At 39.6% G+C, this 46,634-nt stretch carries 44 protein-coding genes and 1 pseudogene (1 of these 45 cut by a window edge); 10 read left to right on the forward strand and 35 right to left on the reverse strand.

The genetic code is table 11. The features are described from left to right. Window positions 1-898: the 3' portion of an acetoin utilization protein AcuC gene (locus AKG34_RS17805; protein ID WP_053347321.1), read on the forward strand. It extends 284 nt beyond the left edge of the window; 898 of the gene's 1,182 nt are visible here — the last part of the coding sequence; the start codon falls outside the window, past its left edge; the stop codon is at window positions 896-898. A gap of 98 nt (window positions 899-996) precedes the next feature. Here AKG34_RS17805 and ccpA read toward each other — a convergent pair whose 3' ends face one another. Both ccpA and AKG34_RS17815 read right to left on the reverse strand, forming a co-directional pair. After that, window positions 997-2,001 (reverse strand): catabolite control protein A, encoded by a 1,005-nt coding sequence (gene ccpA, locus AKG34_RS17810; RefSeq protein ID WP_053347322.1) that lies wholly within the window; start codon window positions 1,999-2,001, stop codon window positions 997-999. Between the two features lie 381 nt (window positions 2,002-2,382). After that, window positions 2,383-3,459, reverse strand: a complete 1,077-nt coding sequence (locus AKG34_RS17815; protein ID WP_053347323.1) for a bifunctional 3-deoxy-7-phosphoheptulonate synthase/chorismate mutase — start codon at window positions 3,457-3,459, stop codon at window positions 2,383-2,385. Between the two features lie 241 nt (window positions 3,460-3,700). Between AKG34_RS17815 and AKG34_RS17820 the strand changes: the two genes are divergently transcribed. Then, a complete protein-coding gene (locus AKG34_RS17820; RefSeq protein WP_053347324.1) occupies window positions 3,701-5,842 on the forward strand; it encodes a cell division protein FtsA in 2,142 nt (713 codons plus the stop codon). A 56-nt stretch (window positions 5,843-5,898) separates the two neighbouring features. Here the strand turns inward: AKG34_RS17820 and ytxJ are convergent, their stop codons facing one another. From ytxJ to AKG34_RS17835, 3 genes are all read right to left on the reverse strand, one after another. Beyond that, window positions 5,899-6,225, reverse strand: a complete 327-nt coding sequence (ytxJ, locus tag AKG34_RS17825) for a bacillithiol system redox-active protein YtxJ (RefSeq protein ID WP_053347325.1) — start codon at window positions 6,223-6,225, stop codon at window positions 5,899-5,901. Between the two features lie 134 nt (window positions 6,226-6,359). Continuing rightward, window positions 6,360-6,941: a YtxH domain-containing protein gene (locus AKG34_RS17830; protein WP_053347326.1), complete on the reverse strand. Its 582-nt coding sequence runs from the start codon at window positions 6,939-6,941 to the stop codon at window positions 6,360-6,362. A gap of 47 nt (window positions 6,942-6,988) precedes the next feature. Further along, complete coding sequence (locus tag AKG34_RS17835) at window positions 6,989-7,498, reverse strand: DUF948 domain-containing protein (protein WP_053347327.1); 510 nt, start codon at window positions 7,496-7,498, stop codon at window positions 6,989-6,991. A 227-nt stretch (window positions 7,499-7,725) separates the two neighbouring features. Between AKG34_RS17835 and AKG34_RS17840 the strand changes: the two genes are divergently transcribed. Next, window positions 7,726-8,838: an aminopeptidase gene (locus AKG34_RS17840; RefSeq protein WP_053347328.1), complete on the forward strand. Its 1,113-nt coding sequence runs from the start codon at window positions 7,726-7,728 to the stop codon at window positions 8,836-8,838. A gap of 119 nt (window positions 8,839-8,957) precedes the next feature. On the opposite strand, the gene murC is transcribed toward AKG34_RS17840, so the two are convergent. The 3 genes from murC to AKG34_RS17855 all read right to left on the reverse strand — a co-directional run bounded on the left by murC (window position 8,958) and on the right by AKG34_RS17855 (window position 15,029). After that, window positions 8,958-10,262, reverse strand: a complete 1,305-nt coding sequence (gene murC, locus AKG34_RS17845) for a UDP-N-acetylmuramate--L-alanine ligase (RefSeq protein ID WP_053347329.1) — start codon at window positions 10,260-10,262, stop codon at window positions 8,958-8,960. Between the two features lie 284 nt (window positions 10,263-10,546). Beyond that, on the reverse strand, window positions 10,547-13,435 hold the full coding sequence (locus AKG34_RS17850; protein WP_236694966.1) for a DNA translocase FtsK: 2,889 nt from the start codon (window positions 13,433-13,435) through the stop codon (window positions 10,547-10,549). A gap of 406 nt (window positions 13,436-13,841) precedes the next feature. Next, on the reverse strand, window positions 13,842-15,029 hold the full coding sequence (locus AKG34_RS17855; RefSeq protein WP_053347330.1) for a M20 family metallopeptidase: 1,188 nt from the start codon (window positions 15,027-15,029) through the stop codon (window positions 13,842-13,844). 526 nt (window positions 15,030-15,555) lie between these two features. Between AKG34_RS17855 and AKG34_RS17860 the strand changes: the two are divergent. Continuing rightward, a pseudogene (locus AKG34_RS17860) lies at window positions 15,556-16,097 on the forward strand (SF0329 family protein). A gap of 105 nt (window positions 16,098-16,202) precedes the next feature. Here the strand turns inward: AKG34_RS17860 and AKG34_RS17865 are convergent. From AKG34_RS17865 to AKG34_RS17875, 3 genes are all read right to left on the reverse strand, one after another. Beyond that, a complete protein-coding gene (locus AKG34_RS17865) occupies window positions 16,203-17,009 on the reverse strand; it encodes a DUF1444 domain-containing protein (RefSeq protein ID WP_082527712.1) in 807 nt (268 codons plus the stop codon). A 50-nt stretch (window positions 17,010-17,059) separates the two neighbouring features. Next, window positions 17,060-17,371 carry a thioredoxin family protein gene (locus AKG34_RS17870; RefSeq protein WP_053347331.1) on the reverse strand — a complete coding sequence of 104 codons (312 nt, stop codon included), beginning with the start codon at window positions 17,369-17,371 and terminating at the stop codon, window positions 17,060-17,062. Between the two features lie 489 nt (window positions 17,372-17,860). Next, window positions 17,861-18,370 (reverse strand): hypothetical protein, encoded by a 510-nt coding sequence (locus AKG34_RS17875; RefSeq protein WP_053347332.1) that lies wholly within the window; start codon window positions 18,368-18,370, stop codon window positions 17,861-17,863. 144 nt (window positions 18,371-18,514) lie between these two features. Here AKG34_RS17875 and AKG34_RS17880 point away from each other — a divergent pair, with 144 nt between their 5' ends. After that, entirely contained in the window at window positions 18,515-18,964 is a 450-nt protein-coding gene (locus AKG34_RS17880) for a YtoQ family protein (protein ID WP_053347333.1), read from the forward strand. A 199-nt stretch (window positions 18,965-19,163) separates the two neighbouring features. Here AKG34_RS17880 and AKG34_RS17885 read toward each other — a convergent pair whose 3' ends face one another. From AKG34_RS17885 to AKG34_RS17895, 3 genes are all read right to left on the reverse strand, one after another. Then, window positions 19,164-20,027, reverse strand: coding sequence for an AraC family transcriptional regulator (locus tag AKG34_RS17885; RefSeq protein ID WP_053347334.1), 864 nt, complete (start codon window positions 20,025-20,027; stop codon window positions 19,164-19,166). Between the two features lie 239 nt (window positions 20,028-20,266). Beyond that, window positions 20,267-20,779: a DUF84 family protein gene (locus tag AKG34_RS17890; RefSeq protein WP_053347335.1), complete on the reverse strand. Its 513-nt coding sequence runs from the start codon at window positions 20,777-20,779 to the stop codon at window positions 20,267-20,269. 82 nt (window positions 20,780-20,861) lie between these two features. Further along, window positions 20,862-21,935 (reverse strand): M42 family metallopeptidase, encoded by a 1,074-nt coding sequence (locus AKG34_RS17895; RefSeq protein ID WP_053347336.1) that lies wholly within the window; start codon window positions 21,933-21,935, stop codon window positions 20,862-20,864. Window positions 21,936-22,111: 176 nt separating this feature from the next. Here AKG34_RS17895 and AKG34_RS17900 point away from each other — a divergent pair, with 176 nt between their 5' ends. Then, window positions 22,112-22,429 (forward strand): PepSY domain-containing protein, encoded by a 318-nt coding sequence (locus tag AKG34_RS17900; protein ID WP_053347337.1) that lies wholly within the window; start codon window positions 22,112-22,114, stop codon window positions 22,427-22,429. A 46-nt stretch (window positions 22,430-22,475) separates the two neighbouring features. Here the strand turns inward: AKG34_RS17900 and AKG34_RS17905 are convergent, their stop codons facing one another. Then, on the reverse strand, window positions 22,476-23,321 hold the full coding sequence (locus tag AKG34_RS17905; protein ID WP_053347338.1) for a YtnP family quorum-quenching lactonase: 846 nt from the start codon (window positions 23,319-23,321) through the stop codon (window positions 22,476-22,478). 219 nt (window positions 23,322-23,540) lie between these two features. Further along, a complete protein-coding gene (gene trmB / locus AKG34_RS17910) occupies window positions 23,541-24,179 on the reverse strand; it encodes a tRNA (guanosine(46)-N7)-methyltransferase TrmB (protein WP_053348155.1) in 639 nt (212 codons plus the stop codon). A gap of 264 nt (window positions 24,180-24,443) precedes the next feature. Between trmB and AKG34_RS17915 the strand changes: the two genes are divergently transcribed. Beyond that, entirely contained in the window at window positions 24,444-24,719 is a 276-nt protein-coding gene (locus tag AKG34_RS17915) for a YtzH-like family protein (RefSeq protein WP_053347339.1), read from the forward strand. Here the strand turns inward: AKG34_RS17915 and AKG34_RS17920 are convergent, their stop codons facing one another. The 4 genes from AKG34_RS17920 to thpR all read right to left on the reverse strand — a co-directional run bounded on the left by AKG34_RS17920 (window position 24,720) and on the right by thpR (window position 28,326). Next, entirely contained in the window at window positions 24,720-25,502 is a 783-nt protein-coding gene (locus tag AKG34_RS17920) for a phosphotransferase family protein (RefSeq protein ID WP_053347340.1), read from the reverse strand. A gap of 306 nt (window positions 25,503-25,808) precedes the next feature. After that, the gene (locus tag AKG34_RS17925) at window positions 25,809-26,753 is read right to left on the reverse strand and encodes a diacylglycerol/lipid kinase family protein (RefSeq protein ID WP_053347341.1); all 945 of its coding nucleotides are present in this window, start codon (window positions 26,751-26,753) and stop codon (window positions 25,809-25,811) included. Next, window positions 26,740-27,747, reverse strand: a complete 1,008-nt coding sequence (locus AKG34_RS17930) for an NERD domain-containing protein (protein ID WP_053347342.1) — start codon at window positions 27,745-27,747, stop codon at window positions 26,740-26,742. The genes AKG34_RS17925 and AKG34_RS17930 overlap by 14 nt, the downstream gene beginning before the upstream one ends. 24 nt (window positions 27,748-27,771) lie before the next feature. Continuing rightward, window positions 27,772-28,326 carry an RNA 2',3'-cyclic phosphodiesterase gene (thpR, locus tag AKG34_RS17935; RefSeq protein WP_053347343.1) on the reverse strand — a complete coding sequence of 185 codons (555 nt, stop codon included), beginning with the start codon at window positions 28,324-28,326 and terminating at the stop codon, window positions 27,772-27,774. A gap of 513 nt (window positions 28,327-28,839) precedes the next feature. Between thpR and AKG34_RS17940 the strand changes: the two genes are divergently transcribed. Continuing rightward, window positions 28,840-29,217, forward strand: a complete 378-nt coding sequence (locus tag AKG34_RS17940; RefSeq protein WP_152952308.1) for a hotdog family protein — start codon at window positions 28,840-28,842, stop codon at window positions 29,215-29,217. A gap of 307 nt (window positions 29,218-29,524) precedes the next feature. Here the strand turns inward: AKG34_RS17940 and AKG34_RS17945 are convergent, their stop codons facing one another. From AKG34_RS17945 to AKG34_RS17995, 11 genes are all read right to left on the reverse strand, one after another. Further along, window positions 29,525-30,769 (reverse strand): Nramp family divalent metal transporter, encoded by a 1,245-nt coding sequence (locus AKG34_RS17945; RefSeq protein ID WP_053347345.1) that lies wholly within the window; start codon window positions 30,767-30,769, stop codon window positions 29,525-29,527. 499 nt (window positions 30,770-31,268) lie between these two features. Further along, on the reverse strand, window positions 31,269-32,081 hold the full coding sequence (locus AKG34_RS17950; protein WP_053347346.1) for an energy-coupling factor transporter transmembrane component T family protein: 813 nt from the start codon (window positions 32,079-32,081) through the stop codon (window positions 31,269-31,271). Continuing rightward, entirely contained in the window at window positions 32,074-32,949 is an 876-nt protein-coding gene (locus tag AKG34_RS17955) for an ATP-binding cassette domain-containing protein (RefSeq protein ID WP_053347347.1), read from the reverse strand. Before AKG34_RS17955 ends, AKG34_RS17950 begins: the two co-directional genes overlap by 8 nt. Then, window positions 32,934-33,749 carry an energy-coupling factor transporter ATPase gene (locus AKG34_RS17960; protein WP_053347348.1) on the reverse strand — a complete coding sequence of 272 codons (816 nt, stop codon included), beginning with the start codon at window positions 33,747-33,749 and terminating at the stop codon, window positions 32,934-32,936. Before AKG34_RS17960 ends, AKG34_RS17955 begins: the two co-directional genes overlap by 16 nt. Before the next feature lie 14 nt (window positions 33,750-33,763). Continuing rightward, window positions 33,764-34,615 carry an SDR family NAD(P)-dependent oxidoreductase gene (locus AKG34_RS17965; RefSeq protein WP_083450834.1) on the reverse strand — a complete coding sequence of 284 codons (852 nt, stop codon included), beginning with the start codon at window positions 34,613-34,615 and terminating at the stop codon, window positions 33,764-33,766. A gap of 119 nt (window positions 34,616-34,734) precedes the next feature. Beyond that, on the reverse strand, window positions 34,735-35,910 hold the full coding sequence (locus AKG34_RS17970) for a thiolase family protein (RefSeq protein ID WP_053347349.1): 1,176 nt from the start codon (window positions 35,908-35,910) through the stop codon (window positions 34,735-34,737). Then, entirely contained in the window at window positions 35,907-37,403 is a 1,497-nt protein-coding gene (locus tag AKG34_RS17975; RefSeq protein ID WP_053347350.1) for an AMP-binding protein, read from the reverse strand. Before AKG34_RS17975 ends, AKG34_RS17970 begins: the two co-directional genes overlap by 4 nt. 72 nt (window positions 37,404-37,475) lie before the next feature. Next, complete coding sequence (locus AKG34_RS17980) at window positions 37,476-38,039, reverse strand: biotin transporter BioY (protein ID WP_053347351.1); 564 nt, start codon at window positions 38,037-38,039, stop codon at window positions 37,476-37,478. A gap of 376 nt (window positions 38,040-38,415) precedes the next feature. Beyond that, window positions 38,416-39,276 (reverse strand): D-amino-acid transaminase, encoded by an 861-nt coding sequence (gene dat / locus AKG34_RS17985; protein ID WP_053347352.1) that lies wholly within the window; start codon window positions 39,274-39,276, stop codon window positions 38,416-38,418. Window positions 39,277-39,301: 25 nt separating this feature from the next. After that, a complete protein-coding gene (pepV, locus tag AKG34_RS17990) occupies window positions 39,302-40,714 on the reverse strand; it encodes a dipeptidase PepV (protein ID WP_053347353.1) in 1,413 nt (470 codons plus the stop codon). 153 nt (window positions 40,715-40,867) lie between these two features. Beyond that, complete coding sequence (locus AKG34_RS17995) at window positions 40,868-42,208, reverse strand: MATE family efflux transporter (protein WP_053347354.1); 1,341 nt, start codon at window positions 42,206-42,208, stop codon at window positions 40,868-40,870. A 559-nt stretch (window positions 42,209-42,767) separates the two neighbouring features. Here AKG34_RS17995 and AKG34_RS18000 point away from each other — a divergent pair. After that, window positions 42,768-43,502: an SDR family NAD(P)-dependent oxidoreductase gene (locus AKG34_RS18000; protein ID WP_053347355.1), complete on the forward strand. Its 735-nt coding sequence runs from the start codon at window positions 42,768-42,770 to the stop codon at window positions 43,500-43,502. 111 nt (window positions 43,503-43,613) lie between these two features. Here AKG34_RS18000 and AKG34_RS18005 read toward each other — a convergent pair whose 3' ends face one another. Then, the gene (locus AKG34_RS18005) at window positions 43,614-44,099 is read right to left on the reverse strand and encodes a DedA family protein (RefSeq protein ID WP_053347356.1); all 486 of its coding nucleotides are present in this window, start codon (window positions 44,097-44,099) and stop codon (window positions 43,614-43,616) included. Window positions 44,100-44,322: 223 nt separating this feature from the next. On the opposite strand from AKG34_RS18005, the gene AKG34_RS18010 reads away from it, so the two are divergent. After that, window positions 44,323-45,003, forward strand: a complete 681-nt coding sequence (locus AKG34_RS18010; RefSeq protein ID WP_053347357.1) for a toxoflavin lyase-like VOC family protein — start codon at window positions 44,323-44,325, stop codon at window positions 45,001-45,003. A 46-nt stretch (window positions 45,004-45,049) separates the two neighbouring features. Here AKG34_RS18010 and lepB read toward each other — a convergent pair whose 3' ends face one another. The 3 genes from lepB to AKG34_RS18025 form a co-directional block, all read right to left on the reverse strand. Continuing rightward, entirely contained in the window at window positions 45,050-45,598 is a 549-nt protein-coding gene (gene lepB, locus AKG34_RS18015) for a signal peptidase I (RefSeq protein ID WP_053347358.1), read from the reverse strand. Between the two features lie 94 nt (window positions 45,599-45,692). After that, window positions 45,693-46,076 carry a DnaJ family domain-containing protein gene (locus AKG34_RS18020; protein ID WP_053347359.1) on the reverse strand — a complete coding sequence of 128 codons (384 nt, stop codon included), beginning with the start codon at window positions 46,074-46,076 and terminating at the stop codon, window positions 45,693-45,695. A 210-nt stretch (window positions 46,077-46,286) separates the two neighbouring features. Then, on the reverse strand, window positions 46,287-46,634 hold a 348-nt coding region (locus AKG34_RS18025; RefSeq protein ID WP_236694969.1), incomplete at its 5' end, for an immunoglobulin-like domain-containing protein.

The raw sequence follows: 46,634 nt of genomic DNA on the forward strand, positions 1-46,634 counted from the left end.
TTTTCCTAATATGCATGAAGCAAGTGCCTTACTAGTAGGTGGAACCTTAACGGCCGTGGATGCCGTTATGACCGGTCAGTCTCTGCATGCCCTGAATCTTGGTGGGGGCCTGCATCATGGTTTTCGTGGCAAAGCTTCGGGCTTTTGTATTTATAATGATAGTTCGGTCGCGATTAAATACTTACAAAAAAAATATGGCGCACGTGTCTTATATGTCGATACAGATGCCCATCATGGTGACGGCGTACAATGGTCGTTTTATGATGACCCAGAAGTCTGCACCCTATCCATTCATGAAACAGGACGTTATTTGTTTCCCGGCACTGGCAATATTAACGAACGAGGGCAAGGAAAGGGCTACGGCTATTCATTCAATATTCCCGTCGATGCGTTCACTGAAGATGACTCCTGGCTCGAATGCTACACAGCTTCCTTCAAAGAAGTGGTTGAATTCTTCAAACCGGATGTCATCTTAACACAAAATGGTGCCGATTCTCATTATTATGATCCACTCACCCACCTATCTGCCACAATGAAGATTTACAGGGAAATACCAAAATTGGCTCACGAATTGGCCCATCAGTATTGTGAAGGCCGCTGGATTGCAGTTGGCGGCGGAGGGTATGATATCTGGCGTGTCGTTCCACGTGCCTGGTCGAGGGTCTGGCTTGAGATGACGAATAATGATATATCTGGCCCCCTATCGAAAGAATGGCTTAATACATGGCAGCCTGAGTCCCCTGTGACGCTCCCAAATGAGTGGGATGATATGGAGGACATATACGAACCGATTCCAAGGAAACCAGAAATTACCGAGAAGAATGCCCAAACGCTCGAAAAGGCTCTTTATCCCATCCGAACTTCCAAACAAACATCAACAAGTAATGATAAAAGCTGACTAAAAAGGTCGTTGAAAAACGATCTTTTTTTCGTCAAGACCCTTCATATAGTTTTCAAAACTAAAAGAGAGTGCCCTAAGGACACTCTCTAAGCAGCTTATTTCGTTGATTGCCGCTCTTCAATTCGATGTGGTAAGATCACTATTTCATGACCCTCCTCCACTTGTTCTTTATTCATCAATTTTGTCAGAAGCCTCATTGCAACCGCTCCAATATCGTATAAAGGCTGAACGATCGTCGTAATTTGCGGGCGAACCATTAAGGTCAATCGGGTGTTATCAAAACTGATCACTTCAAAGTCTTCCGGTACATTATAGCCTTTGTCCTGAGCAGCATGGACAATTCCTAGCGCCATTTCATCAGCGCCGACAATGAACGCCGTCGGTTTCTTTTCAGCTTCCAGAAACTTATCAAAAGACTCAATCCCTGAATCATATGTATAATCGCCATCAACAATATAACTCTCATCGAATGAAAGCCCCGCTTCTTTCAACCCTCGTTTATAACCAGCTAATTTCTTTTCATTAATTAGCGCGGACAAGTTTCCAGTTACAAAAGCAATATGCTCGTGACCCTTTTGGGCGAAGAAGGTAACTGCGTCAAATGCAGCTGCTTCATAATCAATATTAACGGATGGGACTTGCCCGCTTTCTTCTACCGAACCAGCCAATACGATTGGAACAGGTGAATTTTTAAACTCTCTCACATGTTCATCCGAAATATTGCCACCCATGAATACGATACCATCTACTTGTTTTCCAAGCATCGTATTCAACAAATGAAATTCCTTATCTATATTCTCATCAGAACTGCTTAGAATGATATTGTATTTATACATAGTCGCAATATCTTCTATGCCTCGTGCTAACTCAGCAAAAAAGATACTAGAGATATCCGGGATAATAACCCCTACTGTTGTTGTTTTCTTGCTGGCAAGCCCCCTCGCCACTGCATTAGGACGGTATCCTAACCTATCAATCACGTCTGAAACTTTCTTTCTTGTTGCAGGCTTTACATTTGGATTCCCGTTTACTACGCGGGACACAGTGGCCATAGAAACATTCGCTTCGCGTGCCACATCATAAATGGTTATATTATTCATTCATCCATTCCTCCATTTCTTTCATTTTTCCCATAAAAGACTCGAAATATTTGAGAAAAATTCTTTTATACGTTTTTCTTCTATAAGGAAGATTATTTTAGGAACAATCTGACTAACAAAAATGCAGTCCTACTCTTTCTTCTCAGCCAATGATTCATAATCTCTACAAGTATAAAATTCACATAGATATCACTTTATGTATGACTCAACCTTCCGAACAGTTCTCATTCTTGTTATTTATCATACGATAGTAGAATCTTTCCTGCAATCCAATAGTGCCTTTTTATAGACTTTTTCTGCAAAAACAAGTATTTTACCATTAAAAATAGCCCTTGCCAAGATGGTAAGGGCCGTAAGTGCATATTTTAAAAACCTTCTAGCTTATACTGTTACCCAGTTCAAACGTTTAATTTCTTCGTAGAATTCATCAAATTGTTTGAAGTCCATTTGCTGTGCAGAGTCTGATAATGCAACAGACGGATCAGGATGAACTTCTGCCATGACACCATCCGCACCGATAGCAAGAGCTGCTTTAGCTGTTGGAAGCAATAGGTCGCGTCGTCCAGTAGAATGCGTGACGTCAACCATAACCGGTAAGTGAGTTTCTTGTTTTAAAATCGGAACAGCAGAGATATCAAGTGTATTTCTTGTTGCTTTTTCGTAAGTACGGATACCGCGCTCACAAAGGATGATGTTACCATTACCTTGTGACATGATGTATTCCGCTGCATGAATGAACTCCTCGATTGTTGCAGCAAGTCCACGTTTTAAGAGAACAGGTTTATTTACAGCACCTGCAGCTTTTAACAAGTCAAAGTTTTGCATGTTACGTGCTCCGATTTGGATGACATCAATATGTTCAACCGCAGCTTCGATGTCGTTTGCACTCACGATTTCACTGATTACAGCTAAGCCGTATTCATCAGCTACACGCTTAAGAATTTGTAAGCCTTCCAAACCAAGTCCTTGGAAATCGTATGGAGAGGTACGTGGTTTATATGCACCACCGCGCATTAGTTTCAAGCCTTTTGCTTTGATGACTTCAGCTACTGCAGCTGTTTGTTCATAAGATTCCACGGCACATGGTCCGAAAACAAAGCTTGGAATTCCGTTCCCAATCAATTCGCCTTTAATGTCGATGATTGTATCTTCCGATTTTTGTTTTCTAGAAACAAGAAGCGTTTTCTTCTGGTCATCTTTTTGAAGTTCCAAGCCTAATTTGAAGATTTCTTTGAAAATATGTTTAATCGAACCAAGATCAAGAGGTCCTTGATGATTAGCTTCGATAAGGTCCAACATTGTTCTTTCACGAACCGGATCGTAACGGTTTACACCTTGTTTTTCTTTTACGCGGCCAATTTCCTGTACAAGTTCAGCACGTTGATTAATAAGATGTAATAACTGAAGGTTCACATCATCCAGTTGATTACGAAGTCCATCAAGCTCTTTGTTGCTCATTACAAATCCATCCCTTCGTTTTTTAAAATTAAAACCGGTTCAGCGATTAAAAGCCCAAATTATCTATTTGAATTTTCACTCATTTGCCCCGATTATTTTATCCAATGAAAAATTTTATAATATTTCATGTATAATTAAATCAATTATAAATGAAGTATCTTTAAATGTCACTACATTTTTCTTTAATAATTAAACGCTTTTAAGCATTAAAGTCATAATTACATAAAAGTAGGTGTTTTCCATGTACGAAAAACTGTTTGCTTTAGATATTGGAACACGATCCGTTGTAGGAATTATATTGGAAAAAAAGCAGGAAAGCTATAATATAATAGATATTTTATCTGAAGAGCATTCTGAGAGAGCCATGCTCGATGGACAAATTCATGATGTCCTTGCCGTATCCAAAGTCATTACTCATATCAAAAGTCAACTTGAAGAAAAACACGGTCCCTTAAAGAAGGTTTCCGTGGCTGCTGCCGGAAGGGCCTTAAAAACGGAACGGGCGGAAATGACGATCAATATTGGAGGCAAGCCGATGCTGACACGTGAAGATATCCTTCACCTTGAATTCAGTGCCGTCCAGGAAGCACAGGCCGTTGTTGCCAAACAAACCACTTCCCATTCCATGTATTATTGCGTTGGTTATTCTGTTTTATACTATCGGCTTGATGGACAGGAAATAGGTAGTCTAATTGACCAGAGCGGTGATGAAGCATCTGTTGAGATCATTGCTACCTTTCTTCCTAAGGTTGTAGTAGAATCACTGCTGTCAGCCTTAAAGAGAGCGGATTTGGAAATGCAGGCTCTCACCCTTGAGCCTATAGCGGCTATCAATGTACTCATTCCGTCATCCATGCGGCGCTTAAACGTCGCTTTAGTAGATATTGGAGCCGGGACATCAGATATTGCCCTGACAGATTCAGGGACCGTCATTGCCTATGGGATGGTGCCAATTGCTGGTGATGAAATAACCGAGGCAATCAGTGACTACCTGCTTCTTGATTTCCCATTAGCCGAAAATGCAAAAAGAGAGTTAATCGATCATGATCATATAACAGTTACAGATATCCTCGGTTTTGCCAACGATGTTTCCAGGGAGGAAATCATCCATAATATTCATCCCTCACTCGATCGTTTGGCCGAGTCAATCAGTACGGAAATTCTATCTCTGAATAACGCAAAACCGCCAAAAGCAGTGATGCTTGTTGGTGGCGGAAGTCAGACACCAGAGCTTCCCCGCCTTTTGGCTGAAAAATTAAATTTGCCTGAGAACCGAGTCGCTATTCGTGGTATAGAAGCCATCCAAAACCTCGGGATTTCAGATACGATTCAAAAAGGTCCCGAATTGGTTACCCCAATTGGCATAGCCATTGCAGCCGATAAAAACCCGATACAGTATATGAGCGTAACCGTTGACGACCGTCCCATCCGTCTATTCGATATGAAACGAACAAGCGTGGGGGATTGCCTGCTCACGGCCGGTATCCGGATGAGTAAACTGTGCGGAAAGCCTGGGATGGCTAAAATTGTACATATCAATGGGCAGCAGATTACGCTTCCAGGAGGACACGGGAAGAAATCTCTTATCACTTTAAATGGGAAAGAAGCCTCCTTAGATAATGAAGTTAAAAATGAAGATGTCATTATAACCACAAAAGGTGAAGACGGTGAGCCCGCTATTTTACGGATAAGCGATGTGCTTGACGACCACTCCAGTAAAAAAGTTATCCTTAATGGAACAGAACATAGGATTTGGGCCTCTATCACCAGAAATGGAAATGCGGCGTCTGGCAATGAACTTGTTGAGGACCATGATCAAATAACCTGCGAAATGCCTGGAACAATCCAGGAATTAATTAAGGCGGTTCAACAGCCTGAGCTCCTTACTCATCTTGAACCTTTTTCCTTTCAGTTAAATGGTAGAGCCATTCGACTCCCGGCCTTAACAGGAAGAATCACTAAAAATGGTTTAGAATCGAAACTTGCCTACTCTTTTGATGATGGAGATGAAATAGAAATCACAAGACGGACCCAGCCAACATTACTGGATGTTGCTGACGCCCTTAATATTCAGCACACCTTCTCCATCCCTGTTTTTTATGAGGGTAATCAAGTTATCCTTTCTAAGAAACTAGCTGAGTTTCGGCGGAACAACGAACTTCTTGAAGAGAATGATTTCATTCATACAGGAGATTCAATCAGCTTAGTCCGACAAAAACTAGAACCATTTATTTTTCAGGATGTATTCCGCCATGTCGAAGTTGACTTGCCCACTCAAGGAGATAAACGCTTTACCCTTATCAAAAACGATCAAGAAACGACCTTTCATGAAGTAATTTCTCCCGGGGATCATTTAAAAATCCTTTGGCCAACTACTGTATGAATGTAGGCGGAATAAAAAAGCCGTATCCCTCAAGCAGAGGGATACGGCTTTTCAACTTATTCAGAGATAGCTTTAGTTAGTGAATCGTATGTAATTCTCCAATGAGATTCATTCCAAGCTGGTTTTCCATTTTTAAAAAGAATAACTTGTGGCGATTGATGTTTAATATCAAATGTTTCTGCCACATAATTGGATAGAGGACGCGCTTCTTGAACGGCCAAATAGGCCGTTTTTAGTTCCTCGTTCGCTGCCATATACTTTTCATATTGTTCATATGCTTCAGCGCTGACTGGGCATGTTAAACTATGCTTGAAAAGAAGGAACGTCTCCTCATTTAAAAGCTCATTGAATTGTTCTTCTGAATCAATTTTATTTATTGTCATTTTTTGAAGTCTCCTTTCATTATTAGCATAGTTTATCATCAAAAAGACGATGAAGCTATCGTACCGCTTCATCGCCTGATTCTTGACAAACTTCTATGCGCCTTCACCAGTAATATATGAATGAAGATTTGAGTTTAATTTTTTAATTTATTTTCTGTTTCATCAAATGCTTTTTTCGCTTCATCAAGCTTTAATTTTGCCGTATTCTTGTTTCCGCTTGTAGGATCGGCTGGAGCATTTTCGGAATCCGTGTTGCTATCGTTCGTATAATTCGTTTCGACCGATACGATTGGAGCATCTGAAGTTCCAGTTACATCAATATCCTTATTGCTCGAATTTGTAGTATCATCGGCAGCATCACCGTTTTCTGATTTACCCACTTTTAAACTTTTCACTTTATTAACAATACCAGATGATTTATTAGAAACAATTTCAGTGACAGAACTTGTTTTTTCTTTGGCAGTATCGGCAAGAGCTGTACCCTTTTCCATTGCCGTTTGTCTTAGTTTTTCTGTTTTCTCTGAAAGATTTCTAGCTTGTTCATTTAAATCACTTCTTAATTCCTTACCTGTTTTCGGAGCCATAAACAGCGCTGTTGCTGCTCCAATCATGCCACCGATTAAGGCGCCAATCATAAAGTCCTTTGAATTGATAGAGTCGCATTCGTCCTCATATGATTTCTGATAGTCCTTTGTCGGAAATTCTTTTTGAGTCATAGTACATTCCCCTCTCAATTTTCAGTTTATTTTTATTTAACTAGATTTTAAGATCTAGAGCGTAAAAACCTTTTTTTAGGTAAGTTATCTGTTTCTAGCGCTTCCCGTTCTAACTCCGCTCTTTCATTTGGAGTCGGGGCAGCCTGCTTATTTCTGGATTTCCATTTGTCCCGAATTTCCAAGGCTACATTACTCCATTGTACAATTTGGGAGATTCGCTCTTGATTATTATCAATCTCCGTCTGCACCTTATGGGAAACCTTTTGGACGGAAGTGTTAAAGCTTGAGATGGATGTGCCGACATCCTTCACAGCATCTACTACTGTGTTCAGATTTTCTGATTTTTGTTGCAAGTCTTCAGCCAACGTATTTGTTTTATGTAATAGCTGGGTAGTTTCGAGCGTTATGCCCTGCATTTGGCTTTCAAGTCCTGTCAGCGTCCGGGCCACGCTGTCCAAGGTAGCTTGAAGTGATGTTAGTACCTTGGTTAAAAAAATAACAAGGACTAAGAAAGCAATCGCTGCAATTGCAGCACTTACGTATAAAATAATCTCCATTGGAACACCTCCGAAAAAAATCGACTATTAAGTAACTGTTAGTTATTAGTTACCCCTTCCCTGTTATTATAAACGTTTTTATTTTTTCAATATACCCTACCAAACCCTAATCTGGAAATATTATTGTCTAAAACCATTTCCTCCATAGGAGTCTATAGATGAACTTATGGCAATAAATCGGGTATGATAGAAAGATAAGTCGAATTTAAACAATGGAGGTATTTTTTATGAAAGATCCTAGAATTGAAACATTAGCAAATAACTTAATCAATTATTCCGTGAAGCTCCAAAAAGGTGAAAAAGTCTTAATAGAAAACTTTGGATTGCAGCGTGAACTTGTTAACGCCCTTGTGAATGAAGCCTATGCAGCAGGTGGTTACCCGTTCGTCCTTTTAAAAGACCACCAGGTGGATCGTGCCTTGTTAATGGGTGCTCAAGAAGAACAATACAAGATGATGGGTGAGTTTGAAGCAAACGTAATGAGCCAGATGGATGCTTATATCGGGCTTCGTGCCGGGGATAATATCAATGAGCAATCCGATGTCCCTGCAGAGAAAATGGCAATTCACGGCCAAACAATCGGGAAAGTACATAGAAATATCCGCGTACCAAAAACAAAATGGGTCGTACTTCGCTACCCGACAAATTCCATGGCTCAATTAGCCAAAATGAGTACAGAAGCATTCGAAGATTTCTATTTCGAAGTCTGCAACCTCGACTACGGCAAAATGAGCGAAGCAATGGACAGCCTTGTTGAATTGATGGATAAAACAGATAAAGTCCGCTTAACAGGTCCCGGAACGGACTTATCTTTCTCCATCAAAGACATTAAAGCCATCAAATGTGCAGGTGAGCTAAACATTCCTGACGGTGAAGTATATACGGCTCCTGTGAAAGATTCAATCAATGGTGTGATTTCATATAATACTCCGTCCCCATATCAGGGTTTTACTTTTGAAAACGTGAAGTTAACATTCAAGGATGGAAAAATTGTTGAAGCAATTGCGAATGATACTGAACGCATCAACAAAATTTTTGATACAGATGAAGGCGCACGTTATGTCGGTGAATTTGCGATTGGTGTAAATCCTTATATTCTACACCCGATGCAAGATATCCTCTTTGATGAAAAAATTGATGGAAGTTTTCATTTTACCCCTGGACAATGCTATGATGATGCCTTTAACGGAAACCATTCAAACATTCACTGGGACCTAGTCAATATCCAGCGCCCTGAGTATGGCGGAGGAGAAATCTATTTTGATGATGTCTTGATTCGTAAGGACGGACGCTTTGTCTTACCTGAACTGGAAAAATTAAATCCAGAAAATTTAAAATAACATTTATAAGTTGTACCGGATTTTAAAAAACCAGCCGCAGTCTATTTTGCGGCTGGTTTTTTTCTATGGATCTAAACTGAAAAAAAATGACCGACCCGCTAACGGATTGGCCATTTTTTTTATTTAACCTGTAGTAACTGCTCATAGGCCGCCTGGAACTTTTGAATGTCCCCTGCCCCCATAAATAGTACGACACTGTTTTCATGATTTTGCAATATTGATGTTGTGTTCTCCGTTATCAACTCGGCACCAGGAATTTTCTCTTGAAGATCTTCAATTGACAGCTTTCCTTGGTGTTCACGAGCAGATCCAAAAATTTCGCATAAGTATACTTTGTCGGCTAAATTCAAGCTATCAGCAAACTCATCCAGGAATGCTTGCGTTCTTGAGAAAGTATGTGGTTGGAATACCGCAACAACTTCACGCTCTGGATATTTTTGACGCGCTGAGTCAACAGTTGCTGAGATTTCAGTCGGATGATGCGCATAATCATCAATGATGATCTGACTTCCGATTTCCTTTTCAGAGAACCGGCGTTTGACTCCGCCAAAAGTCCGTAATTGGGCTTTCACAGCTTCCTTATCCAAGTTTTCATATTTACAAAGTGCAATGACACCTAGTGCATTCAACACATTATGCTTTCCGTAAGTCGGAATAGTAAATGTATCATAATAATTGTTTCTTACATGCACATCGAATGTAGTGCCATCTGGGGTAACGGAAACATTTTTCGCTTGAAAATCATTTCCTTCCGTAAATCCGTAAAAAATAACCGGTACTTTCGCCTGAATATGTGGTAAATGCTCGTCATCTCCGCACGCAATAATGCCTTTGTTGACTTGCATAGCCATTGTTTGGAATGCCTCAAACACGTCTTCAACATTTGCATAATAATCAGGATGATCAAAATCAATATTTGTCATGATTGCATAATCCGGATAATAAGAAAGGAAATGTCGGCGATATTCACATGCTTCAAATACGAAGTAATTAGATTCCACAATCCCTTTACCCGTTCCATCCCCAATCAAATAGGATGTTGGTTTTACGCCACCCATAACATGGGCCAGTAAGCCGGTTGTCGATGTTTTACCATGCGCTCCCGTAACTGCCACACTAATATAGTTTTTCATGAAATCACCAAGGAAACGGTGATAACGGATGATTGGCAAACCTAGTTCCATTGCCTTTACGATTTCCGGATGGGTGTCCGGGAACGCATTCCCTGCAATAATGGTCATTCCTGGTTGTATATTTTCCTCATTGAAAGGAAGGATTTTTATCCCGGCTTTTTCTAACGCTAATTGTGTAAAAAATTCTTTTTCATAGTCGGAACCCTGCACTTCAATATTCATATCATGCAGTATTTGAGCAAGAGCGCTCATACCCGATCCTTTAATTCCCACAAAATGGTAAGCAGTCATAAAGCGAACCTCCACCAATCGTCTACCTGTATGACAGTATATGACGTCATCTTTTATTTGTTTTTTCATTACGAGACTTGAAGAAATGCAATTTCTTCATAGGTTTTTTTATACTTATATTTTCAATCACTCATCAACAAAAAACTATTATATCACTTTTTTATTCATTCATCCATGTCAAGCAGATACCAAATTATCAAATCATTGGCTATTCCGTCATGAAAGGTGATAACACCGCGTTTTCACCTTTAACATTATATACAATTTCCTTTTAATAGGTTCTCTTAATTCACATGCAAAAATTCAAGTTCTTCCTCTGTGATTAATACATCACGGGGTCTGCTGCCTCTTGATTCCGAAACAACCCCCTGCTGCTCCATCATTTCTATTAGACGCGCTGCCCGGTTGTAACCGACACGGAAGCGTCTTTGGACACTTGATGCTGATGCAGCCTGCTGACTCACAACAAATTCACATGCCTCAAAGAAAAGCTCATCTGCATCTTCAGTAACCTGTGCCCGATTTAACAAATCTTCTTGCTCAAATAAATACTTCGGCTGCTGCTCTAGTTTCACATGGTTGACGACTTGATCAATTTCTTCGTCACTTACAAAAGTTCCTTGCAAACGCACCGTTTTTGATGAGCCGTTTTCAGCAAATAACATATCCCCTTTTCCTAACAGCTTTTCTGCCCCTCCGCTATCGATAATCGTGCGTGAGTCGACTTGGGAAGAAACAGAGAACGCGATTCTTGTCGGAATATTTGCCTTGATTAATCCTGTTATGACATCGACTGATGGTCGCTGTGTAGCCACAATTAAATGAATACCACAGGCACGGGCCTTTTGAGCAATGCGACAGATTGCTTCCTCGACATCAGCTGGGGACATCATCATTAAATCCGCCAGCTCATCAATAATCACCAAAATATAAGGAAGCTTGCTTGAATATTGTCCGGCTTTTTCTGCTTGATCATTAAAGCGGCTAATATCACGGACGCCGGCATGAACAAACAATTCATAACGCCGTTCCATTTCCTCTACCGCCCATTTCAGAGCAGCTGTAGCGGCCTTCACATCAGTAATGACTGGACTGACCAAATGCGGAATCCGGTTATATGGAGCAAGCTCGACCATTTTCGGATCGATTAATAGTAATTTCAACTCCTGAGGCGTCGCTTTATACAGCAAGCTAACCAGCATCGTGTTGATACAGACACTTTTCCCTGATCCGGTTTGTCCGGCAATCAGGCCATGTGGCATTTTTCTTAAATCAGTGATAATCGGCTGACCTGATATATCGAGTCCAAGTGCCACAGCAAGCGGTGATTCATGCTCTTGAAATTCAGTACTTTCCAAAACCTCTCGCAAAAATACCGGCTTACTTTTCCTGTTTGGAATCTCGATACCAATTGTATGCTTACCCGGAATCGGCGCTTCCATCCGCATATCCTGAGCAGCTAGACTTAATTTGATATCATCCATCAGATTTGTTACTTTATTCACCTTCACACCTGGTTCCGGATGCACCTCGAAACGAGTCACTGCTGGCCCTTGAGTGACATTGACAACTTTTGCCCGGACATTAAAGTTCTTCAGTGTCTCATCTAGTAATAATGTCTGCTCCTCAAGCCACTCATCATCATGCTCTGCGTAAGTAGGAGGTGTCAGCAAATCAATCTTCGGAAACACATAATAAGGGTTGTCGTCCACTTCTATAGACACCAGAGCTTCTGAGATATTCTTGATGCTTCTTCCTTCTACTTCTGTTGCAGCCTCTGTATTCGGTTCGTTTTGCTCAACATTTTCAGAGGTTTTCACTTCCGGCATGAAAGGCGATACATAGACCCCACTTGATTCCGTATTGGACTCACCGGCATTCTCAGGTTCGGCTACCGCTACGGATTCATACTGCGTTTCCCGGAAGCTTATAGGTTCTGGCATAACCGGCTTCTCTTCCAACACGACTCGGTCTGCCTCTGTTTTCAATTCATGAACGGATCCGGATTGTACTGCTTGTCCAGACCCTGCTTCATCAGGATTTATTGTAGGTTTCTTTCCAAAAGAAACTACTCCTCTCTCTGAATCAGGGCTTTTTTTTTCCGCTATAATCTTATTTAGGTATTGAGTTTTTTCCCGATCCTGCTTAAGCATCATCACATTAAAAGGAATATGTTTTTTTGGGCGTTTAGGCTGTTCTTCCGTAATAGTCGCCGCTGGTTCGCTTTCTAAATCAATCACTTGACTTTCGACAGGTTTCTCGACAAATTCCGGTGTTGGTTGTATAACTTCTTCCTTTGGCGCTACATAAGCTTTGGTCGGTGTCGCTTCCACCTGTTCCATAATCGAAACAGCCACTTCCCGCCCAAAATCATCCTGATCCTGCTCGAAGGCTTTTATTTCTTCCACCTGTTCAGAAATAGGTTTAGAAGGCTCGCTTGCTACTTCCTCAAGGGGTGTTGTAGGCGCGTTTTTACGGAAATAAGCGGGAATCTCCATCTCTTCTTCCCTTTTTTCTTCCACTTGTTCTGGTACAAGAACAGAAGGTTCAATTGTTAATTCCTCATAGGCCACTTCTTTTGTGGTGTTAGGGATATACGCTGGAACTTCTGGCTCTTCTTTTTTGAGAACAGGTAGCTTGCTTTCTAATTCATACTCGACAATTCGCTCAGTAGTGACCATCTTTTTTTCTGGACGACGAAACCCATATATAGGTGAGGGGATTTCCGTCGGACGGAATGGAGTTTTCGATGGAACTATTTTGTTTGTTGATTCACGATCGGCGTTTCTATGCTTTGGTTCAGGTCCCCTCACAGGACTTCTAGCCTTGGTCACTTTTTCCTGCTTAGACTTAGGCTCACGCTTAGGCTCACGCTCTTCCCTCTTTCTTTCCCTAGGCTTTCTTCTATGCTGCTCTTGGTCAGGAATGAGAGGAAACTTAAATTGCCCTTTCGGATATTGAAACAGGATTTTTGTATCCGGATCATTCACCTGGGACATCTTCTCCACTGTTTGATTGTATTCTTTTATATCTTCTTTCCTTGTGTTTGTAAGCTTGGAAAAATCCATATTTTTTAATGTTTCTTCATCTAGCGGTTCATCTATAATAATTTCTTCAATCTCAATAATTTCCTCTGCTTGGAACCATTTCTTCATCTTATTTAGCCATTTCAAACCTATCACTCTTTCTACTATCTGTAGTTATGTAACTTATTCTACCAGTTATTTATAAAATATCGAGAGAATTTAAGCTGAATAGGGATTTGTATGTGCTTTTTTTATTTATTTGTACTTACCCTTCGATTTTCGCATAACTCTTATCCTATTAAACCCCTTTTGAAAAGAGTATAAACCTATTCTATATAAAATATCGTTAGCCCTTAGTCTACTATTTAAATAAAACACAGCTGTTAAATGATGTTTACAAAGAGATTAAGTTTTAATACAAACCATATCATTCCTGGTGAATTCTTCTAATTTTATTAATGTAGTGGCAAGATTCTACAAAACACCGTTCGATTAAACCGAACGGTGTTTTGGGGGTTATATAACTATTTTAGAAAAGTAGGGCTACAGTTGACTAATCTAATTCATAAAAACTACATACAACTTGCGCCACTGATTTGGCCGCAATCAGAAGCGCATCTTCATCGATATCGAATTTAGGATGGTGATTGAAATACACCTTCTCTACCCCTTTTGGTTTACAGCCTATGTAAAAGAAACAACCAGGCGTTTTTTCCGCATAATATGAAAAATCTTCTGATCCTGAGAACATTGGGAATTCTAAGACCTGCTTAATATCTGGGTCATTCATGTTTTGAAGGCTATTTTTCACAAATTCAGTCATTTTAGGATCATTATATAAAGGTGGATAATCCGGCATATATAAAAGCTCACACTGAACATCAAATTCTGTTTCTATCCCTTTAACAATCCGGTGTATTTCCTTGTTTATCAGCTGTTGGGTCTCCTCTGTCATATAGCGTACATCCCCTTCAATCTCTATCCGATCTTTTATGACATTAAAGCTTCCTTTTCCATCGAAAGAACCAATAGTGACAACACCCATATCAAAGGGGTTCAAGCGCCGGCTGATTACGGTTTGAACAGCTGTTACAAAATGGGAACCTGCAACAATAGCATCATTAGCCAAATGTGGGGAAGAACCATGGCCGCCTACACCTTTTATCCCTAACTTGAAATATGTCCTGCCAGCCATCGAATAGCCGCTGCGATACCCCACCTCTCCAGCTGGATGTGATGGGAACAAATGCGTTCCAAAAACAGCATCTAGATCATCTAGCACCCCTGATTCCACGATGCTTTTTGCACCTCCTGGCGGTACTTCTTCAGCATGTTGATGGATGATTTTAATGGTACCAGGAAGGGAAGACTTCAGCTGAATGAGGCAATCTGCCAAGACTAATAGATAAGCTGTATGTCCATCATGTCCACAAGCATGCATCACACCTTCATTTTTAGACCTAAATGGAACCTCGGTTTCTTCTAAAATAGGCAGCGCATCAAAGTCTGCACGAAGACCTATCGTTTTTCCTGGTTTCCCACCTTCGATTGTTACGATGATTCCCAATCCATTTCCAACATTCGTTTGAATGTCCACATCTTTTCCCTTATAAAAATCAATGATATATTGTGCTGTTTTTTCTTCCTTAAAGGAAAGCTCCGGGTTTTCGTGTAAATAACGACGAATTTGAATCATTTCATTTTTACGCATTTCTAACATGTTCATTAATTGATTTTTCATAGTTATTGTCCCCCTTTATATATCGGCTTGATAATTATGTGAAAAGAATATTAATTAAGGAATGTTCCTTTCGTTCATACATCGGAATGTTAACGAATTTTCTTAAAGAAACTTATAATAGTTTAAGAACTCTGTGTATACCAAAACCATAAGAGCAATGATTTTTAATTTTTGGGTTAAGCAATTTGTTTTATTCGGTTCATCTTAAATCCGAATAAGTACATCCTGGCAGCATAAAAACAAACTACCTAACAGTTTCGCTTTAACTCTTCACACTTCCTTCTTTTGTAATAGAATGATTAAAGTCCCTTTTCATCTTTTATCTATTATTACTCTAAACTGATGCTTCCTCTGTTCCTAGCTTGTTTGAAGATTGTCTGGGAAATAATTCTGCGAATCTCTGATATAAGTTTGCTTGGTATCAAATTTAAGGGAAATTAAATTAATACTTTACATTTTTAATGTCAAATCCTCTATTAATGTACAATCAGTGTAGCGAGTATCATTCAACTAAAGGATTGAATATTTGGGGGGCAATTTATTGTATAGTCCAAAATGGAGCAAAGCAAAGAAACGGTTATCGGATCTTCTATGTGAGACATTGCGCTCGAGAGTGGATTTTCAAGTTATCAATTACCGTAAAGCTCATGATCAATTAGGCAGAGCTGTAATTACCGTTGATAAAGTGGAAATATTGAGCATGTGTACAATTACAGCTGCAAGAGAAGAATTTTATAGAGAACGTGACATACGAGATAAATCTAATCAGTATGACTTTGATGATGTACCCAAAAATCGGGCCTTACAAGATCAGGCTCAAAAAATACTAAAAGCAGATGGAATTTATGGTCAATATGATTTTTACTTTGCATTAGAGGAATACTTTAACTCACCAATTGAGGAATTATTAAAGTCTTCGGATGTTTTGATTAACATTCTTTGTCTATTAGATCGTCGTATCGGAAAAAGAACATGAGCTTATTCAATATTTTTTATAAACTACGCTGCGATGCAGAAAATATAAAAATGAACCAATTTATTTCATCTGGTATAGCGGTAAAAAAATAGCCATAAAACATTGTCTCATAAAGCACATAAAAAAATAGGACCCCTGACGAGCTGGAATTTTTCCATACTTGCAAGGGTCCTTATATTTTGTGCATTCTGCTTTATTTATTGTTCACGCTTTTTGTTTTTACCCAAAATAAAGATAGGCTCCAGCTCGTCTTCTTCGTACAGGAAGGATAAAGCAGTAATCGGTACGTGGCCACTGGCAAAAAAGCTCATCGCCATTTGAGCGAGCACATCATACCCAGTATTATTCTTCACATCTGCAATGATAATGACATCCTGATGAGGAATCGCCACTGCCATTGTTCCCTGAATTTTGTCCTTCATTTCTCGAAGCCATGATTCATTAAGGATTCTGCTTGCGTCGTAGCCATCATTTGTGTTCAAAAAGTAAAATGTATTATCCGCAACGATATCCGACTTCATTTCTGTTGAGAGGGAACGGACATTGAAACGGGCAATCTCCCGGATTCGGTCCCCCTGCCAGTTTTCCCGCTGTATCATTTTTTCATCAATCAAACGATAGGTTTTGCCTAAGTCCAGTGCATAAAAGACACGTGTTTCGGCCGTATGCTCATCGAATAAAAAAGGGTTTCCTTCTTCCGATTCCATTGGAAAGGACGTCGAACGAATGACTGGGAAAATGAATTTCTCCTTGCCTTCCATGCTGTGTTCTTCCCCCATTACATTCAGACCCTCTTCCACGTAATAGGCAACTTCATCGATGGCTTTTTCCTGAACGTTTTCATAATTAGCTAGCACCGGTGGCAATTCGACGGTGATACCTTTACCCGTTTTCACATTTTCCACCCGTAACGTATCTTTCTTGCTATCGAATTTAAACGTGCGATTATCGTCTTTTAAACGTTCTTTTAAGATGTTTTTCAGCTTCGTGCTATCCATTTTCAAGGTTGACCCTCCTCTTCATTGAAAAATCCCCAGCGAGAAGGGGATTTTGATTATAATGCTTGAATGAATTCTTCAATTTGTTCTTGTGTTTTACGATCTTTACTCACGAATCGGCCAAGCTCTTTGCCATTATCATAAGCGATAAAACTTGGTATTCCGAATACATCATTGGCTACACAAACATCGATGTATTTATCACGATCTACATAAATGAACGTAAATTCAGGAAATTTCGCTTCAATCTCCGGCATTATTGGTTCAATCACACGGCAATCTCCACACCATGTCGCTGAAAAAAGAAAAATATGTTTGCCTTCATTTTTTAATACATCATATTGTTCTAAAGTCTGTAAATTTTCCATTTTTATATTCCTCCAGCTCTAAATTATTATCTTAATTTTTTATAATTCCATCATACCAGACTCTGCATAAATCAACCATTAATACGGATTAGAGTTGAATTACTTATTAGAAATATTACTAACTCTTAATAATTCTTCAGCAAATAAAAAAACTGATTGCTGAATCACAGAAATTCGAAGAATGTAAAATCGATACAATGCCAATCTATTTCCTTTACTAAAGCAGCCTCTAAAGACCTTGTCGTATTACCGCAAACATAGCAAAGGTTAAGCTGCGAAACGCATCTAATATCAGAACAATCATCAGAAACTTCCGAAGAGGTTAGTACTTCGAGCAAAAATCAGTTACTAGCCATTACCTAAGTCAACGAAGCTCCTTCCGAACTATGTTTCTTTGCAATGGTATACAATCGGTCACTAGCCAGTTTCATCTTTATGATAACGAAGCCTAATAAGTGAAAGCCCGGAATGATACTTCCGAGCTGTTCCTTATTTTTGAGGCACTGATGAAACGATTTCCATCATTTGTTTTGCATCGTGTTTTATTTGATCTTTATCGGTTTCAGTTGTCAGCTTGACTCCACCGATCCCTACCGCAAGCTCATACTTATCTTCCGCTAACTCTTTTATCGTGATAAACCCAAATTTATCATCATTTTGAAAGGAATGCAGCACCAAATATTTATCCCCCTGTTCTTTAATCGCCAGAAATAATACGGAGCTGTCTTCATTTTCATTTGGATTCACAAATAATATATAAGCCTGATTATCACTTTTTAAGATCAAATTATTATCATGTTCTTCTTCTACCTTAAAATCCTCTGGCAGATATACCTGAATGAGACCCGCCTCTATATTTGGCTGTTTCTTATCGTCACGAAATGCCAATTCTGCGACCTTAACTGCTTTATCAGTTTGCCTTTCAATGCCCGAGCAACCAACAACAATCAGACTGCTCATTAACAGGAGAATAAGAATTTTATTAATCGATAGAGCCATCGTCATTCCTCCAGCCTTCTCTTTTCCTAAAGATTGATTACAGAATACACTCTTATGCATACTATTATCCTTATTTATGAAATTCATCCATTTTCTCAAAACATGATACAATGAAAGCAATTTATATACCAAGGGGGAACAATTATGAAATTAACTGTTTATCTTGCTGGGGAAATCCATTCAAATTGGAGACGTGAATTAAGAGATAAGGCAATCGCCTTGAAACTTCCGTTAGAATTTGTCGGACCAATGGAAAACCATGAACGTTCCGACAATATTGGAGAAGAAATTTTAGGAGTACAGCCCACCCCGATTTTGAAGGATGCGGCCGCTTCCCAAATTAACAATTTACGGACAGGTCTCTTGATGAAACAAGCAGACCTTGTCGTCGCACTTTTTGGTGAAAAATATAAACAATGGAATACTGCCATGGATGCAAGCACTGCCATCTCTCTAGGCAAACCGCTTATTTTGATTCGTTCGGAATCCCATCACCATGCTTTAAAAGAAATATCGGAAAAGGCGAGTGTCACAGTCGAAACCGTGAACCAAGCTCTGAAGGTGCTTTCTTATATATTTGAAGATGGATTGTGAAATCTTCCATTTGCCTGAGACTATAGTTTTCCGACAATATACACCATATTCTGTAATAGGTACATTAATGCATTTTAAGGTATTAATAAAACACGGATAATCTAGCCCCAAAGTTCCTTCAAAATAAAAAGCTTGTAGGGAAATTAAACTAAACTTTCTCTACAAGCGAAAACAAATATAGTAGACCTTACTCTTCTATCTATTTAACAGGAATCCAAATCTCGGAGTAGTAATCAGGGTTTGAAGCATCATCGTCTGTGTATACTTCCATTTCAGGAGTTCCAGCATGTTCATAACCGCTTGTAGGAAACCATTCCGAAAAAATTCGTTTCCAAACTTCTTGAATAGCATCTGGCATTGGTCCGTGAACTTCAAATATAACCCATTTGGAGGCCGGAATTGTTAGGCTTGAATACCCTTCTGGCACTTGACCGTCATACTCTGTCGCTATCCAATAATCCATAGTCTCATTTTGTTCCAACATTCGTTTGTCAACACATACTCCCAGTAGCCCTTTTATTTGGCCATTGTTCAACTTCCCTAACTGATCGTCGGTTCCATCCGAATTCACTTTGTCCCAAAGCTTTGGAATTCCAATTAAATTTTCTCCATTAACTAATGAAAACTCTCGCTTGATTCCAATTAATTGAAAGGAATCTCTTTCAATAATATTGTATTTCATCGGTATTTCCCCTTTCAGAATTACCTGTATTACCAGGCGTTCATAGAATGTCAGCTTCCCAATATACTTTCGTGCTTCACTTGGAGATACTCCATGCTGCCTTCGAAAAGCCTTTGAAAAAGCCTCGGGAGTGTCATAGCCATACTTGTATGCTAAATCAATGATCTTGCAATTTGTGCGTGATATCTCCTGAGCAGCTAAAGTCAGCCTTCGACGCCGGACATATTCACCAACGGATATGTCCGTTAATATGGTGAACGTCCGTTGAAAATGAAAGGCTGAGGCATTCGCTTGTCTGGAAATACTTTCAATGGTTAGGTCATCAAGTAAATGCTCCTCCATATAGTTGATTGCCTTTTGGATTGATTCAACCCATCCCATACCACTCACTCCTTGTAATCTATTCTAGCAACCCGGTTAACTTAAATCCTGTCAATTTCTGCTTTGTTGTGACTGTCTTCTTTCTTCACCTATCTTTTCAGTCAATCCCTTCAAAGCAATCCTTTGCATTTGGCACATCGATGGTATTATGGTTAAACCCTATAAAACCAGTGTGTCACTAACTTTTAGATGGCTTTCAAAAGGTCAAAATAGTTAAATCAAAAGCCATTAACAGAATCTCACTTTTGCATTTTTTTCTTATACTCGTGTTGACCTGCTAGCATTCTCATAATATGAAGGAACATTTCAGCTCGAGTGATTTGCTCATTTGTAAACACTCCGATTGCTCCTTCTTTTTTGCTAATATTCGCTTTCTTAGTGAAGTCGTCCATGACCGGACCCAACTCTTCACCGTTTAGTAACCGTTCAGCGACAATTTCCGGGAGTGGAATTCTAGCTCCACCGGCTATGTAGATCTCTCCATCCTTCGTAGCCATCGCCCCCCAGTTGCATACGAATAGGCCGTGATTCATTTTTACGACACCGCCTTCAAGACCGATTCCGATTTCGGCATCGCTTTGGCTCAAGCAATTTTGGGCGCGCGTTATCGCTCCATTCATTGTTTCCTCATCAGAAAATGGCTGTTCCGAGACCCCGCTTTCTACTTGAAGTGAAATGATTTCAGCTTCTTCGTAAACGTCAAACACTGCCTTTACTTTCGCCGGATTTTTACTACCTACTGCTATTTTCAAAATAGTTACCTTCCTTCTATGTAAAAAAAAGCTGCTGGAAAAGGATACATGACTGCACCCCTTCCCATTTCAGCTTCCTCTATTAGCCGTTATTTTTTAATGTCTCAAATGTCGTTTTATCACATGCACGAACTAATTTCCCAATCAGTTCACGAGCTGCCGCATAATCATCAATATGAATCATGGACGCATGTGTATGAATATAGCGCGAACAAATGCCAATCACGCCACTTGGAATACCTTCATTTGCAATATGGACTTGCCCGGCATCCGTGCCGCCTTGGGAAACAAAATATTGATATGGGATATCATTAGATTCAGCAGTATCAAGGATAAATTCCCTCATGCCGCGATGTGTGACCATCGACCGGTCAAAAATACGGAGTAGGGCTCCTTTTCCAAGCTGGCCGAATTCACTTTTACTGCCTGACATATCGTTTGCTGGACTTGCATCTAGGGCGAAGAAAAGATCAGGTTTGATCATATACGCTGCTGTTTTTGCACCACGCAATCCTACTTCCTCCTGTACCGTTGCTCCGGAGTATAAGATATTTGGTAAAGTTTCATCTTTTAAATCTTTTAACAACTCAATCGCCAGTCCACATCCATAACGATTATCCCATGCTTTTGCAAGAATTTTTTTCTCGTTAGCCATCGGTGTGAAAGGACATATCGGTACAATCTGCTGACCTGGTTTGACACCAATTCTCTTCACATCTTCCTTATCATCTGCTCCGATATCAATCAGCATATTTTTAATGTCCATTGGTTTTGAGCGTTGCGATTCATCTAACAAATGAGGCGGGATCGAACCAATGACGCCAATAACCGGTCCGTTATCAGTGATGATTTCAACTCTTTGCGCCAAAAGTACCTGACTCCACCAGCCACCTAGAGTCTGAAAGCGGAGCATTCCGTTTTCTGTTACCGAAGTGACCATAAAGCCCACTTCATCCATATGTCCAGCAACAAGTACAGTTGGTCCTTCTTCATTCCCTCTTTTTACACCAAAGATTCCACCAAGGCGGTCTTGAATAATTTCATCTGAATATTTTTCAAGCTCACTCTTCATGAAACTCCGAACAGCATGTTCATTTCCTGAGGCACCTGGTAATTCTGTCAATGTTTTAAAAAGCGCTAAAGTCTCATGATTCATCTTTCTACCCCTTAACTATGTGTTATTTATTACTATTTTACAGAACTTAGAATAATGTTACACTTGAAAGTTCTAATTTATCAGTTAATGGTTAAAATTTCAAATTATTAGTCAAATAATAAGTTCTTCTGTATACTAGAAAGCGTGATGGAAAAAAAGCAATGGAGGAGAAATTCATGAATTGGAAAACGTTTTTACTAGGTACTGTAGCTGGGTTCGCTGCCGGCTATGCGACAAAACAAATTTTGGATCAATCAAGTAATCCTTCTCCGGATAAAGTGTTAGCCCAAGTGAAGGAAACAGTCAAAAAGGACGGAAACATATATGGCTCATGGATTTTGATGAAGCCGGAAAACTACAAAAAAAATAATTTAGACTATGAAGTGTATAAAGGCGGCATTACTAGAAACACAGAGGGAAAACGCGAGCAATTCGAATTTGTAGCGGATGCCTCTACAGGAACAATTTTGGAGCTTAATGCGCAAAACGATTGAAACAAAAAGGAGGTCGTCAAAATGACGTCCTCCTTTATTGTTATCCTTATCGCTTTCGTTTCAGTTCAGCCGTTATTTCTTTACCCGTTTCATTCCATTTTATGGCACAATAGTGGGCATCATGATAAAAGCTATACCACGACCCGTTTTCCAGTCCGGATTTCATCCACTTTTCCTTCGCCTGGATGGAGGTCATTGGGTAATCATCGTAAGCGAGTACCCAAAGTACATTCGCATGGGCATGTGTCGGCATAATATCAGCCATATGAATCAGCCTGTCCAAACCATCTTCAATGATGATAATCGCATGTCCATCACTATGTCCGCCGGTATGAATCATTTTAATGCCTTCAGTGATTTCTTTCTCTCCATTAAACGGGCGAACAAGTGAAGCAACAGCTTCCCAGTTTTCTGCCCAATATGTACTTTTTGAACGAATATTCGGGTTTTGCATTTCATTCCATTCAATTTGAGTCGTAATAATTTCTGCGCGTTCGAAAACAGGAACCCAAGCTTCACCTTCACGTTTCGTCAATCCGCAGGCATGGTCGAAATGCAGATGAGTCATTAAAATGTAATCGATATCATTTGGTTGAATCCCAAGCTTACCTAAATCCTCAATGAGTTGGGATTCTTCCGTTACCCCAAAATTTCGTTTTTGCTTGTCATTCATCTTCCCGTTACCAATTCCGGAATCTATAAGCATATTTAATCCATTTGCTTGAACTAAAATCGGATCCGTCCGCAACTCAATCTGGTTATTTTCGTTAACCGGATACTTCTTGGACCAAAGCGGTTTCGGTACAACACCAAACATCGCACCGCCATCCAAGTGGGTTACACCACCATTCAGCCATGTTAATTTAATTTCCCCTATTTGCAAAGTTTCCATTTTACCCCTCCTCTCTCTTTAGTTTAACATCCGCTTCCATTTATTGAAATTGATAACATCCAGCTCTTTATTTCCCGTGAAAGGCATTGAAAGAGAATGCAAAAATATGGCTTAACCTTTTTCAAAATGGAAGCGTCATAATCACTGACATCACTAATTTATCTAAATCTGCCCAAAAACAAAAAACCAGATGCTGTGCACCTGGTTTTTCATCAATTATTATTGAAACTTTGCTTCCAACCGGTAAATCCGATTGCCTTTACTCGAGAACTTCTCTTCATATTCAGTCATGATATTTCCTTCAAAGCTGCTGTTATGCAAATCAAGACTTACATATTTTAAAAGCATACCGTACTCGGAAATACTCATCAAGGAAGACTCAAATAGTCCTTGGTTATCCGTTTTAAAGTGGATTTCCCCTTGATCTGGAAGAATGCCTTCATAGACCTCAAGGAAAGTTTTATACGTTAACCGGCGTTTGGCATGACGTGATTTCGGCCATGGATCAGAGAAATTCAAGTAAACGCGATCTACGTCACCTTTAGCAAAATATTCTCCTAAGTTCGCTGCATCAACATTTAACAACTTTAAATTTGGCACTTCTGCTTCAATTAACAAGTCGAGTGCCGCTACAATGACGCTTCTATATACTTCAATTCCAATGAAATTCACATCAGGATGGGCTTTCGCCATTTCTGTTATAAATCGGCCTTTTCCCGTACCCACTTCAATATATAATGGATTATCGTTACCGAATACTTCATGCCATTTACCTTTATGGCTCACTGGCTGCTGAATCACATATTGCGGAAAATCATTCAAACGGTCTTCAGCCCAAGGTTTATTTCTTAAACGCATGATGACACCCCTATTTATAATATAATCGTTCAAACCATAACACGAGTAGATGGATTCCTGCAAGCTGATTTTTTCAGGAACCGCCGGCGCGGGCCCATTCATTAAATAAAAAAACTGCCGGCCATCATGGCGACAGTCTCTGTAGTTTTCATGTATAAAACTTTCCGCAACACACACCATAAATAAGTGAAGGGCAGGGAAAATCACCTGAGAACCCCTTTTATCCAGGCTCACTTTTACAATTTAAGAAAGGAGTGGAATTATATGCCGCTATCCCACGAACATCAAATGGCACTATTAAAAGATATATTAACCAACCATCAAACAGACTGCTGCGGTTCCGTTTCTGAATGCGAACAGGTTGAGAGGCTCGCCAAATCCTTGATGATCAATATGAATATTGATAGTAACGTGAAAACAGTACTGACGGAGATTTACGAATACAGTCAGACAGGAATCGGTGCCGCCGATTTAGAAGCACATATAACAAACCACCAGAACGACTTGTCCCAATGGGTGGATGACATTGATCAATACTAATCAGCCAGCCATTAATAGCGTTTCAAGTTTATGAAGTAAATCGTTTCTTTCCTCGTACCGTTTTCTACGATGATGCCATTGGATGGAAAGCACAAGTTGTGAAACCGTGTGCCATTTCATCCTCATCTCCAGGCCTGCGTCAAGCTTCTTGCCATAACGGGCAAGCCACTCATTCCATTCTTCCCTTGGGACGTAGGAATACAAGAGTATGCCCAGGTCAATGGCTGGATCGCCAATGACTGCTCCGTCCCAATCAATTAGAAACAATCCGTCAGTTTCGGTCATGAGCCAATTATTGTGGTTCACATCACAATGACAGACGACTTTTTCGTCGCATTCAATCAACAGAAGATTGTTCTGTAAAAAATGAATGGCTTGCTTGATAATCGGAATATCCGTAACATCCGAAGATAACCCGGTTTCTATTTCTGTAAGTATACTTTCAGGTCGTAAAGGGGATTTCCCAAGCCTTTTGAGCATGCTTAACAAAGGATCGGATTGATGAATTTTTTGAAGCAGCTTTGCGACTCTTATATTGTTCATTTCCTGCTGAGATAGCTCCCTGCCTTCCATCCAATGCTGGGCCGTAATTACATCCCCATTTTCCAGGCGTTTTGTCCACATTAACTTTGGAACAATGCCCTCAGCTGAAAGAACAGCTAAAAATGGCGATGAATTTCGTTTCAGGAAGAGCTTCTGTCCATCTTTCTCGGCAATAAAGGCTTCTCCTGTAGCTCCTCCAGCAGGGGATATATCCCACTCCTGACCTAATAAATGTTCCAACTGGTTCACCTTCGATTTCCTCGCTTAATTATACAAATGTGGGTACGTTTCACCTAGTGTATGTATTACCACTACTTTGAGTCCATGTTTAATAAAAAACCCGCCTGTTGGCGAAGCTGCGTGTATACGTGCATCGGGATGATACCCCGCAATTAAAAACATCCTCATATTAGAGAAATAAAAAAATAGCTATTGAGCAATTAAACAATAGCCATAAATTAAATTTTAGTTGAAATACCGTTTCTTCGTCAAGTACTATAAAACGATTATACGCATAAAACAACAACAAATAAATCATTTCAAAACTTATAATGAAATACGGCCCTTAAACATGACACAGATTTTCTCTTTCAGAACCTCTACTGCTACTTCATCCATCCCAACAATTTCTCCATCTGACTGAATTTTTACTGACCCAAAATTCTTAATTTGAATCATTTTACCTGAAAAGAAATCAACGTTATTAATGTTTAGATGACCGCCCCATAAAACGGTGATGAATACGGTCAATAATTTCATAATCGAAATGTCATGGGCTGCAATCACATCCAACATGCCATCGTCTAACTTTGACTTCGGTGAAATTTTCATCCCGCCACCAAAGTAGGGCTGGTTTGCGATAACAATGAACCATACCTTTTTTAACTGATGTATGTTGCCATCAACAGTCAAATTCATATAACTAGGTCGATAAGTGAATAGCTTTTTTATAAAAATAAACAGATAAATTAATTTACCCGCTTTCACAAGATTAAACCATTTTTTTAGAGGAGAACGGTCCGCTTCATAAGATATTTCAGCATCAATACCCATTCCAAGGCTGTTCATAAAATAACCAGTCTGACCATTCGTCTCAAACTGCCCGATGTCAATAACCCTGACGACATTATCCTGAAATAAAGAAAGGGCCTCCTCTGCACACTTGGTTTTCTGAACTCCCCGTACATAATCATTGCCAGACCCAGCTGCAAGGGAGCCAATGATTGCATGAGGAAACTCAGCGGCACCATTTACCAATTCATGTAAGGTACCATCTCCCCCAACTGCAATCATTCGGGTTTTCTGATTGGTCTGGGAAAGAATTTCCTTCGTCAACCTTAACGCATGCCCTTTTTCTTTCGTAAAAAAGACCTCATAGGGAACATCTTCTGATTTCAGTATTTCCTCGACCTTTTTCCAGGTTTTAATACTTCCTTTATTTCCGGCCATTGGATTGACAATGAAATACATCGTTTCATTAAGGCGCTGCATGCCCTTTTCCCTCTGCTTGATTATTATCGGTATCCCATTCTGGTCGGACGCTTGAAGTAGTTTGGCAATATTCCAGCAAAGCCTGCGCACCTTTTAACTGCTGAGCCTTAAGGGGAGACGAAATTGTCCGCATCCTTTCAAACCATTCCGGGAATGTCCGTTTATCCAATATATCGATATCATACGGCGTTTCCGGGTAATCCACATATCCATTTCGGGAGAGAACCACTTTTTTTATCGGCAAGTTCACTTCATATAGTTCAAATAACTGGGAGACGATGTTTCCCATCCGATTGACAGCCAATAACGGATTGAGCACTTTTTTGTCAGGATACTTATGATGCCGGCGGACCCAGAATCGATCGCTCGATCCAATAAAAGCCGAATCTTCTTCCGCTTCCAAAAATGTGATGCACCAGGCATCCACAGGCGTTAATAAAATGACATCGACTTCGACAGGCGCATTTTTCAATAGAAAGATAGGTTTGTATAAAACGAGAAACGTATCCGGAAACCGCTGCAGAAAAAAGCGGAGCCTTTCATCCAAAAAGAATGATTGGTCCACAAATGACTTTTCACGAAGCGTCGAGCTGCCCCATTTCATTTGAAATCGGAGCAGCTGATTTAAAAAATTCTGTTTTAATTCATCCAGATTAGCTGGATTAGAGGGAAATCTTAATGAAAAGACATTTTCATTTCTAGCCGGGTTCGGTATTTGTTGCTCTTCGACCTCTAGCGCTTGTTTATCTGAACGGTGGAATAGGCCTTTCACCTTGTTGAACAGGCCCCGTGGCTCCTCTTGAGGTGTATCGTCCTGTACAAGGGTTTCCATTACATCTGGTTGGCTATACAGCAGATTTAGCTCGCCCGCGTGATATGCAGCCTTCAATTTATCCCATTGCTGTTTTTTTAATTTTGCAAATTGTGTTGGATATCGATAAATATCCTGCTCATACCGAGAAATATAATCCTGCATTTTTATGAGCTGTGCCATTCGAACACCACCCATCTTCTTCTATTATTGAAGGTTTATTGTAAAAATCTGTTCGTATGAAGGGGAAGCTCCAAGATGTGTTTGATAAAGCGCAATCTGAGCTGCTTCAAAATGCTTAGTCTCCAAATTTGCTATCTGCCGGACCCTTTCTATCGAAAAGAGACTCTCACCCTCGAATTTTCTTGCCAGCGTTATATGTGGCTTAAACGGTTTTTTATCCAGTTCAAAGCCGGCCTGCACACACGATTCATAGATTTTTCTTTGAATGGTAAAAAGTCTGTCTTGCTGTTTGACACCTGCCCAAAGAATTCTTGGGCTCTCATTTTTCCCAAAAACCCCAATATCCCCGAGTTCCAGGTCAAACATGGTCTCATTGGCAAGCTCGCTTTCCACTCGCCCTAGGGCATCCTTTTTCATAGAATCAGGAGCATTCCCTAAAAACGCCATCGTAATATGATAATCGGCTTGATGCAGCCATTTCTTAAATGGAAACTCCGATTTAATTTGTTCTGTTGCATCATTTAAATAAGTCTTTATATCATCAGGTAATACCAAAGCAAAGAAAAAATGAGTATTCATTCGTCACTATCATTCCTTCCTGTTCTCCATTTAATTTTACCATAATCCCAATTGGGAATACCTGACTTTAATTTGCATTCAGGGAATTCCTTTAAGCAAAAAAAAGACTGAAAGTTCTCAGTCTTTCCTTTACAGCAATTCTTTATGCCATATCGTTATCGCAGGTTCAGTGTCTCAACCAACTTGCCTTTTTTACATACATACCTGCAGTCTGGTTGCCGTCGACAGTATTCTTCACCTGGCAGAATTATAAAATTCTCTGACTTGCCGATATCCACCCAATAATTATGGGTAATCCCCAATGCCATTAACATAATAGGTAAATTTACAAAGGAATTTTGTAAACCTTAACTAAAATTCCTGACTCTCACCGAATTTTACGTAATTTATAATCACATAACGTTCGAATAACCGCATGTATTTTATTATGAATGGTTATTCATTTATTATTTAAACGTGTTATATTTTATATGTTAGACATTGGAAATCTAGATATTTTAGGGAGGTAGAAACATAATGCTGAAACCTGGGGATGTATATACGTGGGAACGGACCTTTACTGAAGAAGAAACGTTACAATTCGCTGAACTTTCAGGAGACCAAGGCAGACATCATATGGAACGCGATGAAAAAGGTCGATTAATGGTACATGGATTATTAACAGCAAGTATAGGGACTAAAATCGGAGGCGATTTGAATTACATCGCCCGTGAAATGGTCAATGAATTCATTCGTCCTGTATTTACAGGCGACACCATTACATGTGAGTTAATTTTGACAGAAGTAGAACAGATGGAAGGTTTCAAAAAAATTGCCCTTAAATTCGTTTACCGCAATCAAAAGGAAAAGGAAGTTTTGATTGGGACAAGTCACGGTATTATCAGGGATTAATCGGAGCCAAGGACGGATTATCCTATGTGAAGGTCGAATTACTGAAGGCCGAATTAATTAATCGCACGGTCGATTTAATCTAGTGAAGGTCGAATTAATTAATCGCACGGTCGATTTAATTAATTAAAGGTTCACATTCAGCCATGTCAGCCTCCATCTGACTGTTAAAAGCAACGGAAAAAGGACCAGTATCTGGTCCTTCTACTTTTCTTTCATTCTAATTAATGCTATGGGAATAAGACTGTACCGAATCATGCTGCTCCATAAAATCGACGTTCCATTCTCCAGACATAATCTTTCCTTCTCTTTAGCTGAATATTGTTTCATAAAGCAAGAACAAATTCAGCCCGATAATAAGTACAGCGATAAGCCCGGCTATGCAGGAGGTGACTTTATGATTGACTAGATTGCCCATAACTTGTTTATTGCTCGTAAACATGATTAACGGAATTAAAGCAAACGCAATTCCAAACGAGAGAACCACTTGACTCATCACAAGTGCTTTAGATGGGTTTACTCCCCACAATATAATGGCTAAAGGAGGAACTGTCGTAATGACTCTTCTCAAATAAATCGGTATATGCCTTTTAATAAAACCTTGCATGACTACATCACCTGTCATCACACCAACGGAAGAGCTTGATAATCCTGCAAACAATAGTCCTATCCCAAAAAACATCGCGACAGAAGGTCCAAGCAGGGCACCAAATTGTTGATACGCAACATCTAAATCCTCAACAAGTATTCCACTTTTATGAAACAAAGCTGCTGAAACAATTACCATGGCGGCATTGATTGCACCTGCGATAAGCATAGCTATAATAATATCAATTAGCTCAAAACGAAAAATCTTTTTTCGTTCTAAATCGTTTTTACCGACAATTCTTTTCTGCGTTAAAGAAGAATGAAGGTAAATCGCATGTGGCATGACTGTCGCTCCAAGCATGCCCGCAGATAGTAAAATACTATCTACCCCCTCGAATTTTGGAGTGAAGAGTCCCAGAACAACTGCAGAAGTATCAGGTTTTGCATAAAAAACTTGAGCCCCAAATGCAATAACTACAACAAAAATCATGACCGTTATCAAGGCTTCGAATGTCCGATATCCTCTACGCTGGATTTCCAATATGGCAAAAGAGCCTATCGCCGCAATAAAGGCAGATGTGATAAGCGGCAGATCAAAAAGCAAATAGATTCCGAGTGCCGCACCTATAAATTCAGCCAAATCGGTTGCCATGATAACCGCTTCAGCCTGCAGCCATAATAAGAAAGATGTCTTTTTTGAAAATCTCTCCCTGCATAGCTCAGGAAGATTTTTCCCTGTGGCAATTCCTAATTTAGCAGACAATGATTGGATTAGAACAGCCATTAAATTAGAGGCAAAGATAACCCATAATAATGTATAACCATATTTAGAACCTGCTGTAATATTTGTAGCATAATTCCCTGGATCAATATAGGCTACAGCGGCTATAAATGCTGGACCTAGATAAGGAAGCAGTTTTTTAATTCCCCTAGAAGAGGATTGATGTAATTCACCATAATCAGACATAGCTATTTCAACCCCTTTTTACACGCAACTCAAAATGTTGCGATAGGTAAACTTTTTAAGTTATAAGCAAGTATATTCCTGAATCTTAAAAATGTCAAAAGGAACAAACTGATAATATTGGAAGCAGTTTTGTGGTAAAAGTTGAAGAACAAACCTGATCGAGGGCGAATAATAAAATTAAAACCGGCTTAGTGAACATTGTCATTTCTCGATAGCATGTAATCTTTTTTTGGTAGCTAAAACAAAAAAACTGAAAACCTCTTGGTGTTTCCAGTCGCAAAGGGGGATAGTTTAGACTCAGTTCCTCAAGCCCAAATAAAAATGTCTTTCAAGAGCTAAGCAAGTGTCTTAAGCAATGTTAAAACGGGGAAATCGTCGGAGAGCCAAGTCTTTTTTTATAAAGCTGCATTTTAATAATATTTAATTCGACCTTATTGAATACAACGCTGAGTAAAGGGTAAGGAAGTTAATAATGAATTAACTCTAATAGCACAAGGTTTTATAACACTTCTCCTCCAACCTTCAGAAATAAAAGGCTCAATAAAACTAGCAATAAAATACTTAGTGTCCAATAATCTAAACTCTTAAATTTTAATCGTTTAAAACGAGTTCTATCACGTCCATCACGATAGGCTCGAGCATCAATCGCAAGCGATAAGTTTTCGGCCCTTTGAATGGAAGTTAATAACAATGGAATAATGACCGGAATATAATTCGTAATTCTTTTAACTTTGCTTTTATGATCAAACTGCACACCTCTTGAGCGCTGTGCATCAATGATGCGGTCTAGCTCCTGAATAATAGTTGGGATAAATCGTAATGCAATCGACAGCATTAAGGCAAATTGTTCTACTGGTACATGCAGTTTTTTTAAAGGTCTCATGATTGTTTCTAGACCGTACGCTATATCTAATGGCTTTGTCGTTAAAGTTAATAATGAAGTCATCAAAACAAGGAGGACAATTTTCAATAGGACGCGGCAACCTTCGACAATTCCTTCCATATAAATATGCAAGTAGCCAAATTGAAATATTAGATTCTCCCCTTTTGTTAAAAATAAATGATACACAAAAGTGAAGCTCAAAATAAATAGAATTGGCAATAATCCTTTTATAAAAAAGGATGGTGGAATTTTTGAACATGCTAGACAACCTAAAACAAGACAAGTTACTATCACATAACTTATATAACTGTGTAAGAAAAAAACCAATAACATAAAAATAGCTATGGCCATTAGTTTTGTTCGCGGGTCTAAACGATGTAAGATGGAATCTCTAGCGACATACTGACCAATAATGACATTTTCAATCATATTGGTATCTCCTTCCCTTTAGAAGTGTTAGCACTTGAGGCATCACATCTAATTCTTTCAAAGATGCCACCTGGATCCTTTGCCCTGTCACCTTCTCTATTGCTAGTAACAATTTCGCTGTATCGGGTATATCTAATCCCATGGATTGTAATTCTTCCCTTTTATCCAAAAACAATGACATAGGGTTCATTTGAAATTGCAGCTTCCCTTTGTGTAACACAATGACTTCTTCAGCATATTCCACTACGTCATTCATTTGATGTGTAATCAATATAACCGTATGATTGCCTTGTCGTCGCCACTCCTCTATGTTTTGTAAGATGCTCTGCCTACCGAGTGGATCTAATCCGGCAGTCGGTTCATCTAAAATAAGAATCTTGGGCTCTAACATAAGGACAGACGCAATCGCAACACGTCTTTTTTCTCCACCACTTAAATGAAGCGGAGATTTTTCTAGGTAACTTGCATCCAAGCCTACTAAATCAATTACTTGCTGTGCCTTATTTACGATAGCGTCTTTATACCATCCTCTATTTCTAGGGCCAAAAGCTAGTTCTTTTAAAACAGTCGTTTCAAATAATTGGTGTTCAGGATATTGAAAAACAAGACCCACATCTGGAGAAATTGTCGGTTTACCTTTTTTATTAGGTTTTATTAGCTTCCCATCCATCGTATTCTGGCCTACTGTCGGCCATAATAATCCTTGCATCACTTTGGCTAAAGTGGACTTTCCTGATCCCGTTTGCCCGATGATAGATACCCATGCTCCAGATGGAATGGTACACGAGATATCTGTTAATACTTGTTTTACTTCGCGAGTTGCAGGGCTGTAATAATCATATTGAATATGCTCTAGCGCGAGTTCCATAAGTATTCTACCATCCCTTCTATATCCGTTATATGCATTGGCACTTCTACTTCCTCCTGCTGCATCTGCATTTTCAATTTTAATGCAAAGGGTAATTCCAAACGACAGTCTATTAGCATCTGTGGCTTATGGAAGATTTCAAGCGGGGTTCCGGTAGACACAATCTGTCCTTGATTAATTACTATCACTTTTGTTGCTGATAACACTTCGTCCATATGGTGCGTAATATGCAAAATGGTAATACCTTCATTATGCAATTGACGCATGATGGATATAATTTGATGTCTCCCATCAGGGTCAAGCATGGACGTAGATTCATCAAAAATAATGAGTTTTGGTTCCATTGCTAATATCGCAGCAATGGCCACACGCTGCTTTTGACCACCAGAGAGTTTATGTGGCTCAGTCTCTCGAAAAGGAAGCATCCCTACTTTTTCAAGTGCAGCCTCTGCTCTTTCTACCATCTCACTGGGAGGATAGGCGATATTTTCAAGACCGAAGATTACTTCATCGAATACATTGGTCGTAATGAGCTGTTCTTCTGGGTTTTGAAAAATAATGCCTATTGATTTGCGGATTATTGCTAGATTTTCCTTTTGTTTTGTATCAAGGCCTTGAAACAAAACTCTGCCTTTTTTCGGTAATATCAGTCCATCTGCCAATTTGGAGATGGTCGATTTACCAGAACCGTTTGGGCCGACAATTGCCACAAACTCTCCCTTTTCTATTTGAAAAGAAAGTTTTTGAATAACATGCTTCTTATTAGGATAAGAAAATGATACATCTTCAAAACATAGCATAATGGAAACCTTCTTTAATCAGTAGTTGTGTCACGATGTGCATGCCATTTTGCTAGGAGCATATCTGCAGTTAGCCCCTGATCATTTGAGAGCATTCTTTGTTTAGGCTTCTCCCAAACACTGATTTTCGAGCCGTTCACACCAAATACTTCGCCTGTTAATTCCGAATCGTCGATAGTCGTTAATAAATATATAAGATGTGCCACTTCATCTGCTGTGCCTACTTGCCAAAAGGGTGGAAATACTTCGTTATTCGCAGTACATTTAGCTTGAATATACTCAATAACAGACTTTGTCATATCAGTGAGTGCTGCAGGAGAAATCGCATTGACCCGAATATGGTCTTTTTTCAGCTCTTCTGCCAAAGTCCACGTCATACCGAGGATTCCCGCTTTTGCTGCACTATAATTCACTTGACCAACTGAACCTAATAAACCAGCAGTTGACGTCATATTGATGATACATCCGCCTTGACCGCGTTCCTTCATAACATTTATCGCTGCCTTTGTACAAGCGAAAGTACCCGTTAAATGAACGTCTATCACATCCTGCCATTGAGCTGCCGACATATTGATGCATTTTTTATCACGCACGATGCCAGCATTGTTCACCAATATATCCAACTGACCAAATGCGTCCATTAGCTGAGGGACGATTATTTCACCGCTGGACACTGATGCTATAGACTCACAGATCCCAATAGCCTGCCCACCCAATGTATGAATTTCTGATACGACTTGTGCAACTTTTTCAGGATTTGTTCCATTGACACCTACAGCTGCTCCTTCTCTTGCTAAACGTAATGCTACGCTTCGTCCAATTCCCCGGCTAGCTCCTGTCACTAATGCCACTTTCCCTGTTAACATCCTGGATCCTCCTCTAAAAACCCTCAGTATCCCATTTACTAGCGTTGAGCATTTAACACACAAATCATAGTGAATAGCTTATTCACTATATACGAAACTGTTAATGAAAATGGAAGGCTTCACTCCTTCGAAAATCGTTCAACTAATGTGGCTAGCCCAAGTCCTCCCCCAATGCCAAGGGTTGCAAGTCCTCTCATAAATGGCTGCCGTTTCATCTCTGCACAGAGTCTGGTCATTAAAATCGCTCCTGATGCTCCATATGGATGGCCAATGGCAATGGCACCACCACCACGATTGACCTTTAATTGCGGAATGCCTAGACTTTGAATGGATGCTAATACTTGAGAGGCGAATGCTTCATTAAACTCAACTATATCGATATCATCGGCTGTTAGGTCATGCCTTGCAAGGAGTTGATTGACGGCAGATACTGGACCTATGCCCAAATAATTTGGGTCTACACCAACTGCTTGCGCATCAATAAATTTCATTAGTGGCTGCATTCCTAGTTCCTCGCATTTTTCTAAAGACATTATTAATACAAGCGCTGCACCATCGTTGATAGGACATGCATTTCCTGCTGTTACAACACCATCATTTTTAAATACAGGCAATAACTGCTGTAACTTTTCAAAGCTCGTATTGGCTCGTGGACATTCATCTTCACTAATAATGATTGACTCTTTACCATACTGAACCGTGATCGGTACTATTTCATCGGTGAATCGTCCTTCACGTTGAGATTTTACAGCCTTTTCATGGCTGCCTAGCGCAAATAAATCTTGTGCTTTGCGAGAAATCCCATATTTCTCTGCAACATTTTCAGCCGCAATACCCATATCTGGATCGCCTATACTGTCTGGTGAAAAACGAGCACGCATATAAATTTCCGGCGGTTGATAGGAATAAAGCGAGGTTGGCTTTTTCATTCGCCAAGGTGCTCGACTAGTGCTTTCAACTCCACCTGCTAAATAAATATGACCTGCTCCGCTTTGAATCATACGGGCAGCCTGGTTCACTGCTTCTAACCCAGATCCACATTGACGGTCGACAGTCACACCAGGTACCGTGTAGGGTAAACCTGCTGTTAATAAAGCATTACGTGCAATATTTCCACCAGGTCCCACTGTATTACCAATGATCACATCATCAATCTCTGAAGCCGGAATATTATTTTCATGGATAAGGTGTTTTATGAGTGGTGCTAGTAAATCCTCTGGTTCTAGATTTTTGAATACACCACCTAATTTTCCTATAGGTGTCCTTTTGGCTTCTACAATAACAACTTCTCTCATCGGCACACCTCTATCATTTGTTGTTTTACAAGGTTACGCGCAATTTTCCCGCTACTTGTATAAGGAAATGCTGTGACTTCGATTAGTTCTTGCGGGGTTTTGTAGGATGCCAGATACTTCCGGCAATGGCTTTTTACTTCTTGTAAGTTGAGTGTGTATCCCTGTTTCCACTGTACAAGTACGATGACCTTTTCACCCCAGTAAGCGTCAGGTAAACTTGTCACCATTACTGCTTCAATTTCCGGTAATTGCATCAATACCCGTTCAATTTCTTCCGGAAATATGTTCAGACCCCCACTTACAATCATGTTTTTTGCCCGACCTTCTATGTAAAGATAACCCTCTTCATCCCGCCTTGCGTAATCACCTAACTTTAACCAATTGTCTTTCAAAACATTATTTGTTTCATGCTCTTGCTGAAAATAACCCGAAAATATCATCTCACTTGAAACAAATAACTGACCCACTTCCCCTGTCTTCACTTCCTGGCCATCCATATCTCTAATTGAAATTTTCACTTGCGGAAATGGCTTACCGACTGTATCTGGCTTTAATCTATTATTTTGAGGCGTTAAATAGGAAATATAACTGGCCTCTGATGAACCATAAAATTCATAAATATCCAGATTCGGAAATACTTCCATTACCCCTTCTTTAGAGGCTGCTGACCATTTTGCTCCTGAAGAAATAACCGCTTTTGGCACATGATAAGGATGCGGGGCCCTCACTGCGTAATCCATTATTGCTTGAATCATAGTCGGGACAAGGAAAATAGTTGTCTCTTCTACGTGCTGACAAACTTTCAGTACATCAGCTGGTGTAAATTTACGTATAATATGAAAAGTCGCACCTATAAACAATGTTTGGATTGCTGCAAATAATGACAATGAATGGACAAGAGGTCCCGGCGCTAATATATGGTCACAGAACTTGAGATTAAATGCCTTATTCGTTGAATAAAAGCTTTCTAGCCAAGATAAATGTGTACGAATATACCCTTTTGGTGTACCTGTTGTTCCTGATGTAAAACCTAAAAATAAAACTTCATTTATCAATGGGGTTATAGGTTCTTCCACTGCATTAGAAGCAAGCCAGTTTGAAAAATCGTCCTCCGTGCCATCTGGCTCAACTATTATAGTTGGAATACCTTCCTCTTCCACTTTATCCGCTAAACTTCCTTCGATAAACAACAAAACAGGCTCACATTTTGTCAATACGTATCGAATTTCAGATGCACTCCATTTCGGATCAAGTGGTACAGGAATCAAACCAGCTTTGACTACTCCAACGAAGATTTGAATGAATTCAACACAATTAGACATTAAAATGGCTATATTCGATTTTGATGAATGTTCCACATTCGATAAGCCATTTGCAATTTGATTCATCGAGTCAACTAAAGCACTGTATGTTAGTTGTCGATTTCCAAGCTGCACTGCCACTTTTTCAGGACAGATGTCTTTGTACATCGTTATTTGGTCAGTTATATTCATGTTATTAATACCTTTCATTCACATTATTCAATCCAAATAAAGAAGAAAACCGTCCCACCATTTTTGTTGTCATTATTCCTCTTCTGCTGCTGCCAGTCGTTCTTGAATTGGACTCACTGATTTTAATTGCACAGCAATTATCGCTGCAATGAATGCTTTAATTAAATCCCCTGGTAAAAACGCAATACTCGCCATTAAACCTGCCCATACCGATGTATTTGTAATAAGAGCCATAATAGGTGCACCAATTAAGTTAATCAAAAGTACCCCGCCAAATATGTTAACGATAACGACTTTCCATGTTTTGACGTTAGACCAGACTTTTTCAGTAAAGTAACCGATGATAAAAGCAGCTAGCGGCCAACTCCAAATATACCCTGCTGATGGCCCCACCAATACAGCAAGTCCACCACGGCCACCTGTTAATAACGGCGCACCAATTGCAACCAATACTATAAAAACTATTAAACTCAATCCGCCCATCTTTCTACCTAAAAGGCATCCTGCAAGCATAACGCCTAATGTTTGTGCAGTAATTGGTACCGGTATGAATCCTAAAGGAATTGGAGGAATTAGCCCTAAAACTCCGATTAAAGCTGCAAACAATGCTGAATAAACCATTTCTTTGGTTGTCATATAATTTCCCTCTCCATTTGCACTATACAAATTAAATCATTTCAATTTTGCATAGTAGCCATTATTAAAATATTGAATTCCTAAATATTCTAAATAAATTGAATTTTTTTATACATACATTTGATTAAGGTTTAGACCGGTCGACCTCCATGCCTTGTTTAAATAATAATAGTAGAAAAGCTTTTTGTAAACCACATTTTTTTTTAGTTAACACATATTATATATCTCAGCTTTTTAACTATCAGATTGGAATACAAAAAAAAATAAAAAGGTTTTAAATGCTTGAATTACGGTAGCGTAAATAAGGAGAAAATGAATGGGGATATAAAAACTTGAAATGTAAAACCCCCCATGCCGCGTGGCAGGGGGGCACTTATTAATTCTCTTTAACGGCACCGCATTGTCTCTCAATTTCTTCAGAAAACAGTTTTTGCAGACTTTTGGTAATCGGTCCTGGTTCTCCATTAGCAATCGATTCTCCATCGATGTTAATAATCGGTGTCACTTCTACACTTGTACTCGTGTAGAGGACCTCATCAGCTGCCATCATTTCCTCGACTGTGAAGGCTTCTTCGACATAGGGAATATCATTATCGGCACATAGTTTTAACATCACCTGACGAGTAATCCCATTCAGAATCAAGTTGGTGGCCGGATGCGTTTTCAATGTCCCCTTCACCACGATAGCAACGTTCGATGAACTTCCTTCCGTTACCGTCCCATCACGATGCTGAATTGCTTCGTCACAGCTAGCTTCCACTGCTTGTTGCTTAGCCAATATGTTACCTAGTAGATTCAAGCTTTTAATATTACAGCGCAACCAGCGGATGTCGTCAGTCGTCACGGCCTTGACCCCAGGCTTCACTTTTCCTGTATAGGGCATTTCTTTCGTATAGGCGACAAAGACCGGCTCCACCTCATTAATTGGAAAAGCGTGAGTGCGCGAGCACGCTCCCCTCGTCAATTGCATGTAGACAATCCCGTTCCGCAGTTTATCTTCAGCGATTAGTTCTTTAACTCGGGCTTCGATTTCCGCTACAGTAAAAGGGACCTTCAGCTGAATCATTTTTGCACTGTCCATTAGACGGTTTACATGCATATTACTCGCAAATACTTCGCCGTTATAAACTCGAATGACTTCATATATCCCGTCACCAAATTGATAACCTCGGTCCTCAATATCAACCTTTACGTCCGATCTTGTTTTAAGTTCGCCGTTATAAATGATTTTTCCCATGTCTTTCTTTCTCCCTCTCAGCCTCTTATTTAGCTAATTCATGAATGGCACGTGCATAAATTGCCGTTGCCTTAAGCATATCTTCAATAACAATATATTCATCCTTTTGATGCGCAATATCTTCACTGCCTGGGAATAGAGGCCCGAAAGCGACCCCTTCCTTCAATGAACGGGCATATGTGCCACCGCCAATTGAAAGGAGCTCTGCTTTATCACCGGTCTCTGCTTCATACACTTGCTGCAGCGTCTTAATCAGGAAACTTTCGCTGTTCACATAGTGAGGCGTTGAATGAGAATTGGACTTCACACGCAAATTATATGCTGCAAGTCTTTCTTCTAATGCCGCTTTTTGCTGTTCCCACTCAAATGTTACCGGGTAGCGCATACTGAAGCCAATGGAACTGTCACCCTGTTTGGAATAGTTGAATACTCCTGCATTAACCGTCAATTCACCTGTTTGCTCATCTGTGTAAGCCACACCTAAATTATTTCCACGGGAATCTTCAAACAAATAATTCTTAATGAAAGTAAAGTAGGATTTCGCATGCGGATCAAGTGTTAGGTCTGCTAAAAATACGGCTAGATGCATACCTGCATTGACTCCATTTTTCGGCTCCATTGCATGAGCTGAAACGCCGTTAAGTTCTAGAAGCACTTGATTTTTTTGTGGAACGGCTTGTCCCTTCAACGAATATTTTTGAAGATAATTTTGATAGTTTGTCACAACTTCAGCGGGATTTACAGCTTCCACTGTGGCCTTTGCGAAATCTGGTACCATATTCGTTCTTCGGCCTGATGAAAATTCAATAACATTTACTTCGGAGTTCGTTCCATTGCCTGCATCGGCTGGATGTATAACTGAGAAATCCCAGATTCCCTTTTCCGCACTGATGATTGGGAAGTCAGCATCTGGCGCAAAGCCCATCGATGGCATTTCTTCCACTTCAAAATAACGGCCAACACAGCGCCAGTTTGATTCCTCATCCGTTCCGATAATCATCCGCACACGTTTGTTCAAAGGCTTACCAATCTCCCTGACAAGCTTCATCGCATGATAGGCAGCCATCGTCGGCCCTTTATCATCGATTGCCCCACGAGCATAAATACGACCATTACGGATTTCAGCACCAAACGGATCCGAACTCCAGCCATCTCCTTCAGGAACAACGTCGACATGACATAAAATACCGATCAACTCCTCGCCTTCACCCATTTCAATATGGCCGGCGACATTATCGACATTCTTCACAGTAAAACCGTCTTTTTCGGCTAACTGAAGCATGTAATCAAGCGCTTCCTTTACCCCTTTACCAAAAGGAGCCTCTTCTGTCGGATGTTCTTCATCCAGTACGCTTTTTATTTTTAATAAATTTTGCGTATCCAGTAGTATGTCCATTTTCCGTTTCTCAACTTCTTCACGCCAATTCATTTCACTCAAAATACGACAACTCCTCTTTTATATATATTTTTTTATTTTATCACTTTTATTATATGATTCGCCAAGCGTTGATACCTTTTTTAAGTATTCCCGTTTTATCACTAACGTCAACCTACTGTCAAAATGACCGTTGCAACTAAAAAACACCCTCTCTCAATTATAAGAGGGTGCCTTCACTAAACTCTCTTCGTCCATTAAAATCATTATTTTTCTGTTTAACCTCGGGATGTATAACGCTAAAAATAAGGAACGACCTAAACTGAATACAAGAAAGGCAAGCCATAATCCATGATTGCCATGTTGTGGGACGGCCAAAAACTGGACAAACAGAAAGGCCAGCAGCGCAAGAAGCATGGAGTTCCGTACAGGAACAGCTTCAGTAGCACCCGTAAACACTCCATAGAAAATGAGTCCGATAAAGGCTGTGAATGGGAATATGACTACCCAAAGTCCGTATACATGGGTCAGTTCAATGACTCCTGGGATATTCGTGAAGAGCAGAATAATTTTATCGCTAAATAACCAGTATAATACAGCAAGTATGAGAGAGGCATACAGGCCCCATTGCGCTGAAAGAGCTAGCGTTTTTTTATAAAGGTGTACATCTCTCGAACCAATGGCTTTCCCAATCAGAAGACTCGATGCATTTGCAAAACCATCAAAGCAATATGCCATCAGATAGTGAATTTGAATGAGTACAGCATTGGCTGCCAAAGTCTCTGTCCCAAAAGTGGCTCCTTTGGCCGTGAAAAGATTAAAAACCGTAATCAAACAAATTGTCCTGATAAATAAATCCCTGTTCACCACCATCATTTTTTTCAAGGAAGTATAATCGAATCCCGCTCGTAAAGAAAAGGTTTCAGGTATGGAAACTACCTTCCTAATCACCAACAAACCAACGAAGAAAGCTGCAATCTCTGAAATCAATGAAGCCGTAGCGACTCCTGATACAGACCAGGAAAACCTATTTACAAAAAGCAAGCACAGGACAATATTGATCAGGTTCATGAAAACTTGAATGAACAGAGACGTTTTTATGCGAGATTTTCCAATTAACCAGCCTAGAATGACATAGTTCATTAATGCAAAAGGCGCACCCCAGATCCGAATACTGAAATAGTCAGATGCAAAGGCAGCAACATCCGACTCCGGCGTGATTGCAGCTAAGGAAACATTTAAAATGGGCTTCTGAATTACGATAAAAAGAAGACCGATAATTGCCGCTATCATAAAAGGACGAATCAAGGCCATCAGGCTTTGTGTCTCATCCCTAGCCCCCTCTGCTTGTGCAGCGAAGGCAGATGTACTAACTCGCAGAAAACCAAAAAGCCAATACATCGTATTAAAAATAATGGTTCCAACAGCTACCCCGCCGATATAAGCAGGATCACTCAACTTTCCAACCACAGCCGTATCAACCGCCCCAAGCAAAGGCGTACTCATTGTCGAAATCGTAAGAGGAATGGCCAAGGATAGATACATTCTGTGATTCATTAATAGATTACCTCCTTTTTACATAAAAGACTTCTCAAACGCCTGAAAAACAAGAAATGGAATGAAGTTATAAAATTTTGTATTGAAAGTACAAAAAGTTTGCAGTATTCGAATTTAATCACTAGAATTGAACATATGGTGCTCATCAACAAAAGTTGCTAGGAAATATATAGTGCTTTTCTCAAACGAGGACCATGATAACGTGCGAAAGGATCTACAAGGTTGCTGGTGAGTATTATCAAATGAACGGTTAAGCTAATTTTGTATATTGACAATTTACGGAATCGAAATTTGAATATTAAAAGGTTGACAACGCTTTCAACTATACCTGTATGTTTTGTTTTTTGAACCAGGGAGTGGGAAGTCTATTTAAATATATCAACTTTCCCAGATTTACAACATCTTTTTTCCCAGCAAGAAAAAGGCAATGTGTAAACGGAAAAATAAAATGCTTGACGGATTCATAAAGGAGTTATAGTATTGCTCGTTGATCATACAACTTTTGCACTATGCGTGGTCATATTGTCCAGCTTTTAAAAATCTATTAGGAGTGATTATGATGGGAAGATTAACTAATAAAGTGGCACTTATTACTGGAGGAGCATCCGGTATGGGTAGAGAAATGGTAGACCTATTCACAAAAGAAGGAGCTCAAGTTATTGCTGCTGACATCAATGAAAAAGCTGTTGCAAAAGTAAACGAGCTAGATAATGTCTATGGTACACTTCTTGATGTATCTTCTGACGAAAGCTGGAAAAAAATGATGGATACTGTTATTGAGAAATTTGGTAGAGTTGACATCCTAGTCAACAATGCTGGAATCTCAACAGAAAAACAAATTAATGATACAACATTGGCTGATTGGCAACTAATGTTAAGTGTTAACGGATTTGGACCTTTCCTTGGTATGAAACATGTTGTTCCTTACATGGTTGAGGAAGGAAAAGGCGCTGTTGTAAATATTTCTTCCTTTACAGCTCAAATCGGTATGGGTTTAAACGCTTATTCAGCTTCTAAAGGTGCTGTTCGTGCTATTTCTAAGGCTGCTGCAACACAATATGGCCGCATGGGCGTCCGTGTTAATGCCATATTCCCTGGTATTATCGAAACACCAATGACACAAAAATTAGAAGAGTCAAAAGAACTTGTGAACCAAATGGTTAAAGCGACTCCATTACAACGTTTAGGTCAACCAGCTGATATTGCAAATGCAGTGCTTTACCTAGCATCTGATGAAGCTTCATACGTTACTGGTGCTGAGCTAGTTATCGACGGCGGATATTCTGCTCAATAAAGAAAGTTAACAATAGACAACCCCGTTTCTGAAATTCAAAAACGGGGTTTTTTTGTTTCATTATTTTAAAACTCGGGCCCACTTAAGGAAGTCAGTTCTCCCCCAAATAATTTAAGTTAAGACACCAATAAAATAGCCAAAAGCTGTAAATACCAAACACCAACTGAAAGCTCCTGCACCTGCGAAAATAATATATTTTCGTTTCCCCATCCCGTTCATCCCAGAAAAATAACTGGCGAAGTGGCGAACACCTGGGATGAAATATGCAATAATAATGGTCCACGGACCGTATTTATTGAACCATTTATCCAGCTTTTCCAGCCTTGCCGGAGTCATCTTAATCCACTTGCCGTGCTTTCTCAAAAAAGGCTTGCCTACCTTTTTACCAATAAAGTAACTGACCAGCATTCCAGAAATCGACCCAAGAAAACTGACAAGGAATGCCCCTTGGACATTTAAAACAGCAATGGACGACAAATAGCCGACAAAAGTCATCATAAACTCATCAGGTACCGGCAAACCAATTATTCCGAGGGCCAGCAGTCCATATATCGCAAAATAACCATAGTTTGATATTAAATCTTTTACCATGTCCATCTCTAGTACTCCATCTCAGACACCCTTTTAATAAAGTAATCCAATTTCTGATACGGGCCTGGTTAACGTGATTACTTCTTTATAATAGGATAACCTAATTTAACCCATATAAGTTGGTTTTAATGAAAAAAGAAAAAAAAAGAGAATACACAAACTCCAAATTGGTTTATTAAGGAAGATTTAAATTACAATGATAGAAACTGAATGTAGAAAGGTGATAAATATGCTGATTAAAAAAGTGAGTCTGTTTGCGAGTGACATTGCTGAAATGAAGAAATTTTATGTCAAATTGCTAAATGCCAAATTGCTAGACGAGAGTCATCATGGTTTTACTATAAAAGTAGGGGCAAGCGAATTGGCTTTTACAGAAACAAAAAACGGAAGTAAATCCTTTTATCATTTTGCCTTCAATATCCCGTCCAATCAATTTCAAGAAGCGAAGCAATGGATCAAAGCACGGACTTCTTTAAATACGGAAGATGGCGATGATGAGGTTTACTTCAGCCACCTCAATGCACACTCGCTATATTTCACCGATCCGACCGGCAATATTGTAGAGTTTATTGCCAGGCATTCAATTGCACCAGAAAGTGAAGTGCCTTTCTCAATGGATTCTTTATTAAACATTGGTGAGATTAATTTAACAACTACCAAAATCGATGCGATCGGTCAGCAACTAATCGACTTTGGTATTTCCCCCCGGGATAACGGCACTTTGAATCCTAATGGCATTTCTTTCATGGGCAGCAATGGTGTGTTCATTTTATTAAGCAAACCGGGACGGCGCTGGTTCTTTTCAGACCGGGCTGCAGAGATTTACCCATTAACAATCGAAGTAGATCCTGGGAAAACGATTCATCAAGATGAAAATGGGAACATTCGGTTCATCTCTTCACCGATATAAGTTTTTCCAACAATAAAGCGGACTCGACAATCGAGTCCGCTTCCTTTTATTTCACAATTTTTATTTCCTTGATCGGCCAATACACTAGATTCGCTTTGCCGACAATTTCGTCGACGGAAATCGTGCCGATTTCACGGCTATCCAAACTATTTTGGCGATTGTCCCCCATAAGGAACAACTGATCATCTGGCACTGTCATGCTGCCGGTTATATCCTCGAGCTTGAAAGAATCGGTCAGCGGCACGCCTGCCATCTGATTCTTATATTTGTCTAGGTAGGGTTCTTCATATGCTTTTCCATTAATATAAAGCGTATCATCTTTATATTCTATATGGTCACCTGGCAGACCGATAACCCGTTTTATATAATCTTTATCTACCGTTGCATGAAAAACAACAATATCAAACCTGTCAATACTATCGATGTTTGTTCCAAACTTATTAAGTACAATTCGTTCGTGGTCTTGTAGAGTTGGCATCATTGACTCACCATCTACGACAATAGGTGCAAAAATATATGTTCGAATTAGAAAGGCCAGAATGACTGCAATCCCGATCGCTTTTATCCATGAAAAAACTTCTTTTCTTTTTTCCAAACGAAGTCCCTCTCTCTGTTTTTTATTCATGTCATTATATCATAATCCATTCATAATCACGTCATACAAATACCCACATTTTTCACTTTATCCATCACTTCCATTTTTCATACTGAACTTCGATGCTTCCCCACTCGATTTCCCGACGTTGCATTTGTGTCGGGCAAATACCATTATATGTACGTACTTTCTCATTAATTTCTTCAATTCGTTTGGTTAATTCTGATTCAGATGAATTCATTTTTTTTAATCGAACCACGTCAGATAGCTCTCCCCGGATTTCTTTTTGCCATTTAATCCAAAGCGGAAGGAAACCGGCGTCTTTGGCCTTCGTTAAGAAATTATCATACATATTTCCCGATAATGCCGACTTCGGAAGCGGTTTTCCAAAGCCAGGATTATTCTTCAGACCGCCGTCCTTTTCATAGTCCCGAAATATCTGATCCATCCAATTTACATGACCCTCTTCTTTGCCCATTACACTATCTCCCCCCAGACAACTTCGATATTACATCTATTTACAATTATAACATTTAAATCAATATTTTCTCATATACACCAACCAAGAACTTCATTTATTAAGCTCTTTCTACTATTATAATTACATTGTTCTGCCGAAAACATTCCAGCATGCATCCGCATTCAAGCAAAAAGGGATTCCAATATTCCGGAATCCCCTTTTTTCTATCTATTTAACTGTGATTTTCCTTTTTACTAATGCCTTGTTTTTGGACTTATCCGTAACCGTATAAGTCAATGTATAGGTACCCTTTTTCTTGGTATTTACGGTCCCTGTGATTTTGATCTTACTTGTTAAACTGCCATCCAAATTATCTTTCGCCGTTACCCCTGACTTAGGGTTAAATTCCGAGTTATAGTTAATGGTTTTATCTTTGGCTCCGGAAATGACTGGCTTGGTGCTATCTATGGTGATCTTTCTCGTAACGGTTGTAACATTCTTCGATTGATCAGTGACTGTATACTTTAATGTATACGTTCCTTTTTTCTTTGTATTTACCGTACCCGTTACCTTGAT

This window comes from Peribacillus butanolivorans, assembly GCF_001273755.1.
Taxonomy (GTDB): domain Bacteria; phylum Bacillota; class Bacilli; order Bacillales; family DSM-1321; genus Peribacillus; species Peribacillus butanolivorans.

Excerpts from the sequence above, each read along its gene's own strand:
- AKG34_RS17950 (WP_053347346.1), bottom strand. The coding sequence starts at position 32,081 with ATGATTGAAAATGTCATTATTGGTCAGTATGTCGCTAGAGATTCCATC.
- AKG34_RS17885 (WP_053347334.1), bottom strand. The coding sequence starts at position 20,027 with ATGGGATGGGTTGAATCAATCCAAAAGGCAATCAACTATATGGAGGAG.
- AKG34_RS17875 (WP_053347332.1), bottom strand. The coding sequence starts at position 18,370 with ATGGCTCTATCGATTAATAAAATTCTTATTCTCCTGTTAATGAGCAGT.
- AKG34_RS17955 (WP_053347347.1), bottom strand. The coding sequence starts at position 32,949 with ATGGAACTCGCGCTAGAGCATATTCAATATGATTATTACAGCCCTGCA.
- AKG34_RS17880 (WP_053347333.1), top strand. The coding sequence starts at position 18,515 with ATGAAATTAACTGTTTATCTTGCTGGGGAAATCCATTCAAATTGGAGA.
- AKG34_RS17980 (WP_053347351.1), bottom strand. The coding sequence starts at position 38,039 with ATGACAACCAAAGAAATGGTTTATTCAGCATTGTTTGCAGCTTTAATC.
- AKG34_RS17945 (WP_053347345.1), bottom strand. The coding sequence starts at position 30,769 with ATGTCTGATTATGGTGAATTACATCAATCCTCTTCTAGGGGAATTAAA.
- AKG34_RS17900 (WP_053347337.1), top strand. The coding sequence starts at position 22,112 with ATGAATTGGAAAACGTTTTTACTAGGTACTGTAGCTGGGTTCGCTGCC.
- AKG34_RS17915 (WP_053347339.1), top strand. The coding sequence starts at position 24,444 with ATGCCGCTATCCCACGAACATCAAATGGCACTATTAAAAGATATATTA.
- ccpA (WP_053347322.1), bottom strand. The coding sequence starts at position 2,001 with ATGAATAATATAACCATTTATGATGTGGCACGCGAAGCGAATGTTTCT.
- AKG34_RS17995 (WP_053347354.1), bottom strand. The coding sequence starts at position 42,208 with ATGAATCACAGAATGTATCTATCCTTGGCCATTCCTCTTACGATTTCG.
- AKG34_RS17975 (WP_053347350.1), bottom strand. The coding sequence starts at position 37,403 with ATGAATATAACTGACCAAATAACGATGTACAAAGACATCTGTCCTGAA.
- AKG34_RS18005 (WP_053347356.1), bottom strand. The coding sequence starts at position 44,099 with ATGGACATGGTAAAAGATTTAATATCAAACTATGGTTATTTTGCGATA.
- AKG34_RS17930 (WP_053347342.1), bottom strand. The coding sequence starts at position 27,747 with ATGGCACAGCTCATAAAAATGCAGGATTATATTTCTCGGTATGAGCAG.
- ytxJ (WP_053347325.1), bottom strand. The coding sequence starts at position 6,225 with ATGACAATAAATAAAATTGATTCAGAAGAACAATTCAATGAGCTTTTA.
- AKG34_RS17960 (WP_053347348.1), bottom strand. The coding sequence starts at position 33,749 with ATGCTATGTTTTGAAGATGTATCATTTTCTTATCCTAATAAGAAGCAT.
- AKG34_RS17830 (WP_053347326.1), bottom strand. The coding sequence starts at position 6,941 with ATGACTCAAAAAGAATTTCCGACAAAGGACTATCAGAAATCATATGAG.
- AKG34_RS17855 (WP_053347330.1), bottom strand. The coding sequence starts at position 15,029 with ATGAAAAATCAATTAATGAACATGTTAGAAATGCGTAAAAATGAAATG.
- AKG34_RS18020 (WP_053347359.1), bottom strand. The coding sequence starts at position 46,076 with ATGGGCAAAGAAGAGGGTCATGTAAATTGGATGGATCAGATATTTCGG.
- trmB (WP_053348155.1), bottom strand. The coding sequence starts at position 24,179 with ATGCGTTTAAGAAATAAACCTTGGGCTGAAGACCGTTTGAATGATTTT.
- murC (WP_053347329.1), bottom strand. The coding sequence starts at position 10,262 with ATGACTGCTTACCATTTTGTGGGAATTAAAGGATCGGGTATGAGCGCT.
- AKG34_RS17820 (WP_053347324.1), top strand. The coding sequence starts at position 3,701 with ATGTACGAAAAACTGTTTGCTTTAGATATTGGAACACGATCCGTTGTA.
- AKG34_RS18010 (WP_053347357.1), top strand. The coding sequence starts at position 44,323 with ATGCTGATTAAAAAAGTGAGTCTGTTTGCGAGTGACATTGCTGAAATG.
- AKG34_RS17965 (WP_083450834.1), bottom strand. The coding sequence starts at position 34,615 with ATGTTAACAGGGAAAGTGGCATTAGTGACAGGAGCTAGCCGGGGAATT.
- AKG34_RS17925 (WP_053347341.1), bottom strand. The coding sequence starts at position 26,753 with ATGCAGCGCCTTAATGAAACGATGTATTTCATTGTCAATCCAATGGCC.
- AKG34_RS17815 (WP_053347323.1), bottom strand. The coding sequence starts at position 3,459 with ATGAGCAACAAAGAGCTTGATGGACTTCGTAATCAACTGGATGATGTG.
- thpR (WP_053347343.1), bottom strand. The coding sequence starts at position 28,326 with ATGAATACTCATTTTTTCTTTGCTTTGGTATTACCTGATGATATAAAG.
- AKG34_RS17905 (WP_053347338.1), bottom strand. The coding sequence starts at position 23,321 with ATGGAAACTTTGCAAATAGGGGAAATTAAATTAACATGGCTGAATGGT.
- AKG34_RS17840 (WP_053347328.1), top strand. The coding sequence starts at position 7,726 with ATGAAAGATCCTAGAATTGAAACATTAGCAAATAACTTAATCAATTAT.
- dat (WP_053347352.1), bottom strand. The coding sequence starts at position 39,276 with ATGGGAAAAATCATTTATAACGGCGAACTTAAAACAAGATCGGACGTA.
- AKG34_RS18000 (WP_053347355.1), top strand. The coding sequence starts at position 42,768 with ATGGGAAGATTAACTAATAAAGTGGCACTTATTACTGGAGGAGCATCC.
- AKG34_RS17895 (WP_053347336.1), bottom strand. The coding sequence starts at position 21,935 with ATGAATCATGAGACTTTAGCGCTTTTTAAAACATTGACAGAATTACCA.
- AKG34_RS17835 (WP_053347327.1), bottom strand. The coding sequence starts at position 7,498 with ATGGAGATTATTTTATACGTAAGTGCTGCAATTGCAGCGATTGCTTTC.
- AKG34_RS17870 (WP_053347331.1), bottom strand. The coding sequence starts at position 17,371 with ATGGAAAATTTACAGACTTTAGAACAATATGATGTATTAAAAAATGAA.
- AKG34_RS17970 (WP_053347349.1), bottom strand. The coding sequence starts at position 35,910 with ATGAGAGAAGTTGTTATTGTAGAAGCCAAAAGGACACCTATAGGAAAA.